Annotated in this window: 45 protein-coding genes and 1 tRNA gene; 27 read left to right on the forward strand and 19 right to left on the reverse strand. The window is 49.3% G+C overall.

From position 1 onward, the window contains the following. Positions 1–692: 692 nt before the first annotated feature. A tRNA-Val gene (locus tag H6F93_RS10980) sits at positions 693–766 on the reverse strand. A 187-nt stretch (positions 767–953) separates the two neighbouring features. On the opposite strand from H6F93_RS10980, the gene H6F93_RS10985 reads away from it, so the two are divergent. From H6F93_RS10985 to H6F93_RS11020, 8 genes are all read left to right on the forward strand, one after another. Continuing rightward, positions 954–2,078, forward strand: coding sequence for a sn-glycerol-3-phosphate ABC transporter ATP-binding protein UgpC (locus tag H6F93_RS10985; protein WP_190680630.1), 1,125 nt, complete (start codon positions 954–956; stop codon positions 2,076–2,078). Positions 2,079–2,160: 82 nt separating this feature from the next. Continuing rightward, positions 2,161–3,879: a dynamin family protein gene (locus H6F93_RS10990; protein WP_190680633.1), complete on the forward strand. Its 1,719-nt coding sequence runs from the start codon at positions 2,161–2,163 to the stop codon at positions 3,877–3,879. A 443-nt stretch (positions 3,880–4,322) separates the two neighbouring features. Continuing rightward, positions 4,323–5,381: a hypothetical protein gene (locus H6F93_RS10995; protein WP_190680635.1), complete on the forward strand. Its 1,059-nt coding sequence runs from the start codon at positions 4,323–4,325 to the stop codon at positions 5,379–5,381. A 28-nt stretch (positions 5,382–5,409) separates the two neighbouring features. Continuing rightward, the gene (locus tag H6F93_RS11000; protein ID WP_190680637.1) at positions 5,410–6,228 is read left to right on the forward strand and encodes a DUF6885 family protein; all 819 of its coding nucleotides are present in this window, start codon (positions 5,410–5,412) and stop codon (positions 6,226–6,228) included. Between the two features lie 96 nt (positions 6,229–6,324). After that, entirely contained in the window at positions 6,325–6,714 is a 390-nt protein-coding gene (locus H6F93_RS11005) for a hypothetical protein (protein ID WP_190680639.1), read from the forward strand. 376 nt (positions 6,715–7,090) lie between these two features. Next, positions 7,091–8,482 carry an NAD-dependent succinate-semialdehyde dehydrogenase gene (locus tag H6F93_RS11010; protein WP_190680641.1) on the forward strand — a complete coding sequence of 464 codons (1,392 nt, stop codon included), beginning with the start codon at positions 7,091–7,093 and terminating at the stop codon, positions 8,480–8,482. 52 nt (positions 8,483–8,534) lie between these two features. Further along, positions 8,535–10,181 carry an acetolactate synthase large subunit gene (locus tag H6F93_RS11015; RefSeq protein WP_206755722.1) on the forward strand — a complete coding sequence of 549 codons (1,647 nt, stop codon included), beginning with the start codon at positions 8,535–8,537 and terminating at the stop codon, positions 10,179–10,181. A 138-nt stretch (positions 10,182–10,319) separates the two neighbouring features. Continuing rightward, on the forward strand, positions 10,320–10,871 hold the full coding sequence (locus H6F93_RS11020; protein ID WP_242043399.1) for a DUF1499 domain-containing protein: 552 nt from the start codon (positions 10,320–10,322) through the stop codon (positions 10,869–10,871). Between the two features lie 609 nt (positions 10,872–11,480). On the opposite strand, the gene H6F93_RS11025 is transcribed toward H6F93_RS11020, so the two are convergent. Then, positions 11,481–12,815 carry a homoserine dehydrogenase gene (locus H6F93_RS11025; RefSeq protein ID WP_190680643.1) on the reverse strand — a complete coding sequence of 445 codons (1,335 nt, stop codon included), beginning with the start codon at positions 12,813–12,815 and terminating at the stop codon, positions 11,481–11,483. A 39-nt stretch (positions 12,816–12,854) separates the two neighbouring features. Continuing rightward, positions 12,855–13,754 (reverse strand): alpha/beta fold hydrolase, encoded by a 900-nt coding sequence (locus H6F93_RS11030; protein ID WP_190680645.1) that lies wholly within the window; start codon positions 13,752–13,754, stop codon positions 12,855–12,857. Between the two features lie 186 nt (positions 13,755–13,940). Between H6F93_RS11030 and H6F93_RS11035 the strand changes: the two genes are divergently transcribed. Beyond that, a complete protein-coding gene (locus H6F93_RS11035; protein WP_190680646.1) occupies positions 13,941–14,645 on the forward strand; it encodes a glutathione binding-like protein in 705 nt (234 codons plus the stop codon). Between the two features lie 233 nt (positions 14,646–14,878). Here H6F93_RS11035 and H6F93_RS33985 read toward each other — a convergent pair whose 3' ends face one another. Beyond that, entirely contained in the window at positions 14,879–15,838 is a 960-nt protein-coding gene (locus H6F93_RS33985) for a hypothetical protein (RefSeq protein WP_190680649.1), read from the reverse strand. 333 nt (positions 15,839–16,171) lie between these two features. Beyond that, the gene (locus tag H6F93_RS11045) at positions 16,172–16,615 is read right to left on the reverse strand and encodes a TOBE domain-containing protein (protein ID WP_190680651.1); all 444 of its coding nucleotides are present in this window, start codon (positions 16,613–16,615) and stop codon (positions 16,172–16,174) included. A gap of 142 nt (positions 16,616–16,757) precedes the next feature. On the opposite strand from H6F93_RS11045, the gene modA reads away from it, so the two are divergent. Then, the gene (gene modA, locus H6F93_RS11050) at positions 16,758–17,555 is read left to right on the forward strand and encodes a molybdate ABC transporter substrate-binding protein (RefSeq protein ID WP_190680654.1); all 798 of its coding nucleotides are present in this window, start codon (positions 16,758–16,760) and stop codon (positions 17,553–17,555) included. 13 nt (positions 17,556–17,568) lie between these two features. Continuing rightward, complete coding sequence (gene modB, locus H6F93_RS11055) at positions 17,569–19,419, forward strand: molybdate ABC transporter permease subunit (protein ID WP_190680656.1); 1,851 nt, start codon at positions 17,569–17,571, stop codon at positions 19,417–19,419. A 141-nt stretch (positions 19,420–19,560) separates the two neighbouring features. Here the strand turns inward: modB and H6F93_RS33990 are convergent, their stop codons facing one another. Together H6F93_RS33990 and H6F93_RS33995 are read right to left on the reverse strand one after the other, a co-directional pair. Further along, positions 19,561–20,052 carry a phosphodiester glycosidase family protein gene (locus tag H6F93_RS33990; protein ID WP_347277277.1) on the reverse strand — a complete coding sequence of 164 codons (492 nt, stop codon included), beginning with the start codon at positions 20,050–20,052 and terminating at the stop codon, positions 19,561–19,563. 8 nt (positions 20,053–20,060) lie between these two features. Further along, complete coding sequence (locus tag H6F93_RS33995) at positions 20,061–20,471, reverse strand: hypothetical protein (protein ID WP_242043400.1); 411 nt, start codon at positions 20,469–20,471, stop codon at positions 20,061–20,063. 68 nt (positions 20,472–20,539) lie between these two features. Here H6F93_RS33995 and H6F93_RS11065 point away from each other — a divergent pair, with 68 nt between their 5' ends. Beyond that, a complete protein-coding gene (locus H6F93_RS11065; protein ID WP_190680708.1) occupies positions 20,540–21,373 on the forward strand; it encodes a pentapeptide repeat-containing protein in 834 nt (277 codons plus the stop codon). Between the two features lie 28 nt (positions 21,374–21,401). Here the strand turns inward: H6F93_RS11065 and H6F93_RS11070 are convergent, their stop codons facing one another. The 4 genes from H6F93_RS11070 to H6F93_RS11085 all read right to left on the reverse strand — a co-directional run bounded on the left by H6F93_RS11070 (position 21,402) and on the right by H6F93_RS11085 (position 25,201). Continuing rightward, complete coding sequence (locus H6F93_RS11070) at positions 21,402–22,841, reverse strand: TFIIB-type zinc ribbon-containing protein (protein ID WP_190680658.1); 1,440 nt, start codon at positions 22,839–22,841, stop codon at positions 21,402–21,404. Between the two features lie 95 nt (positions 22,842–22,936). Continuing rightward, a complete protein-coding gene (locus tag H6F93_RS11075) occupies positions 22,937–24,031 on the reverse strand; it encodes an SPFH domain-containing protein (RefSeq protein WP_190680660.1) in 1,095 nt (364 codons plus the stop codon). Between the two features lie 212 nt (positions 24,032–24,243). After that, positions 24,244–24,759: a peptidoglycan-binding domain-containing protein gene (locus H6F93_RS11080; protein ID WP_190680662.1), complete on the reverse strand. Its 516-nt coding sequence runs from the start codon at positions 24,757–24,759 to the stop codon at positions 24,244–24,246. 100 nt (positions 24,760–24,859) lie between these two features. Beyond that, the gene (locus tag H6F93_RS11085) at positions 24,860–25,201 is read right to left on the reverse strand and encodes a cupin domain-containing protein (protein WP_190680665.1); all 342 of its coding nucleotides are present in this window, start codon (positions 25,199–25,201) and stop codon (positions 24,860–24,862) included. A 242-nt stretch (positions 25,202–25,443) separates the two neighbouring features. Between H6F93_RS11085 and relB the strand changes: the two genes are divergently transcribed. Together relB and H6F93_RS11095 are read left to right on the forward strand one after the other, a co-directional pair. After that, a complete protein-coding gene (relB, locus tag H6F93_RS11090) occupies positions 25,444–25,749 on the forward strand; it encodes a type II toxin-antitoxin system RelB family anti-toxin (RefSeq protein ID WP_242043401.1) in 306 nt (101 codons plus the stop codon). Further along, on the forward strand, positions 25,742–30,742 hold the full coding sequence (locus tag H6F93_RS11095; protein WP_199313632.1) for a PAS domain S-box protein: 5,001 nt from the start codon (positions 25,742–25,744) through the stop codon (positions 30,740–30,742). The genes relB and H6F93_RS11095 overlap by 8 nt, the downstream gene beginning before the upstream one ends. A gap of 51 nt (positions 30,743–30,793) precedes the next feature. Here H6F93_RS11095 and H6F93_RS11100 read toward each other — a convergent pair whose 3' ends face one another. Then, positions 30,794–31,612 carry an SDR family NAD(P)-dependent oxidoreductase gene (locus tag H6F93_RS11100; protein ID WP_190680667.1) on the reverse strand — a complete coding sequence of 273 codons (819 nt, stop codon included), beginning with the start codon at positions 31,610–31,612 and terminating at the stop codon, positions 30,794–30,796. 504 nt (positions 31,613–32,116) lie between these two features. Then, entirely contained in the window at positions 32,117–33,730 is a 1,614-nt protein-coding gene (locus tag H6F93_RS11105) for a flavin monoamine oxidase family protein (RefSeq protein WP_190680670.1), read from the reverse strand. 247 nt (positions 33,731–33,977) lie between these two features. Here H6F93_RS11105 and H6F93_RS11110 point away from each other — a divergent pair, with 247 nt between their 5' ends. After that, complete coding sequence (locus tag H6F93_RS11110) at positions 33,978–34,427, forward strand: GNAT family N-acetyltransferase (protein ID WP_190680671.1); 450 nt, start codon at positions 33,978–33,980, stop codon at positions 34,425–34,427. A gap of 145 nt (positions 34,428–34,572) precedes the next feature. On the opposite strand, the gene hemH is transcribed toward H6F93_RS11110, so the two are convergent. Then, positions 34,573–35,736, reverse strand: coding sequence for a ferrochelatase (gene hemH, locus H6F93_RS11115; RefSeq protein ID WP_190644887.1), 1,164 nt, complete (start codon positions 35,734–35,736; stop codon positions 34,573–34,575). Between the two features lie 362 nt (positions 35,737–36,098). Between hemH and H6F93_RS11120 the strand changes: the two genes are divergently transcribed. Both H6F93_RS11120 and H6F93_RS11125 read left to right on the forward strand, forming a co-directional pair. Next, a complete protein-coding gene (locus H6F93_RS11120) occupies positions 36,099–37,265 on the forward strand; it encodes a site-specific integrase (RefSeq protein WP_190680673.1) in 1,167 nt (388 codons plus the stop codon). Between the two features lie 212 nt (positions 37,266–37,477). Continuing rightward, positions 37,478–38,674 carry a DUF7453 family protein gene (locus H6F93_RS11125; RefSeq protein ID WP_206755723.1) on the forward strand — a complete coding sequence of 399 codons (1,197 nt, stop codon included), beginning with the start codon at positions 37,478–37,480 and terminating at the stop codon, positions 38,672–38,674. Between the two features lie 69 nt (positions 38,675–38,743). On the opposite strand, the gene glgA is transcribed toward H6F93_RS11125, so the two are convergent. The 4 genes from glgA to H6F93_RS11145 all read right to left on the reverse strand — a co-directional run bounded on the left by glgA (position 38,744) and on the right by H6F93_RS11145 (position 42,722). Continuing rightward, positions 38,744–40,159, reverse strand: coding sequence for a glycogen synthase GlgA (gene glgA / locus H6F93_RS11130; RefSeq protein ID WP_190680678.1), 1,416 nt, complete (start codon positions 40,157–40,159; stop codon positions 38,744–38,746). 97 nt (positions 40,160–40,256) lie between these two features. After that, positions 40,257–41,219, reverse strand: coding sequence for a hydroxymethylbilane synthase (gene hemC, locus H6F93_RS11135; protein WP_190680715.1), 963 nt, complete (start codon positions 41,217–41,219; stop codon positions 40,257–40,259). Between the two features lie 222 nt (positions 41,220–41,441). Then, a complete protein-coding gene (locus H6F93_RS11140) occupies positions 41,442–41,762 on the reverse strand; it encodes a hypothetical protein (protein ID WP_190680680.1) in 321 nt (106 codons plus the stop codon). Between the two features lie 183 nt (positions 41,763–41,945). Further along, entirely contained in the window at positions 41,946–42,722 is a 777-nt protein-coding gene (locus tag H6F93_RS11145; protein WP_190680682.1) for a phosphoribosylaminoimidazolesuccinocarboxamide synthase, read from the reverse strand. 295 nt (positions 42,723–43,017) lie between these two features. On the opposite strand from H6F93_RS11145, the gene H6F93_RS11150 reads away from it, so the two are divergent. The 4 genes from H6F93_RS11150 (at position 43,018) to H6F93_RS11165 (ending at position 47,109) form a co-directional block, all read left to right on the forward strand. Further along, a complete protein-coding gene (locus H6F93_RS11150) occupies positions 43,018–43,551 on the forward strand; it encodes a GbsR/MarR family transcriptional regulator (protein ID WP_199313633.1) in 534 nt (177 codons plus the stop codon). A 39-nt stretch (positions 43,552–43,590) separates the two neighbouring features. Next, a complete protein-coding gene (locus H6F93_RS11155; protein ID WP_190680685.1) occupies positions 43,591–44,940 on the forward strand; it encodes an efflux RND transporter periplasmic adaptor subunit in 1,350 nt (449 codons plus the stop codon). Between the two features lie 60 nt (positions 44,941–45,000). Next, on the forward strand, positions 45,001–46,218 hold the full coding sequence (locus H6F93_RS11160) for an ABC transporter permease (RefSeq protein WP_190680687.1): 1,218 nt from the start codon (positions 45,001–45,003) through the stop codon (positions 46,216–46,218). A 171-nt stretch (positions 46,219–46,389) separates the two neighbouring features. Beyond that, positions 46,390–47,109: an ABC transporter ATP-binding protein gene (locus tag H6F93_RS11165; RefSeq protein WP_190644896.1), complete on the forward strand. Its 720-nt coding sequence runs from the start codon at positions 46,390–46,392 to the stop codon at positions 47,107–47,109. 105 nt (positions 47,110–47,214) lie between these two features. Here the strand turns inward: H6F93_RS11165 and H6F93_RS11170 are convergent, their stop codons facing one another. Beyond that, complete coding sequence (locus H6F93_RS11170) at positions 47,215–47,565, reverse strand: hypothetical protein (RefSeq protein ID WP_190680690.1); 351 nt, start codon at positions 47,563–47,565, stop codon at positions 47,215–47,217. A 338-nt stretch (positions 47,566–47,903) separates the two neighbouring features. On the opposite strand from H6F93_RS11170, the gene H6F93_RS11175 reads away from it, so the two are divergent. The 6 genes from H6F93_RS11175 to pgsA all read left to right on the forward strand — a co-directional run bounded on the left by H6F93_RS11175 (position 47,904) and on the right by pgsA (position 54,092). Beyond that, entirely contained in the window at positions 47,904–48,491 is a 588-nt protein-coding gene (locus H6F93_RS11175) for a chemotaxis protein CheB (RefSeq protein ID WP_190680692.1), read from the forward strand. Between the two features lie 11 nt (positions 48,492–48,502). Beyond that, positions 48,503–48,928, forward strand: coding sequence for a hypothetical protein (locus tag H6F93_RS11180; RefSeq protein ID WP_190680694.1), 426 nt, complete (start codon positions 48,503–48,505; stop codon positions 48,926–48,928). Positions 48,929–49,434: 506 nt separating this feature from the next. After that, positions 49,435–50,064, forward strand: coding sequence for a chemotaxis protein CheB (locus H6F93_RS11185; protein ID WP_190680696.1), 630 nt, complete (start codon positions 49,435–49,437; stop codon positions 50,062–50,064). An 11-nt stretch (positions 50,065–50,075) separates the two neighbouring features. After that, positions 50,076–51,920, forward strand: a complete 1,845-nt coding sequence (locus H6F93_RS11190; RefSeq protein WP_190680698.1) for a CheR family methyltransferase — start codon at positions 50,076–50,078, stop codon at positions 51,918–51,920. A gap of 307 nt (positions 51,921–52,227) precedes the next feature. Continuing rightward, positions 52,228–53,550, forward strand: coding sequence for a PAS domain-containing sensor histidine kinase (locus H6F93_RS11195; RefSeq protein WP_190680700.1), 1,323 nt, complete (start codon positions 52,228–52,230; stop codon positions 53,548–53,550). A gap of 17 nt (positions 53,551–53,567) precedes the next feature. After that, the gene (gene pgsA, locus H6F93_RS11200; protein WP_190680702.1) at positions 53,568–54,092 is read left to right on the forward strand and encodes a CDP-diacylglycerol--glycerol-3-phosphate 3-phosphatidyltransferase; all 525 of its coding nucleotides are present in this window, start codon (positions 53,568–53,570) and stop codon (positions 54,090–54,092) included. Positions 54,093–54,458: the final 366 nt, after the last annotated feature.

The following is a 54,458-nucleotide window of genomic DNA, read 5'->3' on the forward strand; positions in this document are numbered from 1 at the left end:
GTTAGCTTCTCGTTGTCTTACTCTTTCAGCCATGCCAGACACCATTCGTGGACACACACTTTTTCATTGGTGGAAGGAGGAATAAATTAGTGTCACTCTACCATCCGGATTCCGTATCAGTCTCTTGGAGAAGCACCGTTGCAATCACCTGTCCGAATTGGGGCAGGTTGAAAGGTACTCGAAAATCACAGCAAAAATAATGTGGTTTATGTTGCAATTACCTGTCCGAATTGGGGCAGGTTGAAAGCCATTGCACAAGAGACATGCAGGAGCAATGGAGGGGTTGCAATCACCTGTCCGAATTGGGGCAGGTTGAAAGACACAAAAACTTCGGTTTCCTCAAAATTAGCTAGCGTTGCAATCACCTGTCCGAATTGGGGCAGGTTGAAAGACCTAAACTGACGGTGATTATCGGGCTTCCCCGATCGTTGCAGTTACCTGTCCGAATTGGGGCAGGTTGAAAGGCAAGCAATGAAGAAGTAGAGACAATAGTCTCAGAGATACTTTTTGAAGTGGGTTGAAAGCGAGTCCAGTTGTGTCCTTAAGGACTAGATTCAGCGACATTAATTTGTCACTAGCAACTCAGCGACACTAACTTGTTACAACGACATTAATCTGTCACCAGCGACAAATAATGTGTCACTGTACACTTGTGCTTTCGACGACAATAATGTGTCACTGTACATTTTTGATGGACACAAGTGGACTCGAACCACCGACCCCTACGATGTCAACGTAGTGCTCTAACCAACTGAGCTATGCGTCCGAACAGTTAATTAATATAGCACGGGTTCTGCGTTAGGCACAAATAAATTTTGTTGGGGATGCCAAAATTCAAAAGGCTGTCACAATTGAAGCTGAGGTTTTGCGTGTGGCGAGAATTTGTAGCCTTTACGCTCAAGTTTCTACCTACCAGTGATGCCAAACCTAACTGACGTTGTGGGATAAATGCGGTGGCTAGAGTTTATCTAGAGAAAATTACCCGACAGTTTAATGCTGTCGCTGCCGTCGAAGACATCACATTTGAAGTTCCAGATGGGCAGTTTTGGGTTTTGGTTGGGCCGTCGGGCTGCGGTAAGTCAACGATTCTCCGAACGATCGCTGGACTGGACAACGCGACTTCGGGCAAGCTTTACATTGGCGATCGCCTGGTCAACCAGGTTCCAGCACGAGAGCGGGATGTAGCGATGGTGTTTCAAAACTATGCGCTTTATCCACACATGACGGTTGCCGAAAATTTGGCGTTTGGGCTACGGATGCGGCGCTCGGATGCAACCACGATTCAGTCTAGAGTGGAGGCGGTAGCGCGATCGCTCGATATCACTCACCTTTTGGCGCGCAAACCCCGACAGCTATCGGGGGGGCAGCAGCAGCGCGTTGCTTTGGGTCGAGCGATCGCCCGTCAACCTCAAGTGTTTTTGCTTGATGAACCTCTGTCTAACCTGGATGCACAACTGCGAGACGATACTCGCGCCGAGTTAAAGCAGCTTCATCAGCGTCTTGGTGTTACCACAATCTATGTGACTCACGATCAGGTGGAGGCAATGACGCTAGCCGACCAGATCGTTGTCCTCAATCGCGGCAAAATTCAGCAGATCAGCGATCCTCAAACCCTTTATGCCAAGCCTGCAAACCAAATGGTAGCTACGTTTGTAGGCAACCCACCGATGAATTTGCTGCACGCCACGTATGATGGCACTCATTTTCAAGTTGAAGGACAGCCCTTACCCTGTCCCGATCGCCTCCGCCAGCAGGTTAACCTTATTGCCGGACAGCGATATAACCTGGGTATTCGTCCTGAGCATCTTCAAATCGTGTCTGAGCTAGACCCGTCTGAGTCAAACTTGTCTGAGTCAAACAGGGGTCACCTGATGGCAGAAGTGAGTGTCGTGGAGCCTTTAGGACGAGAGATCTTGATCCGAACTGTTTTGCCTGTTGAGAGAGGATCTGCCCCGACGCTCAATCTACAGGTGAATCCAATGCAACCTCCTCATCCAGGCGATCGCCTTTCGCTGCGGCTTGACCTGGATCAGCTTTTCGTGTTTGACCCCAGTACGGGAGATAGCTTGACGCAGTAGCAACACGCTAAAGGCTGCGATCGCATTCCAGATCTGTCGGTTAAGCACTGCTATCTTAGAAACGAGCTTGAAAGGAAGCAGCATGGAACCACCGGATCAAAGTGTCATAGAGAATCTGTTGGATCATCTGCGAGCGGCGGTGGGTTTGCTGGATGCACAAACGGGATTGCGACAAGATGTGTTGAACGTGTGCGATCGCCTCACCCATCCCACCTTTCGCATCGCAGTTTTTGGACCGTTTAACTACGGCAAATCGACGCTGTTGAATGCTTTGTTGGGAGAGCGGACGCTGCCGATTGACCTGATTCCGACAACGGGAGCGGCGATCGCTGTTCGCTATGGCACTGAATTGCAAACTCGGATCAGGCTATCGGACGGCTCAGAAATTCAGGAAACGGGTACGGAGGTGCTGAAACGGTTTGCCATTCTCGATGACAACCGCCGAATGCGAGACGATGTGGTTGCTGTTGAGGTATTTTGTCCGCATCCCTTCCTACAAACGGGAGTGGAACTGCTAGATTTACCGGGAACTAATGACCGGGAGGCACAGGATGCACTGGTGCGCGATCAGCTTTTGACGGCGGATCTGGTGGTGCAAGTGCTGGATGGTCGCAAACTGATGACGCTAGGCGAACGGGAAAACCTCCGGGACTGGCTGCTCGATCGCGGCATTGAGACGGTTGTGTTTGTGGTCAATTTCCTCAACCTGATGGAGCCAGATGACCAGCAGCAGGTATCTCGCCGGATGCGCTTTGTGGCGGAAAGCTTTCGGTCAAAACTGCCTGCTGGCATCAGCAACCTTTACAGGGTTGATGCTCTGCCTGCTCTACGGGCTCGTTTGAAAGGAGATATGACTGCTGCACAGACAGCAGGATTGCCTGCATTTGAGACCGCGCTTCAGGCGATCGCCCAGTTCCATCAGGAGCAACCACTCCAGACTCGTTTGCCTCGACTGCTGGCGATCGCTCCTCAGGTTCAGCAAGCCTTGCACCAGCAGATAGAGTCCATCACGGCTGAAATCAGCGCCAAAATGCATTCAACTTCTGCAACGGTTGACCAAAAGACGCAAATCAAGCAAAAAGCCCAAAAGTTAATTAAACAAGGTTTTTCTAGCAGCTTGTCTGCTGTCCAGGATTGGCTTGCACTGCCCAATCTGCTTAACCAGTATCAGTTTGGGGCGACGACAGCCTTGCAGCAGTTTGAGTTTAAAGACTGGGAATCGGCTGTCCTGAAGCCAGATTGGGTCGCCAAAAAGAAATCTGTGGTGGAGTGGGTTTACAAAGCCTGTGATTTCTTTGATCGTCCGCGCCCTGCTGACCTGTGGTTTGCTTTTCCAGAGGAGCCGGAGGTGATTTTGCCCGATTCCCCTCAATCCGACGCAAACGCACCCAGGCAGAAAGGGGATGTAGCACCTGTGGCGATCGCTACGGGACTCGGTTGGGTATTGGGTGGACCAATTGGTGCAGCCGTTTTTGGTGGAGCTAGCTATCTGATTAATCAAACCAATCAAACGGATGCAAATCAACCACAGCCAGTCCGCCCATCTGACTCTGTGGAAGATTACATAACTCAGATCAATCAGCTTTATGGCAATGCAGCCAAGGATTACCTGAGCCGCTTTAGCAGCCTTGCCTTAACTGCCCTTCAGCAATACGAAATTGCTGCAAACGCTGCAATTGAGATGGCGATCGCTCCAGAATCCGCTCCCGTCCCTGATTTATCCCACCAGCGTCACCAGCTCAGTCTGCTCCAGTCCAGGCTAGACAACTTGAATCAAGCACTGAATCTGGTAAGGTCATGAACCTGGGTGATTGTTTGTCTGTAGGTCTGAATCTATAGGTCTGAATTTAGTTAAAAAAGCGGCATTTTGCCCGATCTTCTGCTAAATTCTAGTCATTCAAACCCTAGAGGTTAATCTCTAGAGGATGTTTGAAAGTGCTAGTTTGTAGCCCAATCCTGGGTATAGTCATGGCATTGGCAGATAACCCTTGGGATAAACCAAGAGTTCTATCTGAATGTCACAACTGTGCAAGGCGATCGTTCTATTGGTTCAGGGTGTTTATTCGCAGCAAACGTGTCAGGCACAAGGTTGCACTCATCGTCTGTTGTTGGTAGGTTGTAAGTCCTCTAGTGTGTGTAGCTTAACAATAGTTTGGATTAGCCCCAGTCCAGCTCGACAAGTGTCAGCTTTTTGAAAGGGTTAACTCTTGCAGTTAACATCCATAGCCATTCTGTAGAACGTTTATGTCTCAAGATCCCAGCATCAACCAACCCCTCCTGGAAGCTTCAGGACAACCAAAACCCTCTAACTGGAATGAAGATATTCCAGTGGCTGAACCCAGCACTTTCTCGATTGACACTTACGCTGATGACCTGATGGACGAGCTGTTTGAGGAGGTCGATCACATCCTGGAGAAAGGGGTTAAGATGCCGCCTGAGACAGACAACCCAGAATATGTAGCACTCCAGCCGATCACGGTGCCAGAGATGGGGTTGCCGTCGGTGCTGGTGCCGCACCGTCAAGTAGAAGCCGACCAACTGGAGCAGCTAGAGGCAGATTTGGAATTGCTGCCGTCAGAGAGCCAGGCGGATAAGCGCTATGGATTTGGCAAATCGCTCGACCAGCTTTTGTTAATTTCAGCCTGTGCCTCTCTGGTGTTGACTGCCCTTTTAGGAATAATGCTTCAGGGGAAATGGCAGCCTGCACTCGCTCCTCAAAACTCTGTAGCTGTTGATCAGCTTTCTCAATCCGATGCCGAATTTTTAGACTATATGGAGCGATCGCTGGATGTAATCGATCGCAGAGCCACCGCCAACAACTCATCTACCACTGCCGAGATTCCGGCTCCTCCTGCTGCCACTAGTCCTACTAGCAGCAGTCAGCCCGCTCAGGCTTCGGTCCCAGAGCGAGTTTTTGTTCCGGTCTACCAACCGCCTCAAAATCTATCTTTTCCAGGATTAGGACAGCCCGCTCAGCCCGCCCAGCCTGCTCAACCGACTCAGCCTAGTCAAGTTGTTCCACCCATTCAGCCTGCAGTGCCCGCTGCTCCCGCTGCTTCTGCTCCTGCTGCGGTGGCGACCGCACCCAATATTGCCCCAACTTTGAATTACACCCTGGTAGGACTGTTGGAATTAGGCGATCGCTCTGCTGCTTTATTTGAGGTCAACGGTACGCCTCAACGCATCTATGTCGGTGAAAGCATTGGCTCAAGCGGCTGGACGCTAGTTTCTGTGCAAAACGAAGAGGCGTTGATTCGGCGGAATGGAGAAGTGCGATCGGTTTATGTAGGGCAGAGATTTTAGGGATCGGGGGTTAGGAATTAGGGGGGAGATGGAAATTTTGCGGGGGTTGGCGGCATCGTTAAATCTGCTGCCAGGCGTGTCGCAGATTGTGCAGGCCCATCGACTGGCAGGGCAACAACACGATAATCTTTGCGGACCTTACTGGGCGGCACTGTTGCTGCGGGTGTATGCCAAGTTGAGCATCAGTACAGAGCAGGCTGCTTCGCTTGCAGGTTCTGTGCTGCCAATGGGTGACCCGCTCACCTGGGTGCCCAAAGGCGTGCGTCCCCGCTATGACTACGGTGTTGCTTTACCTCAAACGGACTGCATTCAGGACGCGGGAACTGCAGCCGCAGGGTTAATCGAAGCAGTTTCTAGCGTCTCTAGAGAAAAGTTCAGCCTGATTCCGCTTAAAGCAGACTGGTCAGAAAACCAGGTAGAAGCGTTGATTTTGCTCTGCCAGGAAAACCCTGACTGGGTCGCAGTGCCGATCTGTAACCTGCGAACAGGGCACTTGTGGGGGTCGGCTCTGCCACTTGGAGATGCGATCGCCTACCTTCAAGGCGTTGACATTCAACCCCCCTCAGCCGACTGGAACGTTGGACACTTTGTAGTACTGGCAGGCAAGATTCATGGAACTGCTCGCTCCCTGTTGATTGTGCAAGACACCTACCCTGAATTTGGTTGGGATAGCTACCACTTGCAGCCTGCGGCGGCGATCGCCGCTGCTCTCAATTGCGGTGATGGCAGTGAGGGAGGCGTGCTTTTGTTTGTCGCAACTCAATATAAAGCTGAGGTAGAAGCAAGAAGCAAGGAGAAGGGGTTTGCGATCGCCCCTTGGGATAATGGAACGCCTTGGACGGAGTAGAGATGGGGGCGTTACTGGAACTACACCAGCAGCTAATGTATCCATATTCTCATCGGACATAGATTTGGACTGCGTTTAGCGCTGAAACGGAACCTTATGAAACGAATTCGTGTGTTGTGTGCGATCGCCCTAGCGACTTTAACCTTGAGCGCTCTTTCGGCTGAAGCTCAGACTCGCTCAGATTCCTATAGGCTGGCTCAGACGAGTACTCCTCCAGTGGTCAACTTTGACCTCAACCGAGCAAAAAACCTGGCGCGTCAGGCGGCTGAGCGGGCAAATGGTGGACTGAACCAATATCGAGCTGAGCCATCGATGCATGGTCCATCTACTGACGCACCTTATGTCGAAAACTCTGACGGAAGCTGGACATTTACCTTCAGAGGTGGCGCGCCCGGTTCGTCCAATTACACGACCGAAAGCGTCGTTACGGTTAACAGCAATGGCTGGGTTATCACTGTGGATTACAACGGACCAATTCGGAACTAGTTTATTTAGATCTCTGTGAATGGTAGCGAGGCGGAGCCTCGCTACCATTCACGCTTTAAAGAGTGGCTCATGCAGAAGATCTATGGATTGGTAATTGTTTAAACTACCTCTGAAAGATACAAGGGGCGATTCGCGAATCGCCACTACCCGAAATTTCCTAGTTGATTTTTAGTTTGTATAAACCCTGCATTAGGGTAAAGTTTGCTTGATTTATGTTCCGTTTACATAAGTTCTGTAAGTGACAAATAACGAATGGCAAACAATCCATGCCCCGTCCATTTAACAATGGCTACCCTAGAACTATTCGGGTGAGATTTGGCATTTTTCCGCGAAAACGGCCAAACCTCAGCCTTTTAGTGAATCAGGAGATGAGGGTATGGGTATCGCCACAGTTAACCCAGCAACAGGAGAGATACTAAAAAACTTTGAGCCGCTCAATGATCAGGAAATTGCTCAGAAGCTAGATCAGGCGCAAAAGACGTTTGAGCACTATCGCCATATTCCGATCGCCCAAAAAGCTGAATGGATAAATGCAGCGGCAAAACTGCTGGTTGATCGGCGAGAGGAGTTTGGCAAAATCATGGCACTGGAAGTAGGCAAGCCTATTGCTTCAGCGATCGCTGAAGCCGAAAAATCTGCCTGGGTTTGTCGCTACTACGCTGAAAATGCTGCTCAGTTTTTAGCAAACGTCCCGATTGAAACGGATGCGAGCCACAGTTTTGTGAGCTATCAGCCGATCGGGGCGGTGCTAGCCGTGATGCCCTGGAATTTTCCGTTTTGGCAAGTTTTTCGCTTTGCGGCACCTGCCTTGATGGCAGGTAATGTGGGGTTGTTAAAACACGCTTCTAATGTGCCCCAATGTGCCCTGGCGATTGAAGAAATCTTTCGAGAGGCAGGCTTCCCAACTGGGGCCTTTCAAACGCTGCTGGTCGGTTCTGATAAGGTGGCTCAGATTGTCACCGATGAGCGGGTGAAAGCGGCTACTTTAACCGGTAGCGAACCCGCTGGAGCTAGCCTTGCCAGCCTTGCCGGAAAGCTAATTAAGAAAACGGTGCTGGAATTGGGCGGCAGCGATCCGTTCATCGTGCTGGAAAGTGCCGATTTAGAAACAGCCGTTTCTACCGCTGTAACTGCCCGAATGATCAACAGTGGACAGTCCTGCATTGCGGCAAAACGATTCATTGTGCAGGAGTCGATCGCCGACGAATTCACTGAAAAGCTGGTGGCAAAATATGCTGCCTTGAAAGTGGGCGACCCAATGAATCCTGAAACGGACATTGGACCGCTGGCAACTCCTGGCATTCTCAAAGATTTGGATCAGCTAGTGCAAACCTGCATTGAGAAGGGCGCAAAAGCGTTAATCGGCGGAAATCCCCAGGACGTGCTAACCCGATCAGTCGTAGCGTTTCAGCATGGAAACTTTTATCCTCCTACTATCCTGGCTGATTTTCCTCCGGGCACCCCAGCCGATGATGAAGAATTTTTTGGCCCGGTTGCGCTGCTATTTCGTGTGCCTGACATTGACGCTGCAATTCGCCTGGCAAATAGCAGTCCCTTTGGGTTAGGAGCAAGTGCCTGGACGGGAATACAAGAAGAAGGCAATCGCCTTGCCACAGAGCTAGAAGCCGGAGCCGTCTTCATCAACGGCATGGTCAAATCCGATCCGCGATTGCCGTTCGGGGGTGTCAAACGGTCAGGCTACGGACGCGAACTCGGCATTCAGGGTATTCACGAATTCGTCAATATCAAAACTGTTTGGATGAAATAACTCCACCCCCACTCGTTGCACCCACTCCATCTACAGTTCAAAGGAAATCAACATGAGTGAAATGAATACAGCAGAATTACTCGTGCAATGCCTGGAAAATGAAGGCGTTGAATACATCTTCGGCTTGCCGGGTGAAGAAAACCTGCAAATTTTGCAGGCGCTCAAAAACTCCTCAATCCGCTTCATCACCACTCGACACGAGCAGGGTGCAGCGTTTATGGCAGATGTTTACGGGCGGCTAACTGGCAAGGCTGGAGTTTGTCTATCAACGCTAGGTCCAGGTGCAACCAACCTGATGACGGGCGTTGCCGATGCCAATCTCGATCGCGCTCCCTTGGTTGCGATTACCGGACAAGTGGGCACTGACCGAATGCACATTGAATCTCACCAATATCTAGACCTGGTAGCAATGTTCTCACCGGTCACTAAGTGGAATACTCAGATCGTCAGACCTAGCAACACACCAGAAATCGTCCGTAAAGCCTTTAAGGTCGCTCAGACCGAAAAACCTGGTGCCGTACACATTGACTTGCCGGAAAATATTGCCGCGATGCCAGCCGTGGGACGACCGCTGAAAACCGATGGACGAGAAAAAACCTTTGCAGCCTTTCACAGCATTGAGAAAGCAGCCACTCTGATTTCGCAGGCAAAAAATCCATTAATCCTAGTCGGAAATGGTGCGATTCGGGCTAATGCTAGTGAAGCGCTGACCGAGTTTGCGACCCGGCTTAATATTCCTGTCGCCAATACGTTTATGGGTAAAGGAGTAATTCCCTACACGCACCCTCTGGCTCTTTGGGCTGTCGGGCTGCAGCAGCGGGATTATATTAGTTGCGGGTTTGACAACACAGATCTGGTGATTGCGATCGGCTATGACCTGATTGAGTACTCCCCGAAGCGATGGAATCCTACAGGCGAGATTCCGATTATCCACATTGATGATACTCCCGCCGAAATTGACAGTAGCTATATTCCGGCGGCTGAAGTGGTGGGAGATATTTCTGACTCGCTGGATGAAATCTTTAAGCGCAGCGATCGCCAAGATAAACCAGATCCCTACGCGCTGACCCTGGGAGATGAGATTCGCGATGATTACAAACAGTACTCTAACGATGATGGGTTCCCAATTAAGCCGCAAAAGCTGATTTACGATTTGCGCCAGGTGATGGGACCAGAGGATATTGTGATTTCGGATGTGGGTGCCCACAAGATGTGGATGGCGCGTCACTATCATTGCGATCGCCCCAACACCTGCCTGATTTCCAATGGTTTTGCAGCAATGGGCATTGCTATTCCAGGAGCTGTTGCTGCCAAGTTAGTTGCTCCCGATCGCAAGGTTGTTGCCGTCACGGGCGATGGTGGCTTCATGATGAACTGCCAGGAGCTAGAAACTGCTCTACGCGTTGGCACACCCTTTGTCACGATTATCTTTAACGATGGTGGCTATGGCTTGATTGAGTGGAAACAACTCAATCACTATGGTGAGTCAAACTTTGTTCACTTCACCAATCCTGATTTTGTCAAACTGGCGGAGAGCATGGGTTTGAAAGGTTATCGGGTTGAGTCCAGCACCGACTTTATTCCCAAACTCAAGGAAGCTTTGGCTCAAGACGTGCCTGCTGTGATTGATTGCCCCGTAGACTATCGGGAAAACCTGCGCTTCAGCCAGCGATCGGGCGACTTGAGTTGCAATATTTGAGGTAAATCCTGAGTTGGGCGATCGCCATCGCGCTAGAACAAGGGGCCTAAGCCCCTTGTTGCTTCTGGACATAGAACTGTCTTGTGTAGGACCGTATTAAGTAGTATTAAGTAGAATACTAAAGTGCAGAGGCAACTTATGCTCAAATCAGGATTAGCGCTCTTTTTTGGTTTGCTCCTGACTAGTTTGTGCTGGATGAGTGGGGAGATGCCTGCGATCGCCCAAACCACCTCAACCGTAACCCTTGCATCTGCCACCGCATCATCAGGAGAAAAACCATTGTTTTCGTTTTCAGGAACACCCCCGACTAACTTAGGTGTAAAAGAAGGCAAACTGCTGGAATGCCCCAACACCCCCAACTGCGTCAACAGCCAGACTCCTGCATCTGATAGTGAACACAGCATTCAGCCGATTTCCTACAGCTCAACTCCAGAGCAGGCTTTAGCAAACTTAAAAGCTGTGATTCAAGACCTGCCACGGGCCAAGATCGTGAGTGAGTCCGACGATTATGTCTATAGCGAGTTCGCTACTGCCTTAATGGGCTTTGTTGATGATGTTGAGTTTTACTTGGACAAAAGCCAAAGTGTGATTCACGTCCGCTCCGCTTCCCGTTTGGGAAAATCTGACCTTGGCGTAAACCGCAAGCGTGTAGAAGAGATTAGAGCAAAATTTGCAGCGCTAGAAGCTTGATGAGAAGCTTGATGTAAGTTTCTTGAAACGTAAAAACGGGGTGGAGGTAAAGCTTCCACCCCGTTTTTTGCATTTGTGGTTGGCTGTAGCGAAGTTACCTTAATGTTGCCCAAGCTGTGGGCGATCGCCAGTTTTGTAGTCAGTAAGGGGGCGATGCACGCACCCGGCATTCTAGCTGAACCCTGCCAGTACCAGTGCTGCACCGCAGATTAGTGCCAAGATCGCCAACACAGAACCAGCATTAGGACTGCCTTTCCAGGAATAGTTTTTATCTTCCATGATTCTTTTCCTATTTATATTAAGTTTATAACTCTATTGTTGCACTATATTACGCACAATTCATTACCCCTTGGTCAGAGAAATTTGGTGACACGGAGGCGATCGCAATTCACCCTACAAATCTGGGCACTGTAGTTAGCGTAGTTTCACTTGAAGTATTGGCGATTTAGATAAATTGCTGCAATGCTCGCCAAACACATCAATTCAATCCGTTTGCCAAGCCTGTCACACTAAGCAAAGGATTCGCAAAAGCGGTCTTCAGTTTTTTGCAGAATGCGATCGCTGCAACACATCCGGCTTGTTCTACACCAATCCTTCGGTTTAGAAAAGCTACAGAACCCGCAGCAAACTAGCAACGCTGTTCACCGCTTCAAAGGTACGAATTTCGTCTAGCGCCTGATGGAAATTGCCCTCGCGCACATGATGTGTGACGACAACGATTTCAGCCTGGTTGTCTCGCAGTCCAATTTGCACAACCGATTCTAAACTGACGCTGTGATTGCCAAAACAGGTGCCCAATTTGCCGATTACGCCAGAGCTATCTTGGGTAAGAAAGCGCGCGTAAAAGCGGGTGACTAGCTCAGACATGGGGGCGATCGCACAATAATGCTGATGGGAACAGGCTAGCAGGGGGTCAAGCTGAGGTGGTTGACCGTCTATAGCTGCGCCTCGTCCAACTTTGAGGATGGCGGCAATGTTGAGAATGTCAGAAACAACCGCACTGGCTGTTGGTCCGGCTCCGGCACCTGGGCCAAAGAACATGACCTGACCGATTGGTTCCCCCTCAACCAGAATGGCGTTGTAAACCTGATTGACGCTAGCCAGGGGATGGGTTTTGGGAATCAGCGTCGGGTGAACCCTGACCTGAAGCTGGTCGGGCGGGTCTGCCAGATTTGTTCCAGGTGAGGTGTCACGTTTGGCAACAGCTAGCAACTTGATCACAAAACCCAGCTTGTCGGCATAGGCAATATCGGCAGCGCTGACCTGACGGATGCCTTCACAATAAACCTCTGGCAGCTTGATCCGTCCGCCAAAGGCTAGAGATGCCAAAATTGCAATTTTGTCAGCTGCGTCAAAGCCATCTACATCAGCGGTAGGGTCAGCTTCGGCGTAACCTAGCTTTTGGGCATCGGCAAGAATTTCGGCAAAGTCGCCACCCTCGGTTTGCATCCGCGTCAGGATGTAGTTGGTCGTGCCGTTGACGATGCCCATCAGCGTATGGATGCGGTTGGCGCAGAGCGATTGCTTCAGTGGCTCGATTACGGGAATGCCGCCGCCTACTGCTGCTTCGAGCAAGACGTACACGCCTGCTTCGGTGGCTGCGGCAAAAATTTCTTCTCCAAAGCGGGCAATTACAGCTTTGTTGGCGGTGACGACGTGTTTGCCATTGGCGATCGCCTTCAAAATCAGCGATCGCGCCGGTTCCAACCCACCCAGCAATTCCACCACAATTTCCACAGCCGGATCGGTGACAATCGCTTCCAGGTCAGTGGTGACTACGCCAGGGGAAAAAGCCACCAAACGAGTTTTGTCGGGCGATCGCACCCCCACTCGGTAAATTTCTAGCTCTTGTACTAAAGGATGTCGCTGCGCTGGATCAAGCAAAATTTGCGCTGTTCCAGTTCCAACCGTCCCTAATCCCAACAAGCCAACCTTGAATACCATCTGAATCCACTGTGAGAAAGTCTTTCACAATTGTAGGGGCTAGGGGCTAGTCCCTAGATAATGCTGGATCAACCCAATTACCGTAGCAGGCAATTCTAAATGAGGCAGGACTCCAGCGCCGACGACCGCACAAAAGGCTTCTACTGTCTCTGGATTGAGGTTGGCTAGCCGGAGCCCAGTGGAGAGGCTGCTAAAGCGAGATTGATCGCCCCAAAAGATCACAGTGGGGGTTTTAAGCTGCTCCATGTAGAGGGAGAGGTCAAAGCAGAGATCACCTTTAAGCGAGGCAAGGGCAGAGTATTCCGCGTTGAGCTGTTGGGCAGATGCTAAATAGGCAGCAACCATTTCCTCGGTGACACGCGATCGCTCAGCAAACAAAAACTGCTGCAAGAAGTTGCGTACGGCCAATTCGTTGGCGGCTCCGACAGTGTAAATCAGGCGATCGAGTCCGGGTGTTCCGGCTAGCTGGGCAGGGATGCTTTGTTTGTAATTTGCGCCAAAGTCGCTGTAGCCAGAAGGAGAAACTAGAAACAGCATTTTGAACAGGTCTGGACGCTGGACGGAAAGGCGAAGGGCGATCGCAGCCGTCAGCGAGGAAGCAAAAACCGTTGCCGGAACGCTGTTAGTGCGCTCTAGAAATTCTGTCAAAATGGTCAGGTAATCTTCTACTCGATAATCGCGAATGGGATGGGTGGATTGTCCCCAGCCGATCAGGTCAGGTGCAATAACCCGATGAGTGGCGGCAAAGGCTGGATAAACCTTTGACCACTCATAGGCGGAAGACCCACCACCCAGACTATGCAAGAAAACTAGCGGCGGCAAATCGGCTGAATCTGAGCTATCTCGCCAGGGTTCACCAACGGGTGTGTAATATGCCATCACACCTAGTGAAGTGTCGATCACCTGCTGCCCAAAACCGATCGGCTGATATTGCAGCACAAAGCCTCCTCATACAAGTTCTGTCAGTCATCTAGATCTGCACAACGCAGAGAATTGAACTGGTGCTTCCCTTCTCTGCGGAAGTGGATCACTCCTGATTCTCGCAAAATTCTAATGGGGTGGGACAACGTTATAGTTTGATTGTTCGAGAACTTTGAACTATTGAACCGTAGCAGGAGCTGATTCATGCCACCACTGACGCTTTACTACTGGACAACGCCCAACGGTCACAAGGTCACCATGTTTTTGGAGGAAGTTGGGCTGCCGTATACGATCGCTCCGATTAACATTGGCGCTGGCGACCAGTTTAAGCCTGAGTTTTTGGCGATCGCCCCCAACAATCGGATTCCAGCCATTGTGGATCATGAGCCTGCGGACGGTGGAGAACCCATTTCGATATTTGAATCTGGCGCAATTTTGCTGTATCTAGCAGACAAAGTTGGCAAGCTGATCTCTGATACAGTGCGTGGACGGGCCGAAGTGTTTCAGTGGTTGTTTTGGCAAATGGGTGGTTTGGGTCCAATGGCTGGGCAAAACCATCACTTTGTCCAGTATGCGCCTGAGAAAATTCCCTATGCGATCGATCGCTATGTAAATGAGACAGGACGGCTGTACGCGGTGATGAATAAGCGGTTGAGCGATCGCCCCTTTCTTACTGGAGAAGACTATTCGATCGCCGATATTGCTTCCTATCCCTGGATTGTGCCCTACGAGCATCAGAGACAAAATTTGGAAGACTTCCCTCACCTCAAGCGCTGGTTTGAGGCAATTCAGTCTCGCCCTGCAACCGTTCGTGCTTACGCTAAAGCTAATGAATTCAAGAACCAGCAGATTGATATGGAGAAATCACGAGCAATGCTATTTAACCAATCCTCAAAAACCGTCCAATAATCAGCAAGACTGCTAGCTGGCGTAATAGCCTGGCTGTCCTAAGATGTTGAGTTCCGCTGCGCTTCACCCAACCTACGCAGCTCACACAGGTTGAAAAGAGTTGTAGGTTGGGTGGAACAGAGCGAAACCCAACGCTTTGGATTTGCTGCACTATTGTTAATGAATTGTGAGGGGCATACCGCTTCGGGATATGTCTCTCACTTATTTGCTCACTTTTCAGTCAGCTAGTCGGCTTATGCCTCTGCCGCTTCTAATTGTCTGGGTTGTGTAGAAAACTGAGAGGCTTCAAGGTTGGCTATACTTGAACCATACAAGTCAACAAACCGCTTGAACAACCACATTGTTTCATGGTCTGAGATTCGAGTGCGGTTGAATAAACGACTGATATTGCGCTCAGCTAGCTTACTTAAGTAGGGCAAATCCTCAAATAGCGTTAGGCAAGAGGCGATGTGCAGAACCATTTGCAGCAGGGGCTTTGGCCATCTCAAGTCGCTATAGATGTCGATAAAGAACTTATGTTCCGTTTCACTCAGAGGTAGAACGTTAAACATCACGATGATACTCTTGCCGTTGTACACCGGAATCTTTAGTTCAACTGTGTGAGGCGTGTGCAATGTTAACTCTACCTCAACAACGGGCTGTCTCCAGATTCTCAGGGCGTTAAATGGCGAATCCAAAACGGTTTGAAACTTGATGATTCCCCCATCTTCGGTAGGCTGCAAATGGTTGACCGAAATGACTCGTAGGTTACTCAAACTAAAGTGATGGACGTTCTCCAAATGCTTCAGGTTGAGCAAATGATAAATTTGGCACAGGTGGGGAAAGGGTAAGATATATTCTTGGCTAATCAGGTGATACTCCTGGAGCTCCAGCATTCTTGTAAGAGCCTTCCCTTGAACTCCACACTGACTTAACTCACTGCGACGACAAGCCAAGTTAGAGTTTAGAGATTGCAATGCAACGGAGCCATCTGGATTAAACTCTTTCTCCGGCTTGAGAAATAGCCAGCTAACGAAGAAGAAAGAAGCCGTAAACAGATGTGCAATCTCTATTGCTGAAAGGTACCCGTCGGCAAAAGCAGCAAAGCCTCGGTCGGTGATGCCAAATACCCAAGAGGGAATACCCAAAGCCCAAATGCTGCTTTTAAATTGGTTGAAATAAAGGGCGGGGTGAATAGAGCGATCGCTTTCCATGACTTCACATCTTCTTCAGGCTTGATATTCTCGGAGCTTAGAGGCAGGCATCGTGGACAAGAGGGCTTGTCCCCACTCATGCAAGTTCAGGCTCTCTTAAGAATCCTAAACTTTCTTGCATTTGTACCTTGCTTGTGCATGTACTAATAATAAGCTAATAGTTTTGACTCCCGTTTACCCTCTACCTCAGGTTGAGCTTTGTTAAGCGACGAGGTAGAGCCCGCCCTTTGCCTCGTTGTCTAAAGAGGTAGCAAGACAGGTACTAAAAGCGAAGGGATGTGCCCTGTTTCAGGGAACACATCCCTTCGCTTTGGCTAAGAAAGGACGAGGAACTTATCCTGCGGCGATCATCACGTTGTTGGATTTGATGACCGCAAAAACTTCTTTTCCTGGCTTTAGACCTAGCTTGTCAGCCGAAGTGCGAGTGACAATCGAGACTAGCTCGATGCCGGGGGCGATCGCCAAGGTCACTTCTGCGTTCACCGTTCCTTTGACTACGTGTTTCACTTTTGCTTTCAAGACGTTACGGGCACTGATTTGGATTTGAATTGTCTGAAGCGCTGTGGTATTTCCTAAATCAAGGGTTTCTTCCTCTAAATCCTCAACATCGATTGGGTTGATGTCCGCACTGGAGGCAGGCGATCGCCCCATCTGTCGAATCATTTCTCGCAGGATTTCTGTTTTGGTGCGCTGAGTCTGCTGACAAATCTGCTCTAAAATCTGCCGCTCTTCATCTGAGGATTGGAAGGTAATCCAGCCTTGCTCTTTTCTTGGCATTATCAAATACCAAATATGTTGGTATAAAGTTGGTACGATATGACTTCGAGCCTAGTTTAGTCGGAAGGTCAACCCATAGAACCAATAGTTTGCTCCCTCCGAACTAACAATACTAGCTCTTCTTTACTCCAACTCAGGTCTTATGAAACGAAGACACATTCTCGCTTTTTTGAGCGGATTTCTAGCAACCCTATTGCTGGCGATCGGTCTCAAAATAGTTGTACCTGCTCCAGTCGATGCTCAATCTGCGAGACTGTTGATTGCTGCCGCAGCTAGTTTGCAAGATGCGATTGAAGAAATTGATCCGCTATTTGAGTCGGCTAACCCAGGCATAACAGTCAGCTATAACTTTGCAGCATCAGGCCCACTTCAGCAGCAGATTGAGCAGGGCGCACCTGTAGATCTATTCATTTCAGCCGCGGCCCGACAAATGAATGCTTTGCAAGAGGGGAATCTGATCGTCTCCAATACTCGTCGCAACTTGCTCACCAACAGTCTAGTTCTGGTCGTGCCGCGTAACTCTACATCGGGGCTAACAGGTTTTCGGCAGTTAACCAACTCCAACGTTGAACGAATTTCAATGGGGGAGCCGCGCAGTGTGCCAGCTGGACAGTACGCCGAGGAGTTATTTAGGAATCTAGGGATTTGGGATCAGTTGCAGCCTAAGTTTGTATTTGGCAACTCGGTTCGCAACGTTTTAGGAACGGTCGAAAGTGGCAACGCCGACGCTGGCGTGGTCTACGCGACTGATGCCAGAATTTCAGACCGGGTGACACAAGTCGCAACCGCTCCCAGTAATCTGCACACTTCAATTGTTTATCCCATGGCCGTTGTTGCAGCCAGTCGCAACCAGCAAGCCGCTCGTATTTATGCTCGATTCTTAAGGAGTAGACAGGCTCAAGCAGTGTTCAGACGATACGGCTTTGGGATTGCTTCTTGAAGGGAGTACTAGCATGACTGCCGATCTCTCCCCACTATGGATTTCTCTTAAAACCGCAGGGCTTGCAACGATCGCAACATTCTTTACTGGAATCGCGGCTGCTTATTGGATGCTGAGCTACCGGGGACGATGGAGGTCAGTCGTTGAAGGTATTTTTGTCGCACCGTTGATTTTGCCACCTACGGTTGTGGGCTTTTTGCTATTGCTTCTGTTTGGCAGGAATGGACCGTTGGGTCAGGTTATGGCTCAGTTTGATTTTACGATTGTGTTTACCTGGTATGCCGCAGTGATTGCAGCGACAGTTGTGGCATTTCCGCTGATGTACAAGACTGCATTGGGGGCATTTGAACAGGTTGATAGCAGTTTGCTCCAGGTTTCCCAAACGCTGGGTGCCTCAAAGGGGCGAATTTTCTGGCGAATACTCCTGCCGCTTTCTGTTCCGGGTATTCTGGCTGGAACAACGTTGTCCTTTGCGCGAGCGTTAGGGGAGTTTGGTGCAACGCTGATGCTAGCTGGGAATATTCCCGGTCAAACCCAAACGATTCCAATGGCAATTTTTTTTGCAGTTGAAGCAGGAGCCATGAACGAGGCATGGCTGTGGGTACTGGTGATTATGACAATTTCACTATCGGGTATTGTTGTGGTGAACCTCTGGCAAACTCACTATGAGCGCAAAATTCAAAGGAATCCTTTGAGTGTAGTGGAAGCTAATGAACCTTTGCCCGGCAGAGATAAAACGGCTGAAATTCCGCAGACTGTAACTCTAACCAAATTTCAGTCTCAGCTTGAACAAGGCTTGTTCGTTGATATTGAGAAACAGCTTGCAAACTTCAGTTTAAACACAGCATTTACCGCTCAGCAGGAAACATTAGGGTTGTTGGGTGGTTCCGGTTCTGGTAAAAGCATGACACTGCGATGCATTGCTGGAGTCGAAACCCCTACTCACGGGCAAATTGTTTTGAATGGTCAAACTTTATTTGATTCGGATAAGCGAATTAATCTCCCTAGCCATCGCCGCAAAGTCAGTTTAGTGTTTCAGAACTATGCCCTGTTTCCTCACATGACGGTTGCTCAAAATATTGCATTTGGCTTGCAGCATTTACCAAAAGTGATGCGATCGCAACAAGTAAATCAACAGCTTGCTTTGCTGCATCTACAGGGCTTGGGCAATCGCTATCCCCACCAACTTTCAGGTGGACAACAGCAACGAGTAGCCCTAGCCAGGGCACTGGCAACGGAACCGGAAGTATTGTTGTTAGATGAACCCTTTTCGGCGTTGGATACCTATCTTCGCAGTCAGGTCGAGCGTCAACTGGTTGAGACTTTATCTACCTATAAAGGTGTCACTTTGTTTGTCACACACAACCTGGAGGAAGCCTATCGGGTATGTGAAAAACTGATGGTAATGTCAGGTGGAAAAGCGATCGCCTTTGATTCTAAACACCAGATCTTTGAACATCCCCAAACCCTACGTGTGGCTCAACTCACAGGATGCAAAAACTTTTCCCGTGCTGTTGCTGTTAGACAAAATGCGATCGAGGCGATCGATTGGGGCATTACCTTACAGGTTATGGAAGCAATTCCTCAAGAGCTGACGGATATAGGGATTCGTGCTCATCAAATGAGTCTCATGCCCAGTCCTGCTCCTGGTCAAAACAATACATTTCCCTGCTGGTTAGCTTCAACCAGTGAAACTCCTCATCGGATGACCCTTTTCCTTAAATTAAATGCTGAGCCTCAAGGCTCACAGGACTATCATGTGCAAGCAGAAATGTTCAAAGAGAAGTGGCAAGCCATCAAAGAGCATCCGTTTCCCTGGTATGTGCGGTTTGATCCCTTGCGACTTATTTTGCTAGTTAATTAAAACCAAGTTTATGAAATTGAGCAAGGAGATACCATTCGATACTTGAACTTGGTGCCGACGGCTGACAGAGATAACACTATCATTTTGGAATTGCAACCCGGAGTAATTGCACATAATGCTTTGTTGTAACAGCATAATGCTTTAGTTAGGATGGTTGATAGCATAGAAGCCTAAGTTGTTGGCAACGGGACGTTGTCGCATTGGGACTTTGGTATGAATTGGGGCATTTAAAACGGTTGTACCCGAAGGAGTCGCAGCAACTAGTGTCGTTGAACCGCCGCCATCCAAATTTAGAGCACTGTAGGCACCCATTTCCAGGAGAATTTCGGTTAGCTCGGTGATCGTGACACCCTCGCTGTAGAGGGGCTGTTTGCCATCTACGACAACCAAATATAGCTGATTGCCCTCTCGGTTAATTGCAGTGGCTACTCGTGGATAAGGAATGCGGTTGTTGTATGAATCTAGATCTGCGTCTAAGCGATCGCCCCGTTCAATCAAAATATCGCTCCCTGCGACCGCTTGGACGGTTCCTAGGGGACACGCTTCCTCAGCAATCTGCGCCTGATTATTGTCTTCAAAACATAGCACCGACCAATCTGGATCAACAGGAGAATAGACGAATCCATTCGAGATGCTCTGCCCTAAAACATTAGTGCGATCGCCACTGTGAGGATAATAATTCCAGGGTGTTTTCTCCTCAAAAGGATAAAAAAATTAGCGTTGACTGCTAGCTGTAGTCCAAACTCATCAACAAACTCTGAAGTTGTTTGAGCATTGGTTTCTCGATTGTCTGGGGTAGGCATTCCTGGTGTTACGAAGACTCCAACTCCCGGTACGGTTAGATCAATTGTAATAATGTGCATCACAATTGGACGGGGTGATGATTCAGCAATTCGTCGATACACTATGCCCTGAAAAAGAGTTTTCTCCTGGTCAGTGCGAGGTGGACGCTGAAAATGGAGCCTACCGTAAAAAAGTAGAGGCATTGTTAGCAGCCCTGCTCCAATCACAACTAAAAACCGCTTAACATACATCTGGTATTGATGGTTCATTAGCTTGTGAAATTTTCTAAGACTGGCACGAACAGAGTAATTTACTTCGACTTAAGCTTGACTCAATTATGACTACTCCATCTTCACTCGATTTTGCTAACCAGGACTTACGAAATCGTTCCTTTAAAGGAAAAAGTCTTAATGGCGCAAATTTTAGCGGTGCAAATATTCGGGGGTGTGACTTTAGCAACGCACTTTTGCGAGAGGCGAACTTTGTTCAAGTTCGAGCGGGTCAACCTCTGAATCGACTCATGCTTTTAGGGACAGTTGCTTTGCTCTTGGCTGGATTAGCAATTCACGCTTTTAGTCTTATGATTTTTGGAGTTTTAGGACGTACAGCAGCAGAGTCAGCCTGGTCTTATGCGATCGCGCTACACGCCAGTTTAGGGTTGGCTGGAGCAGGAGCCGCTGTGCTTACGTTAGAAGGGCTTAAGCCAATAGTTAAACGCTTGTCTATGACTACTTCTGGATCGGCAACCGGAGCTTTGCTGGGCTTTTTCTATGTTGGAAGTCTAACTGACCAAGATCCTCAGATTGCTACCATCGCAGCAGCGATCGCCAGTTTAAGTGTTGCACTTCTCACTTTTAGGGTGCAGCATCAGGCATTCGTGATGGCGATCGCTACTGTTGGCAGCGTTGCAGGATACGGGTTTGCATTTTTAGCATCCGCAATTGCCAGTGCATTTCTCAGCGCACATCACATTTTGATGGGTCTTATTTGGTGTGCTTTATCGCTAAGCTATGTTGTCATCACTCTATCTACTCTAATCGGCAGCCTCAAGGCTGCAAGGCGTTCTTTTAGAACCTCTTTTAGAAATGCGGATTTGACAAACGCCAAATTTACAGGAAGCCAATTGCGTAATGTTGACTTTTCTGGAGCAATTGGGACTCCATTTTGCTAAGAAGTGAGTGTAAGTTGGTCTTCCTTATTTATTCAGCTATTCGTGCTTGCTGTCTAGCGTAGTCAAGGTTTCGCTGATACTCTCCTACTTTCTGTTGAGCAGTGCTGTAGTTGAGATGAGTAGGTGGAACAGCTCTCAGCAGGGCGATCGCTCGCTCCCATTCTGCGGCAATTTGCTGCCAATCTTGCTCGGTTTGCGCTGATTGAGCTAGAAGTGATGCATTTCCGGCAGTGTTAATTGCCCGTTGGAATGCTTCGTCAGGCTGTAGAGGTTGTGAGAAGTTTGGAGCAGCGGGAGAGCCTGGAATAACAGAAGTGCCTGGAACAGTGGAATCGGGTAGAGGTAGGTCAGGTGAAGGCTCTTCAAGAGAACCGATGATAAACAGGATAATACCAACTATGGTTAACACGGACAGGACGGTAGCAGAAATTCTCCAAACACTATAGGGGCGATCGCCCAACACTTCTCCGGTTTGGGCATTAACCATTACCTGATATTGCTTGTTCCTAAACCGATAAGCCGAAATCCATACGGGCAACAACAGATGCTTAAACGTGATAGCGCTATAGTTGGTCGAAACAGAATGGATACGCTGCTCATCTCCGCCAATGTCGTGCCGAACATCAGAGCGAATTGGTTCTTCCATCTTGCCTTTAGCCAGTTCAAACCCCTGCTTTAAATTCACCTGATACCGCTGTGCCTTAAAACCCGACAGATAAGATGCATCGTAGGGTGCCAGTTTGGATAAATCCCAAGGCTCTAAAGCTTCTAGTCGCTTTGTATTTACGGACTCACTACCTGGAATCAAAATGTCGTCAAAGGAACGGTCAACTCGTCCAGAGTGCGATCGCCATCGAGTCCGCTGTACCTGGCGTGTTTTGGTTTCTGACTTACCTTCTGAATTTGTCTCTGTATACGTTTCAGTCACGTAATAGTGAGTTCCCTGCTCTCCGGTGTAGTGACTTACTGTATAACAGTCATACGTCCAGAAGGGCAGATACACACCCTGAATGCCTTCTTGCTGTGCCAGTTTCTTCAACCCGCCGGGGGCAAACCAGCGGCTGTTTATCCACTTCTGAATACCTGCTCTAGCAGCTTTTTGGCTAATGTTAAAGGGTAAAACTGCTTCTGGTGCCATTACCGGACTGGCAGAATGGGGCTGTGCCACAATGCTGGTATTGCAAAAGGGACATTGTCCTGCCACATTAGGTGGCTCAAATGTAATTTGAGCTTTGCAACCTGGACAGTCTGCTTCCAGCGCAGTGTTAGACAGCGCTGCGAGTTGAGTGTGTTCACTGTCGAGATATGCATCGTAGGAGCGCTCCTCGACCTGTTCGGTACTTTGAGGAATCACCTCTTCTCGCCCACAATAGGGACATTTAAGCTGTCCAACTTGCGGGTCAAATTCCAGCGTGGAACCGCAGCCCGGACAAGGGAACTGCTTAATCAAAGGTTTAGCAATCGACATATCGCAGTACTAAAGTTATTTGTGAGATCAATGAGTTGTGAGGACGCACTCCCGAAAAGGTGTGTCCTCACAACTCACTTGAGGTTTACATCTGATTAATTTACGGGTGGCGGTGGTAGTGCTCCCAGGATGGTTGCTAGTTCTGCAACTTCGGCGGCTCGTTTCCAGCCAGCCATTCCAGCTCGCCACACATATGCTTGAGCGTTTAAACCGTTTTGCGTGAGTTGACTAGCTGGGAAGGGTCCAAAGTTTTGACCGTCACGAGAGATATGCCACTGTGGCTCGGCGGGTGGGGGTGGAGGAGTTGCAGCCGCAGGTTGAGCGGTCTGGGGCGGATTGGTTTGCATGGCATTGGTCAACTGCTGACCCATCGCAATCCCTACGCCAAAGTCTAACGCCATGTTGCCACCAGATGGATTTCGGGCAGATTCTTCGATCGCATTTGCAGCTTGAAACTGAGCATACTGCTGCATGTTGCCCAAAATTCCCATTGAGGCGCGTTTGTCTAACGCTTGCTCCACTTCGGGCGGCAGTGAGACGTTTTCAATGAGCAGTTGGGTTAGCTCTAGTCCAAATCGCTGTACCTCAATCTGAATGCCACCTCGGATGGTTTCGCCCAGTTCGCCATAACGAGCGGCAAAGTCAAATAAAGGAATGCGAGAGCTGCCAAACCAGGTTGCGAAAGCGGTCACAATCATGTTGCGAATCTGATTGCTAATTTCGTCTACCTGGAACAGTCCATCGGTGCTGACCAGTTGCTTTAACAGTTCTTCGGGGTGTGCGACCCGAATATTATAGCTGCCAAAAGCTCGGAGCCGCACTGGTCCTAACTCTGGATCACGAATAGTAATTGGGTTAGAGGTGCCCCATTTGAGGTCAGTAAAAATTTTTGTATTGAAGAAATAAACTTCTGCCTTAAAAGGTGAGTTGAAGCCATATGCCCAACCCTTGAGGGTGCTGAGAATAGGCAAATTTTGAGTGGTTAACTCGTACATGCCTGGCTCAAAGGTATCTGCAACTTGACCTTCGTTGACAAATACTGCTTTTTGTCCGGGGCGGACGGTCAGCTTAGACCCCATTTTGATTTCATTATTGTGTCGCTGGAAGCGATAAACCATCGTGTCGTTGGTCTGATCCAACCATTCGATGATGTCAACAAATTCGCCTCTGATCTTATCGAAGATACCCAATCGCTGACCTCCAGGACTAACTTAGAGTAACTGTATAGACTAATGCAAGTTAACTACAAAGTACCCTGATGGAATTCCAAAATTGCTAATAATAATGTTTCAATACTGTTTCGATGAAGATTGTTTCAATAAAGAAGCGATAAAGGAAAAAGACTCCGCATTACGGAATCTTTTTCCTTTATCGCCCTAATTTCTGGAATTGCTATATTTCTCTACCACCACTTACGGGGGTTAGTGAACCACAGCTTTTGCTTAGGTTCAGGTGGGCAGCTTTTTTCTCCTAATACTCCCCAAGTGGAAGCGTTGACGATACCACAAGCTTTAAGATGATGTTTTTGCTGAAAGGCAATGACGGCTTGTTGGGTCAGTTCGTCAAAGATGCCGTTTCGCTGTAGTTGATAACCGTGGACTTGCAGTAGTCCCTGTAGCTCTAATACGTCTCTGCCTGTATCGCCTTGCTCAAGCGGGCGATCGCCTGGTTTCACCTTTGTTTTAAGGGAGAGCCAGGTTTTAGGACCGACAACGCCATCGACCACTAGCTTATTTCGCTTTTGGTAAAGCCTGACTGCTGTTTCGGTGACGCTGCCAAAGTCTCCGTCAACTCGCAAGGGAAAACCATGTGCCCGTAGCAGCTCTTGCAATTCAGCGACAGCGGAGCCTGCATCCCAGGGATATAGGACTGGACCGGTAAAAGCAGTGGCAATGGGCTGATTGGGGTTAATACTCATCAAGGTATCCTCTGCCGCTTAACGCATCCTCTCTTAGAGTAGGCGTAGAGCGTTGTATCTCTCAACACTCATAGCAGAAGTACCAATTATCTACAATTATCTATTTCTCGTCTCGCCCGTGAACCTGAGCAGGAGGGCAGGTTGCTTCAACGGCGGTGAAGGGCTCAAGAATTTTGTAGGTGTGGCTTGCTCCTTCAGGTACAGACCAGGAATCACCCGGTTCGAGTAGGACGCTTTGCCCTTCCAGGTGTAGCTCGGCTCGACCTTGAATCACGTAACCGACCGTTTCATACTCACGTTGTGCTTCGGGCTTTGGCTCGTTTGCGGGTTCTTCTTCCCAGAGCCGCATCGCAACTTTTTTGCCCGATGCCAGGTATTTTTGACCCATCTCACCTTTCGGGGAATAGGTGGAATTGATTTTTGTGACGGTGGTATCAGCCATATCTATTAACCATGAGTTTTACGCTCACAAAGTGTGAGTTCTCCTTTCATCCTCCAAATTTGAATAGTGTTTTACCTCCTTCTACGGAAGTAAGTCTGTCGACGCTGCGATCGCACGTTTTTCGCCATTTTGGGCGAGATTGAGTTACCTAATTCGTCTTACTGGCAGAGGACAACCGTTTCTGAGGATAGAGACAAACGGTATGTCATTTGTCCTATTCTTGCTTTGTGCAAATTGCTGTAATGCCTACAACGGAAGCCAATATCTCAACAACGTCGTTCACAATGCCACAGGAAATTGCTGATTTAGTTCGTGAGCTTCGACAGCAGCTTGGTCTTTCTCAGGAAAAGCTAGCTGCTAAGCTAGGTGTTTCGTTTCGCACTGTCAATCGATGGGAAAATGGGCATACGCTGCCTTCTGCTTTAGCCTTGAAGCAAGTTGAGGAATTGCTGCACCAGATGAGCCATTCATCCAAGGCGACAGTTCGTGACTGTGGCAAAAGTCTGCTGTCCCATTACTTTCAGGAGAGGAGTAGAGACGGTGACTGAGGACGGGGCGGCGATCGCTAAAAGTCTCTTTGTTGGTGGTGGAGAGATGGGGGCACTGATGCGATCGTACGATTGGTCGCAAACGTTGCTAGGTTCAGTCGAGAACTGGTCACAAGGGCTAAAAACCGCTGTACGGATTATGCTGACCTCCCGCCAACCTATGTTTGTTTGGTGGGGTGAAGAGCTGATTAATCTCTACAACGATGCTTACAGAGACATTCTGGGTGGCAAGCACTCACAGGCACTTGGACAACCTGCTTCTGATGTGTGGCACGAGATTTGGGATCAGGTCGGGCCACGGGCTGAGTCGGCAATGATTAAGAATGAAGGCACCTATGATGAAGCGTTGCTGCTAATTATGGAGCGCAACGGCTACCCAGAGGAGACCTATTACACGTTCTCCTATAGCCCTATTCCTGACGACCAGGGGCGTACAAGTGGGATTATTTGCGCCAATACAGACGATACTCGACGCATTATTGATGAGCGACAGTTGTTGCTACTGCGGGAGCTGGCAGCCAAGACGGCAGATTCACGCACCTTTGATGGAGCTTGTACGCTGAGCGCAAACTGCTTGGGCACCAATTCCTATGATCTTCCCTTCGCGATGATTTATTTGGTTAGTCCAGACGATCAACGTGCTGTTTTAGCGGGAACCAGTGGGGTTGAACGAGGACATGCGCTAGCTCCCAAAATAGTTGCTTTGAATGAGGACTCGATCTGGCCCTTTGCAGCGGTACTCGAATCTCATCAGGTTTGTTTAATTTCTGATTTGAATGAACGGTTTAGCCATTTGCCGATGGAACCTTGGCAGCGATCGCCCCATCAAGCGGTAGCCGTGCCGATCGCCCCTTCTGGGCAGACGGGAAAAGCGGGTATTCTGGTTGCTGGTTTGAACCCATTCAGGCTGTTTGACGACAACTATCGGGGTTTTATTGATCTGGTTGCGGCTCAAATTGCTGCCAGCATTGCCAATGCCCAGGCATACGAGGAAGAACGTAAACGGACAGAAGCTCTAGCAGAACTGGATCGGGTTAAGACGGCGTTTTTCAGCAACGTCAGCCATGAGTTTCGTACTCCACTCACGCTCATGCTTAATCCGCTGGAGGACGTTTTGGTCAACCCTTCCGGCCCTTTACCGAGCGATCGCCAACAATTAGAGACTGCCTATCGCAACTCTCAACGTCTGCTGAAGTTGGTCAACACCTTACTGGACTTTTCCCGCATTGAGGCAGGGCGAGTTGAGGCAACGTACGAGCCGACTGACTTGGCAGTGCTGACGGCTGAGCTAGCAGGTGTATTTCGCTCTGCAATTGAGGGCGTGGGAATCCAATTGCGAGTAGACTGCCCACCCTTACCCGAACCGAGTTATATCGATCGGGCAATGTGGGAAAAAATTGTGCTAAATCTACTCTCCAATGCCTTTAAATTTACCTTTGAGGGCGAGATTGCAGTTGTTTTGCGTTTCTGTGATGACCATGTTGAGCTAGATGTACAAGACACAGGGACTGGCATTCCTGCTAATGAGTTGCCTCGTATTTTTGAACGGTTTCATCGGGTTCAGGGTGCGAGGGGACGAACTTATGAGGGGTCAGGAATTGGTCTGTCGCTGGTTCAAGAACTGGTACATTTACACGGTGGCTCAATCCGGGTGAGGAGTGTGGTTGACCAGGGGACTTGTTTCACGGTGTCGATCCCTACTGGATATACTCACTTGCCTGGCGATCGCCTTCGCTTAAGTAAAACCCAACCCATTAGTGTCCCTCAAACCTTAACTTCAACGGTAATGGGTACCTCTTATGTTGAAGAAGCGTTACGTTGGCTCCCAGAAGAAAGTAGGGAAGCAGGGGGGGGAGAGGGCAAGAACTATTCCTCTACTCCTTTACTCTCAAACCCTATTGTCTCCTCACTCTCTGCCCCCCAAATTCTGCTGGTTGATGACAATGCTGATATGCGTGACTACATTAAGCGTCTGTTGAGCCAGCACTATAACGTAGAAGCGGTGTCAAATGGAGTTACGGCGCTAGCAGCCATTCGTCAGCAAATCCCTGATTTAGTGTTGACAGATGTAATGATGCCAGAACTGGATGGGTTTGGATTGCTGCGTGAGTTGAGGGCTGATCCGCAGACCCAGGAGTTGCCTATCATTTTGCTTTCTGCCCGCGCTGGAGAAGAGTCTCGCATTGAAGGACTGGAAGCAGGAGCCGATGACTATCTGGTTAAACCCTTCTCCGCTCGGGAACTGTTGGCACGAGTAGAGGCAATGTTGAAACTATCTCAAGTGCGGCAGGAGACGATTCGGCAGGAGCGAGTGCAGCGGCGGGAAGTCGAGATAGCTAAGGCGCAGTTGGAGTCTGTTTTATCCAGTATCAACGATCAGTTTTTGGTTTTAGATCGGGAATGGCGCTATGTCTACGTCAATAACCGAGTCGTGGAAACTGTTGGCATGTCAAGGGAAGCACTGCTGGGCAGAAGCATTTGGGAGGTGTTTCCAGAGATCGTGGGTAGTGAGTTTGAGACACAGGTGAGGCAGGCGATCGCAAACGAGACGGCGGTTCATTTCGAGTACTACTATTCTGATTGGGACCGCTGGTTTGAGAATCATGCGTATCCTTCTCTAGATGGGCTGACGATCTTTGTGACGGATATTAGCGATCGCAAACGAACTGAAGCAGCACTACGAGAAAGTGAGGCACGCTTCCGTACTCTTGCTAGTCATGCCCCTGTGGGCATCTTTATGACTGACGTGAATGGAAATTGCGTGTATGTTAACGAAAGCTGGTGTAGCATGGCAGGCATGTCACCGGAGGCAGCTCAAGGAAAAGGCTGGATGACTGCTTTACATCCGGACGACCGAGAGCGAGTCGCTAACGCATGGTATGAATCTGCTCAAAATGCAGAGATTTTTGCGGCTGAGTATCGCTTTCAAACACCACAAGGCAGTATTACTTGGCTGCAAGGGAGTGCAGCAGCCTTACAGCGTGATACTGGGGAGATTGTAGGCTATCTCGGCACGCTAACAAATATCAGCGATCGCAAACGAATTGAAGAAGCCCTACAACAGCGCGAAACAGAACTTCGATTAGTCACGAATGCTGTCCCTGCTTTGATCTCATTTGTAGACTCAGAGCAACGCTTCCGCTTTAACAATCGAGGATATGAGGAATGGTTTGGATATCTGCCAACGGAGATCTATGGCAAGCACATTCGAGAGGTACTGGGTGAAGCTGTTTATGAAACAGTTCAGTCGTATGTCGAACAGGTTTTAACAGGACAACAAGTTACCTTTGAGAGTCAGATAACTCACCAGGATGGTAGTCTCCGTTATGTCAGTGCAACTTATGTTCCTCGATTTAACAGTAATGGAACTGTTGAGGGGTTTGTAGCACTGGTTAACGATATTAGCGATCGCAAACAAGCTGAAGCCACCTTGCGTCAGAGCGAGGATCGTTTGCGGATGGCGATTGAGTCAGCGCAGCTAGGTATTTGGGATTGGAATCTGAACACTAATGAGCTGACCTGGGATGTAGGCTGCAAAGCCATGTTTGGTTTGCCCCCCGAAGCAGAAAGCAGTATTGAAGTCTTTTATGAGGGACTGCATCCTGATGATCGCGAACGATTGGAACAGGTAGTGCAATGGTCGCTCGATCCTGCTAGTAATGGCATTTATGACGTGGAATATCGTACCATCGGTATCCAAGATGGGGTTGAGCGCTGGGTCAAGGCAAAAGGGCAGGTCTATTTTGATCATGCTGCACATCCACAGCGCTTTGTTGGTACGTTGTTAGATATCACTGAGCAAAAACAAGTAGAAATAGAGCGAGAACAACTTTTAGCCAGAGAGCAAGCCGCACGGGAACAAGCCGAAGCCGCAAATCGGATTAAAGATGAGTTTTTGGCAGTGGTGTCCCATGAATTGCGATCGCCCCTTAACCCGATTCTGGGTTGGGCAAAACTTTTGCGAAGTCGTCAGTTAGATGAGCAAAAAACACAACATGCTCTAGAAGTGATTGAGCGAAATACTCAGATACAGGCTCAATTGATTAATGATTTGCTGGATGTATCTCGAATTCTTCGAGGCAAACTTAGCCTGAACATTACCCCAGTTGATTTAGCCTCTACGATTGAAGCCGCACTAGAAACAGTGCATCTAGCAGCGGAAGCCAAATCTATTCAGATTCGTACTCTGCTTGACTTAGAAGCTGGACATGTTTCAGGCGACTCGGATCGATTGCAGCAAGTCGTTTGGAACCTGCTGTCAAATGCAGTTAAGTTCACAGCTCAAGGCGGACAGGTCGAGGTAAAGCTAGAGCGTTACTCACCAAGCCATGCTCAAATCACCATTACTGATACTGGCAAAGGCATTGATCCCAGTTTTTTACCGCATGTGTTTGACCGTTTTCGACAAGAAGATGCTGCCACAACTCGACAATTTGGAGGACTGGGGCTAGGGCTAGCGCTTGTCCGCTACTTGGTAGAACTGCATGGCGGTACAGTTGAAGCAAATAGTCTTGGTGAGGGACAAGGAGCAACCTTTACAGTTCAATTGCCATTAACATCGCCTCAGTTGGCGGCAGTTCAAGAAATAGAACTGTCTAAGCCAGTGTTGGATTTGAATAATATCCGAGTGTTGGTAGTGGATGATGATGCTAGCACCCGTGAATTTATATCTTTTTTGTTAGAGCTACACCGAGCAAATGTGATAGCCACTCCAACTGCAAATGAAGCGATCGCCCTATTAACTCAGTTTAAGCCAGACATAATACTCAGCGATATTGGTATGCCTGAGGTTGATGGCTACATGCTGATGCAACAGGTAAGAGCTTTATCTCCGGAGCAGGGAGGTCAGACTCCGGCGATCGCTCTCACTGCCTATGCAGGTGAGATCAACTATCAGCGGGCGATTACTGCCGGGTTTCAAAAACATATTTCAAAGCCCGTAGAGCCAGATATTCTGATTGAGGCGATCATGAGTTTAGTGGAAGGGAGATAGAGGTTTGTTGGATCAACTATCCCTCTCCCGCAGGAGAGGGACTTTTCTAAATCACCGTGAATCTGCTCCAGCTTCTCTCAATCTTTTGAGGATTTGAAGTTCCTCAGAAGGAGTTGCCCATCGTGAAATCTTCTCCATGAGCAAAGGCATCAGACGGTTACCCCACACCGCCAGATAACTTTGCCAGCCCACCAAAATTTCTGGTGTTCCCTTTTGCAGTCCTGCTATCAGAGATCGAGCAACTTGCTCAGGAGTAGAAGGTACTACCCACCGAAACCAGCGGAAGTTTCGCACCATATCAGTGTCTGTGAGTGAAGGCAATAAGGCGACGACTCGAATGTTGTGAGCCGACAGTTCGTTTCGCAGAGCTTGCGTGAAGCCTAGAATCGCAAACTTGGTTGCAGAATAAGTTGCCATTGTGGGAGCGGCGATCTTTCCCATCAGGCTCGATACGTTGACGATGGTTCCTTGCTGCTGCACAGCCATGCGGCGGGCAATGAGCCGCGTGATAGTGTACATTCCCAGCAGATTGATTGCGATCTCTTCCTGCACTTGCGGCAGTTGAGATTGAAGAAAAGGAACTTGATGGGCAATTCCAGCACAGTTAACCAGCAAGTGAATTGGTCCGTGATCTCGCCAGATTTGGGCGATCGCAATATTCACGTCTACCGTTTGAGTAATATCTAAGGCTACGGGCACTGCTGCGACTCCGATTACCTCAATTTCGGTAGCGACTTCAACTAAGTGTGCATGAGTGCGGGCAATCAGGATCAGCCGTTGAACTCCCTGATGGGCCAGTTCGAGTGCAATTGCTCGACCAATGCCTCTAGAAGCACCCGTAATGAGAACAGTTTTACCTTGAAGATGCATGGCTTTAGCCTCCGATGAGGGTCATTGATGATGCGATTAGCCAAGGAATGAATGGAGAAAGGGCAAATAAACCTGAGATTGGTTTGTGTGGGGGCTGTTATTTGCCAGTTTGTTGCTTGCCAGTCTGTTACTTGCCAAAAGCAACAGGTGAATCTGAGGGGTGTGAATGGAGGAGAGGACTCAAATTCACAGGAACGTTTCAGAACTTAATCAATGGCAGTTAATCAGGCTGGAGCCAAGATCAATATCAAGCATCAGTTGCGCGTTTTCTGAAAACAAGATTCAATCTGAACTCGTCAGTACACACCCTAGCAAGGGGATCAAGTAGCTGCAATCATTATTAATGGAAAACCTGAATCGTAACGGAGGGATACAAAGCTCTCAGAAATTATTAGGAAATTAAGCAGGTCCGTGAAGAGCTGCTTTTGCTTGGCAGTTGTCGAATGCTGTTAAGTGGAGAACCGTTGATGGCAATTGCTAAGAAATGAGAAACTTTGATCTCTGTCAGGATATCTGAGTTTGCTCGATCGTTTCTAAAATGTTGGCTGCTACTGCTCGGCCGGTTTCACAGCCGCCTTCCATGTAGCCTTTAGCTCCAGGTGAGCAATGTTCTCCAGCAAACCAGAGGTTGCCAACTCGCTCTGACTCGGCTCCGCCAAACTTTGTCCATTGACCAACCAGATAGCAGGAATAGGAGCCTTTTTGGTAAGGTTCTCCTGCCCAAAAGGCACGAAGGGCACGTCCCTCTTTGACCTGGCTGATGCCGGGAAAGATTGGCTCTAGCTCAGAGGTCATTGCCCAAGCGTGAGCTTCGGGGGAGCCACTGCCCAGTGCGAGTCCGCGATCGCCTCCCGTCAAGCTGGCTAACCAGGCTTTCTCACCAGGGGCATAGCGAGTACTCTCCCAGGCGCTTTGGAAAGGTAGATCGGTAAAAACGGCTGCTGTTGAATGGTAGCGGGTGCGCCAGATGCGTTCTCGGAAGGGCGTGATCAGCTTGGTGCCTGTGCCATAGCCCAACTGGTCGATGGCTGCACGCTTGATAGGCGGCAAATCAATCCTTAAATCGACGTGTCGCAGCACCGTGAAAGGCACGGTCAGCACCACATGCTCATAGGTGCGCTCAAAACTGTTTTGTCCCTGACGCAATCCAACCTGATAGCGATCGCCTGAGGTGCTGCGGAGGGATTCTAACGCAGTTCCGGTTTCAATCGAGCTGTTTACCTGTTGCGCCAGTCGTTGGGGAATTTGCTCATTGCCACCGGCAACATGATATCGCTCGTCGCTGATACCGTAGACCTGCCACAAACCGGCTTTGGTGCCAATCAGAAACAGCAGGTTGAGGCAAGACTGCTCTTCTGGATTGCGTCCGTGCTCGGCGGTGTAAGCCACCCGTAATAGCTTGTTTAAGGTGGGGTTGATGGGAGCAGCGTTGAGGTAATCTGCAAGCGAAGTCTGATCGAGCCGAATTGCCTCAGGAGTGGGCGATCGATAGGTCAAATCCCAGCCTTCTAGGGATTCTAAATCCTGTTCAATCTGCCGTGCTAAAGGTAAAAAGTCTTCAATGACTGCTTTTAGATCTAGCTTGTTGCCTTCAAAAAACAGGGTGCCTAGCTCCAATCCAGCATCGGCGGTTTCCAGATCGATGATTTCCAGTCCCAGGGTTTCTGCTAGCGATCGCAAATGGGTATGTCCCGTATCCAAAAACTCGCCACCCAGTTCGACCGCTGTGGGAATTCCTGCAGCGTTGGCAATACTCCGCATCCGTCCGCCAACGCGGTGAGTCGCCTCCACCACATCCACATCAATGCCTGCCTGCCGTAAATGATAGGCAGCCGTTAAACCTGCAATACCTGCTCCAACAATTAGCACTGTTGCGTCTGCATTGTTAGAGGTAAAGCCGATGGGAGAATGGGGCGATCGCGATAGTTGCTCAAGTTGTTTGTGGGGATTGGTGGCGAGGGTGGTGGCGATCGCTGCACTTCCATATAGCATTTGTCGTCGTGACATCTGCTCTCCCAAAAGTCCCTGAACTTCTGCCGGGGGAATATCAGATTGAACTGAAAGTTGAGCAATTCTATAAGCTCGACGTAACCAACTTGTTAAGGCATCTCTAGCCATAAAGAAAAAGAAAAAGGAATGAAGGGAAATCCCAATTAGAAGCGAAATTGGGAAACTAAGCCTATCCTAATTATCGCTTTAACGGCAATACAAAAGTGATTTGCCAATCTAGGTGCTTGTGAGAGAGTACTTTAAAGGCTGTAATTCAGGGAAGAAAGGGAGGCAGGGCGAAGCCCTGCCTCCCTTTCTTCCTTAACCTGTATGGCTACAGCTATAAATTTTAAATGATGACTTTTGAGGATAACGGATGAAAGTTTTTCAAGCTCACTTTGAGCATCTCGAAGAAGTGACGAAGTTGTTTGACCAATATCGCGTCTTTTACCAGTCATCCTCAGATCTGGAAGCCGCCAGGGAATTTCTTCAAGAGCGTTTCCACAAGCAGGACTCAATTATCTTTGTAGTCCAAGATGAAGGGCGCATCGTCGGGTTTACACAGCTTTATCCCAGCTTTTCTTCAGTGTCGATGAAGCGGGTTTGGATTTTGAATGATTTGTTTGTGGAGCTAGCTTGGCGAAACAAGGGAGTTGCAAAGCTGTTGTTGAGAGCAGCAGAGGATTTTGCAAGAGAAACGGAAGCCGTTCGCATCACGTTAGCAACGCAAATTTCTAATACTGCTGCTCAAGCGCTCTATGAATCGCTTGGGTATTGCCAGGATGAAGCGTTTTATCACTATTCGCTACCGTTAGTGGCGGCGTAACAAACAATTTCTCCAGTGGTGTAGCAAGTCTAAAGCGTTGGGTTCCGCTCTGCTCCACCCAACCTACACAAATTACAGACGGTAAAACCGTAGGTTGGGTGAAGCGCAGCGGAACCCAACAGAATTCAGGCAGGTGCCGAGTTTGTTAGAGCAAGCCGACAAAGTGCAACGGGCCATGTCCACTGATTAACTCGATCAGCAGAGCAAGGAATCCCAACATAGCAAGCCGACCGTTCCAGACTTCGGCAGCAGTGGTCATGCCCCATTCCCACCGCTCTTGGGGGTAAAGTTTGGTGTCTTTGTCAGGACGCATCACTTCAGAGAGGTTGACGCTAGGTGAGTTCAGGGCATCTGTCACCATTTCAGCCAAGTCTTCAATGAAAACGGGGTGGGTGTTGAGCGCAGGAACTCGATGAAACTCGTGAATGCCTGCTTCTTCAGCTACTTCCCGATATTCCATGTCGATCTCTTGCAATGTCTCGATGTGTTCTGAGACAAAGCTGATCGGCACGACGAGCAGGTTTTGTACGCCTTCAGCGGCGAGTTCGGCGATCGCATCTTCCGTGTAGGGCTTCAGCCACTCCACTGGACCAACTCGACTCTGATAAGCCAGGGTGTGAGCGTTGGAGCGGTTGAGGGTTTGCATGATCAGGGCAGTGCATTCCTGGATTTCCCGCTGGTAGGGATCGCCTGCCTCTTCCACATAGCTAACTGGAACCCCGTGAGCGCTAAAGAAAATATGCACGTCGTCAGGGTTAGGGAACTTGTCTAGTTCTTGGGCGATCAGTTGCGCCATTGCCTGGAGATATCCAGGTCGGTTATACCAGGAGGTAATGACAGTATGTTCTACCTGATGCAGAGCTGGATCTTCCTGCCAGAGCGCTTCCAGCAGCCGGAAGCTAGAGCCGCTGGTGCTAATGGAGAATTGCGGATAGAGCGGTAGGATGACGAGCTTTTCGATGCGATCGCGCTTGATTCGGGCGATCGCCTCTTCGGTGAAGGGATACCAATAGCGCATCCCGATGTAAACCTGAGCGTCCTGTCCTTTTGCCTTCAACGAAGACTGAAGTGCCTTTGCTTGCTCTTCGGTAATCCGCCGCAGTGGAGAGCCGCCACCAATTTGCTTATAGTTTTCTTGAGACTTTTTGGCTCGGCTAGTAGATATCAGCCATGCCAGGGGTTTCTGCAACCAGGGGAACGGCAGACGAATGATCTCCGGGTCAGAAAACAGGTTGAACAGAAAAGGACGGACATCCTCCAACTGGTCTGGCCCACCTAGATTAAGCAGTAAAACCCCAACACGCCCCATAACGGTTACAGCTTCCCCAACGTTTTAATATTTGTTAATGATTTTAACAATGAAACTTACTGACTAACTCAGTCAGCAGCAAGATCAGCACCAAAATCCTCTCCATTCTCAGTGAAGTTGTTCACGAAATAGAGATTCCTATAGATGTTGACGTACTATGCGGTTTTTGAGCTACCCATGACATTATCGTTAAACTCACTGCTGAAATCAGGAAATTCCTCAACGGATCTTCCTGGTTCATCCAGATTTGGTTTAATGCTCATGGACTACTTGCTATCTTAAGTTCTTATTAAAGACTGGACGCTTGTTGATACGCAAGTTAAAACTTGCCATCTTGACTAGATTCGTCGTTATTTGTCGTTATGACTGATTCAACTGCGATCGATGCTCGAATTGTTCAGCTTAATCAACGCCTGAAGGTGGCTCGTCTGGGGCTACAGGTCGAGCGGCGGGGACAAAAGCTGAGCTTGCGGGGCACACTGCCGCCGCGACCGGGGAGCGATCGCCTGCGATCGCATCAGCAGCGCATCAGTTTAGATATTCCCGCTACAGCGGCAGGGCTAAAACAAGCGGAACAAACCGCTAAGGTCATTGCGGCACAGTTGATCCAAGATACGTTTGACTGGCGTGATTATTTGCCTCTGGTGGGCGGTGGACGGCTGCATCAGATGGATTTGGCTGAAAAGCTGGACGCTTTTGAGCAGCATTTTCTGGCACAGTCGCACACGGCTGACATGGCTTCGGTGAAAACGACCTGGAAGAAAGCCTATGCACCGTATTTGAATAAGCTGGGGGCGATCGCTCAAGCTCGTAACTTTACTTTGACGGAAGCAATTTACGCGACGGTGCAGTCTACGCCAAACAATTCCCGCAGCCGCCAGGTTTGCTGTACGGCTTTGAATGCTCTAGCCGAGTTTCTCAATCTGGAGTTGCCTACTCCGCTGAAGAGTTTGTGGGGAACTTACAGCCCTAGCCGGACTCAAATGCGGCGTTTGCCTTCGGATGAGGAGATTGTGAAGGCGATCGCTCAAATTCCCAACCCCAACTGGCGATTTGTCTATGGAGTCATGGCGACCTACGGGCTAAGAAATCACGAAGTCTTCTTCTGTGACTACGCTGCGCTGAAGCAGGGCAAGACCGAAGCCACAGTCGAAGTTTTGCCCACAACCAAGACTGGGCAGCACGAGGTCTGGCCCTTTTATCCAGAATGGGTTGAGCAGTTTAACCTGCGAGAGATATGTCTACCGCCAGTCAACATCGACCTGACGCAAACAACCCTACAGCGGATTGGGCAGCAAGTCACCGCTCAGTTTCGCCGTTATGATCTGCCCTTTTCACCTTATGACCTGCGCCATGCCTGGGCTGTAAGAACGATTCACTTTGGCTTGCCTGACACCGTTGCCGCTCAAATGATGGGACATTCGGTTGCAATTCACAATCGCACTTACCACCGCTGGATTACCCGTCGTGACCAGCGACAGGCTGTTGCCTCGGCTCTGAGTCAGAGTCAGATGAGTTGGCAGGGATAACTTGTCGCTCTGCAGTTTCGGTGTCATAAAGGACACAGTAAACAGGAAGCATCTAACAGCTACCCGTTTTTCACCTGAAGTTCTTATTTCTGGAGCCTGTTTGAATAATGCTAGCCACAAAGCGAGTAGCAACCGTAGCCCTATTAGGGTTGTCCTTTAGCCTGCTATCCAACGACTCTGCTCACGCTATCAGCTTCACTTTTACTAAGATCGTGGATACTAGCACTTTCATTCCCGACGGGACTGGGACTTTCACTGAATTCCGTGCGCCTTCTATCAGTGGCAGCAATGTGGCTTTTTTAGGCAGGGGCAATGGCTTTCAAGCGGGAATCTACACCAGCATGGGAGATGGGTTAGACAAAGTGGTTGATACTAATACTCCTATTCCTGGGATCTCTAATGGCTCTTTCACTGATTTTAGCGATCCTTCTATCAGTGGTAGCAATGTAGCTTTCTTGGGGCTTGGTGATGGTGGCTATCAAACAGGTATTTATCTCAGTACTGAGCAAGATTTGGCTGTAGTAGCAGACTTCAACACTCCTATTCCGAGTGGCAATGGTAACTTTGCTGGCTTCAATCCTCCCGATCTCAGTGGAGATAATGTAGCTTTCTTAGGAACTGATGGTCAGAGCAATCCCGGAATTTATCTCAATAGCGGAGATCAACTGACTGTAGTAGCAGACTTCAACACTCCTATTCCGGGCGGCAATGGTAACTTTATCAGTTTCCTCTCTCGTGCCGTAAGTGGAGACGGCGTAGCTTTTCTGGGAAGTGATGGTGGTTCCCAGGTGGGTATTTATACTAGTGTTGGAGGGAGTTTATCTGTAGTAGCGGATCGCAACACGCTTGATCCTGCTAGCAACAATAACTTCACTCCTGGCTTTTTCACTCCTCCTGCCTTAAGTGGAGATAACGTAGCATTTGGGGGAATCAGTGTTGGATGGGATCAGGCTGGAATTTATACGAAAGTAGGAAGCCAACTGAATGTAGTGGCAACAAATTCCCTCAATGGCGGAGTACTGGAATTCATTAACTTCATGAGCGTTCCTTCAATTAGTGGCAGTAATACAGCCTTTCTAACGGGCTTTGGCTCAGCAATTTACACGGATTTGGGTGGCTCTTTTGCAAGATTGATTGGGCGCGATGATACCTTAGATGGCAAAACGTTAGCGTCTGTTGATTTCAGCTCAACTTCTAATGGGTTGAGTGATAATTCTTTAGCATTCTTAGCTCGTTTTTCCGATGGTTCTCAAGGCATCTTTCGTGCAGATTTGGTTTCTCAACCTCCTCAACCGGAGCCAGTGCCAGAGCCTACCCCACTGTTGGGTTTGCTGCTAGTGGGAATATTGGGAGGAGCCTCACAGCGGCTTTCTCGCCCTCAACTCGATTCTAGAAATACTCCATCCTAGTAATACGACGACGCAACTTTGGTTTTACCATCCACCCCCTTAGGGGGTGGATGGTAAAACCAAACATTTCTAACCTACTAGCTCAGGCTGTTTCTTAGTGGGTTCTTCTTCGGGCAAACTGGCTGCTCGGTTGTAGATCTTGACGTATTCCTTGGCGTATTTTTCCCAGCTAAAGTCCTGGCTCATGCCACGCTTTTGCAGTTCTTTCCACTGCGGCTTGAACTGGAAGCCTTCCCAGGCTCTTACTAGACAGGTATACAGATCCAAAGGTTCGTAGCGATCGAAGCAATACCCGGTTCCCGTTCCTGTTGCTGGAACGTGATGCTGAACGGTATCGACTAAGCCGCCTGTGCGTCGTACGATCGGAACGGAGCCGTAGCGCAAAGCCAGCATTTGGCTAATGCCGCAAGGCTCAAATCGGGATGGCATTAGGAAAGCGTCGGTGCCTGCGTAAATTCGTCTAGACAGGGCATCGTTATAGAGCAGGTAGGCGGACATGCGACCGGGAAAGCGGGAGGCAATTTGCCAAAGCTGGGTTTCGTAGTAGCGATCGCCCGTTCCTAACACCACAAGCTGAGCATTGGTATAAGCCATGAAGCGATCGAGCATCTGAATTACCAAATCCAGCCCTTTCTGCTCAACCAGGCGTGACACCATGCCGATGAGGAAGGCTCCAGAATTGACCTCTAAGCCGACCTCTTCCTGAAGCGCAATTTTGTTTGCTTTGCGGTTGTCTACTGTCTCTGCCGTGAAAGTTTTGGCAATGTGCTTATCCACAGCCGGGTCATACGCCTGAGTGTCAATGCCGTTGAGAATGCCAACTAGCTTACCGCTGATGAAGGAAAGCAAGCCTTCCAGCGTTTCGCCATAGGCTGGGGTTTGAATTTGCTGGGCGTAGGTGGGCGAAACGGTATGCACGACATCCGCAAACTGTACGGCAGCAGCCATTGTGTTGTGTCCTTGCATATACCAGGGGCACCAGGTCATGCGCTCTAGTTTCCAGCGCCACGGCCCTTGATAAGCCAGATTGTGGATGGTGAATACGGTACTGATATCAGGAGATTGGTGCATCCACACGGGAATCATGCCCGTATGCCAGTCGTGACAGTGAATGACCTGAGGTTTCCAGTAGTTCCAGGCAAACTCAGCCGCACCGTTGGCAAAGAGGGTAAACCGCCAATCTTCGTCTTCGCCGCCGTAGATGTTGCGACCGGCGAAGGACAGGTGCCCAAACAGGTAAAGCGGAATGTCTGAGCCAGGTAGAGTAGCCTCGTAGACATCGAAGCTCTCGAACATGGCAGAGCCAGACCAGACCGGATCTGGAGGAATCTCAATCTTGTCAGGCATGAAGCCGTAGTAGGGCATGAAGATGCGGACATCATGGCCCATGTCTTTTAGGACTTTGGGTAAGGCCCCAACTACGTCTCCCATGCCGCCGACTTTGGCAAGTGGCGCTGCTTCCGCTGCAACAAACAGAATTCGCATCTGACCTGATTTCCCTCGCGATATTAATCCACTAGAACAAGTCTAAGGGGGCGTGGCGATCGGGCCTAGAGCAGATTGAGAATGCGTAAGTTTCTGATTAAGAACCGCGCTGAATTTGGGTAAAGATTTCGTTCAAAATCTCCTGTGCGCCCTGTTGCTTCAAGCGGTTCGCCAGGTCAATGCCTAACTGCTCTGCCTGATCAGCTGTGCCAGTCAGGGTATCTTTAACCAGGGTTTGTCCATCCAGGCTAGCGACAATGCCTGTTAGCGTCAGGGTGTCGCCCTGCAAGCTGGTGTTTACGCCGATGGGAACCTGACAGCCGCCTTCTAATTCACGCAGAAAGGAGCGTTCGGCATAGCAGCGGTAGGCTGTGGGCGGATGTTCTAGGGCTTTTAGCAGCGACAGAATTTCGTTATCTTCGGCGCGGCACTCGATGCCTAGTGCGCCCTGACCGACCGCATGGAGGGAAACTTCGGGGGAGAGGACTTGGTGGATGCGATCGCCCATTCCCAACCGTTGCAACCCCGCTACTGCCAGAATAATTCCGTCATATTCGCCTGCATCTAGCTTGCCCAAGCGAGTATTCAGGTTGCCGCGAATGTCTTTAAAGGTGAGATGAGGATAGTGGTGACGCAGTTGAGCCAGTCGCCGCAAGGATGAAGTGCCGATCACTGCGCCTTCGGGCAAGGTGTCGATTTGCTTATCCTTGTGGTTAGCGTGGACGACCAGCGCATCTGCGGGGTCTTCTCGCTCGGTAACGCAGCCGAGTATCAAACCTTCGGGCAGGCGGGTGGGTAAATCTTTGAGAGAGTGAACCGCAAAGTCAATTTCTCCCTCGATCATCCCCACTTCTAGCTCTTTGGTGAATAGCCCCTTGTCGCCAATTTTGGCTAGCGCCACATCCAGAATCTTGTCGCCATGGGTGCTCATGGTGTGGACTTCAAAGGTTCGGTCTGGAAAGGCTTTCTGTAGATGCTCTTGCACCCAGTGAGTCTGAACGAGTGCGAGCTGGCTCTTACGGGAACCGATGCGGATGGTACGGGGAGGACTTGCGATCATTTGTGAAGCGTTGTTTAGAAAACTTACGAATGTTAAGCGAGCAGGCGATTTCAGCCGCCTAATCAGCTTAGCGTAGGGGGTCATCTTTAGGAAGAGAAGGGGCTAGGGGCTGGGGGTTAGGGGCTAGGGGTTGAGGAGCTGCGCTCCGGTAATTCCCGATTTCCGCCCGTAGTGAGTAGCCTAATCCTGCTGGTTAAGAATAATTAACGCGATCGCCTTCCCCTAACCCCCGACCCCTAGCTCCTCTCTCTCATCCCAGGTTGCGACGGGACGCAGTACAGCCGGAATTTCTTGATCGTAGGGAAATTCTAAAATCGTTTCCCGCAAGCCCAGATAGCCTGATTCGCTGAAGGACAGCAGCATTCGCTGGAGCGCAAGCCAGATTTCGGATTCGTATTCCCATTCCCGGTCGAAGGGAGCTTGAGCGGCGATCGCCTTCAAGGCCCAGAAATAGGTGTTTCGTACTACGGGTCCGTTCTTTTTGTAGGGCGGCACATCTTCGGGATGCAAAAACAAAACCTGGTCTTCGATTCTCGCTCTCATGCGGTTAACTTACGCCTTTGGCGTAATGGATTAGTGCATTAGTATTACTCTTTCAAACATATCAAATCCCTCATAGTGCTAGCCGCACACTGTAGGATACGTCTTTGCGTGAAAGTTCCCGCGCAGCGGGAACTTTCACGCAAAGACAATTCGATCAAGGCGCGTAGCGCTGGATCGAATCACTCAAAAAGTGCGTTCTTGTAGGACTGTTCCATCGTTGGCTACAACGACATAGCGATATTGTTGGGGGGCAACTTGCCAGAAGCGTTCTAGCTGGGCTTGGCTGTAGTTGGTTGGAACGTTAATTTCAAAGTATCCGTTTTCAGGTACCCAGGCGATCCACCAATCGGCGGCATTCCAGCCAAGGGTGCGCCAGAACTGAAGGCGAGTGGTTCTTTCCTGTTCTGTGGAAATTGGGAATCGGACTTGTCGCCAGGAGGGGTTACCTGCGTTTCGCAAGCTGTCGGGGTTAAAGTTTGGGGTAATGATTGGCAAATAGTTGTAATACCAGCTATATCTGGCTTTTTCGGTGAGCAGCGTGTAGCTGGAGCAAGCGTCGTAGGGGGTAAAGAGCAAGCGACCGTCGCTGGCATAGATGCGATAGGGAGCGGCACCCGTGACCTGATTCATGGCTTCTTGCTCTTCGGGAGTAAGCTGGTCATAGGTTGGAAAGGTCCGTAAGGCTTCAATTACCTGCTGCTTCTGGGTTCCGGTGAGGCGCTCAAATTCTGCGGTGAGGGTAATGCGATCGCCCTCTAAAGAGCCAAAGGGGTTGACTTCGCCCCAAGGAGGGTTAGTTTGCTGCTGTAACTCGCGCCACATCCGTTCCATTACGGGTTGATAGGGTTCCAGAGTGCCAATGGAACCGGCACAGTTTGCTTGAGCAGGGGCGATCGGCATCAACAGATTGATCGCGACTGTAGCGGGAGCTAACCAGAATAAAGCTTTAAGTTTGAGCATTGAGAGAGATTCGTAACTTAGAAATTTGTGGCGTACAAGGTCAATTTTGTTACACCCGGACGGGCGATCGTTATCCTCTCATCGGGTGATTTGAGGTCGCTGTCAGGTTGAGAAATCACTCTATAGAACTAGTCAAGCGGGTGAGGTGCGATCGCCCAGACAAATCTACGGTGGAAGTAGTTCTAGAGCTAGCTCTTACGGTTCAAGCGGGGTAATCCGTCCATCCATTTTGTTCAGTAAGTACTGAACATTCAAAATCTATCGATCTATAATGTAAACAAAGGTTAAAGCATACTTGACAGCACTGACAGCAGCAGCATTGGACAATAAACCAGTTGAACGAGTTGAGTTAAGTCACTTCGTTGAAGAAGTGGGACTGATGTTTGAGGCAGTTGGGTTGCCTCGGATGGCAGGGCGAATTTTTGGCTGGCTGCTGATTGCCAATCCGCCGCATCAGTCAATGGGTGATCTAGTTGAGGTTTTGCAAGCTAGCAAAGGTTCGATTAGCACCATGACTCGCTTACTGATTCAAATTAGTTTGATCGAGCGGGTTAGTTTTCCAGGACAGAGACGTGACTACTTCCAAATTAAGCCACACGCCTGGTCGCAGCTAAGCCAACAGCGAATGACTCAAATTACGGCATTTCGTCAACTGGCTGAGCGGGGGCTTGAGCTACTGGCTGATCAGCCTCTCCCACTGCAACAACGCTTGCAGGAAATGCACGACATGCACGCTTTTCTAGAGAGAGAGATGCCTCTGCTCGATCAGCGATGGCAACAGGAGCAAGAACAACGACGATTGACAGAAACGCCAGAATCCACGTTCTGAGTAATTTAATTTTTACCCACCTTTTCCCTATTTATGGTTATGGAACTTCCCTTAATCGGCAAAATTCGCCCGCCTGCCCGTTGGGTGCTGGGGTTGATTGCGGCTGGTTTAGTTGGAACTGGCGCAGCTTCTTTCCTGGTGATTCGGCAGCAGGCTACGGCACCTGATATTTCATCGCTGACAGTTCCGGTCGAGTCTGAGGCGGTGACGATTCGGATCACGGCTAGCGGTACGGTGCAGCCTGTGCAAACGGTCAACCTTAGCCCCAAAGAGACAGGGCTATTGGCTGAACTGTACGTAGAGCAGGGCGATCGCGTCACCCAAGGGCAAGTCATTGCCCGCATGGAAAGTGAATCTGTCGAAGCAGAGTTAGCCCAGGCACAAGCTAGAGTTTCTCAGTCTAGAGCGAACCTTTCTGAGATCAGAGCTGGCAACCGTCCTGAAGAAATTGCTCAGGCTCAAGCAGGGGTTTCGCAAGCTGAGGCACGGGTCGAAGAAGCCCAGGCTCGCGTCAACCTGGCAGAGGAACGAGTTCGGCGCAACCGTCAGCTAGAGGCTGAGGGGGCAATTTCTACCGACGATTTGGACCAGGTGTTGAATGAGGCTGAAACCGCCAGAGCAGCCCTGGCACAAAACCGAGCCAGCCTGCAAGAGACGCAAGAAACGCTACAGCTTCAAAGAAACGGCAGCCGTCCCCAAGATATTGAAGAAGCCGAGGCTCAGCTTGCTGAGGCTCAGGCTAATCTGAAAGCGGTTCAAGTCAGGTTAGAAGATACCTACATTCGTGCGCCGTTTTCGGGCATTGTGACGCAGAAATATGCGACCCCAGGCTCCTTTGTTGCGCCTGCGACTTCTGCTTCTGATGTGAGTTCTGCGACTTCGACCGCGATTGTGGCGATCGCTACCGGACTCGAAATCTTGGCAGAAGTGCCCGAAGTGGACATCAACCAGATCAGCGTTGGACAACCTGTAGAAATCAACGCAGACGCTTACCCCGAGCAGGTATTTCAAGGACGGGTAAAGCTAGTTGCGCCAGAAGCCGTAGTTGAGCAAAACGTCACCTCATTTCAGGTGCGAATTGACCTGGAAACGGGTGAGGACAAGCTGCGCTCTGGCATGAATGTAGACGTGGAATTTATTGGCGACGAGTTAAGTGATGCCTTAGTAGTGCCAACGGTAGCGATCGTCACCCAGGATGGACAGGAAGGTGTGTTGGTTCCTGATGACAAGAACCGCGCTCGCTTTAAGCCCGTCACCATTGGCTCTCAAATCGGCAACCAGACCCAAGTGTTAGAAGGCATCGAAGAAGGCGATCGCATCTTCATTGACCTTCCCCCCGGACAAGATTTGGAGAACCTTAACTTTGGTCAAGACCAGCAGGAGGAATAAAAACTCACTTTTTATATCTTCTAGCTCTTACTCCCTAGCCCCTAATTTCTCTCTCCTCTCATGAACATCACCGAAAGCCTCAAAATGGCGCTCAGAACCCTCACTGCGAATAAGCTTCGCAGTGGACTCACTATGTTGGGAATTGTCATCGGCAATGCCTCTGTGATTGCGATGGTGGGTTTGGGTGAAGGCGCACAAACTTACGTGTCTGGTCAAATTGAAGGACTCGGCCCAAACGTTTTGTTTGTGTTGCCGGGAACGCCAGAGTCACAGCGGGCTAGCTTTAACCAGCCCAAAACGCTGGTGTTGGATGACGCAGAGGCGATCGCCGCCCAAGTCGGCTCGGTGCAAGGTGTTGCGCCAGAGTTTAATGATGCCGGACTGGTGACTCAGGGTAACCGCAGCACTAATGCGACTATTGTTGGCACTACGCCATCTTTTCCAGAAGTGAGAAACTTTGATCTGGCGCAGGGGCGGTTTTTCACCGATTCGGATATGCAGCGCAGCAGCCAGGTTGCGGTGATTGGGCAACAAATGGCAGAGCGGCTGTTTGTGAACGAAGACCCAGTTGGGCAAAATATTCGGATCAAAAACAACAGTTTTCAAGTGATTGGAGTGCTGGACGAAAAAGGCTCCAATTTGGGTCTGAATTATGACGATGCGGTGCTGGTGCCGCTGATTACGATGTCGCGTCGGCTAGTTGGGCAAACGTCACCTTACGGGATTGAGCTAACCTACATTGCGGTTTCGGTCAACAACGAAAGCAATATCAGAGCGGCTGAGTTTCAGATTACAAACCTGCTGCGACTGCGGCACCAGGTTGTGGATGAGGATGACTTTATCATCAACAGTCAAAAAGACTTGCTGGAGATTACAGGCACCATTACTGGAGCACTGACGATTTTGCTGGCGGCGATCGCCGGAATCTCTCTCTTTGTGGGCGGCATCGGCATCATGAATATCATGCTCGTCTCGGTTAAAGAACGGACTCAGGAAATCGGCTTAAGGAAGGCGATCGGTGCTTCTCAGCAAGATATTCTGGTGCAGTTCATGATTGAGGCAGTTATTCTCTCTGCGGTCGGTGGCATTGTGGGAACAGGTATCGGAGTCGGCGGCGCACTACTGATTGGATTGGTGACACCTTTCCAACCCGGAATCTCTATCGCTGCGGTTGCGGTTGCGGTCACTGTCTCAGGCACCATCGGGCTTTTCTTTGGCGTAGTTCCAGCCCGACAAGCTGCTCGACTTGACCCAATCGTAGCCCTTAGAAGCGCTTAGTTTAGTCATGAGTTGTGGGTCTTGTGTAGGGGCGAAGCGTTCGGTAGATAACCGATTGAAAATATCGAAAATTGTTGCCCGAACGCTTCGCCCCTACAAGCTCCTCGGACAAACTAAGAGTTCTCAAATATCTTCTCAAATGCAAAACTCCTAACGCAAAACGCAAAACTCATGTCTAAAGCCATCATTCAACTCGAACATATCTCCAAGATCTATGGTTCTGGCAATACTGAGGTGCGGGCGCTGTCAGACGTGAGTTTGACCGTGGAAGCAGGTGAATATTGCGCGATTATGGGTGCTTCGGGTTCCGGCAAATCGACGGCAATGAATGTGATTGGCTGTCTCGATCGCCCCACCGACGGTTGCTATTACCTGGATGGTGTAGATGTGGCGGGGTTAGAAGATACTGAGCTGGCCCATATTCGTAATCGCAAAATTGGGTTTGTGTTTCAGCAGTTTCACCTGTTGCCTCAGTTGACAGCGATGGAAAATGTGATGCTGCCGATGGTATATGCGGGAATTCCTACTCGCGATCGCCAAGACCGCGCCGCTGAAGCGCTAACGCGAGTGGGTCTGGCTAACCGTCTCAACAATAAGCCCACCCAGCTTTCGGGTGGACAACAGCAGCGGGTGGCGATCGCCCGTGCTATTGTGAACCAGCCTGTGCTGCTGCTGGCAGATGAGCCGACGGGCGCTTTGGACTCTCACACCACTCAGGAAGTGATGAATATTTTTGGTGAACTCAATGCCAGCGGCATTACTGTTGTGATGGTGACGCACGAGTCAGAAGTCGCCAAAATGAGCAAGCGTGTCGTCTGGTTTCGAGATGGCAATGTGATTCACTCTTATCTTGCGCCCGAAGACTTGGGACAGGTAGCGATCGCCCCCTAGAAGATTTCTAGGAAGAATACCCTTGGCGTAGGCTGAGTGGAGTATCGCGAAACCCAACAATAGGAGCTTGCGTTGGGTTCCGCTTTGCTTCACCCAATCTAACGATTATGAAGATTGTGGGTTAGTGGAGTTTTCCTGCTTAATTCTCTTGGCTTCTGCTAAATATTGTTTATTAGCTTCTACGTGCACCTGAGCCGCTTTTAAATGTTCCTCAACGGCTTGCTCGTACGCTTCCACTGCTGTTTCTCCCCCTGCTTCAGCGAGCTGTGCAAATTCGAGCGACTTTTTTGCGTACTGCTGAATCTTTTCACCCGCTCGCTTCATCGTCTGTCCCAGGTGTTCAGAACCTTGAGTTTCAAGCGATCGCCCTATTTCATACACATGTTTGCCGTGTTGCCATGATTCCTCTGCATGTTTTTGAGCAAGCCTGACATTCTCTAATGACGGCTGATGCATTAAGTTGAAACCTCTCTATGTTTTTAAGTGGTGTTTTTAGACGTTGGGTTCTATGTTTACCAACGGCTGAAGGTGTTTGAGTTCCATTATTTTTTTGTAAGCCTTTAGCCGCACAACAGCCATCTGTCTTTAGGCAGTAGCTAATCCGTTCAATTGCACACTGGAGTGTAGAGGTAAGCCGAAAGTATGAAGCGCTAATCTTATGTAGGGCAGGAATATAGGTTTGGCTATCAAACAGTTTTACTGCATGAGGCGCAAAACCTTAATTCTTAATTGCTGGATTGATTCTGGTAAGAATCAGTGGAAGTTGGCTAAAGTTTAAGTAACAGTCAAAGTAAATGTGCGAATATGCGTCCGCTTCTCCAATCGTGGTAATTGGAGCCTCCGCTGGAGGAGTGCAGGCTTTACTAGAGTTAGTGCAGCTATTGCCAGCCAATTTTGGGGCAAGCATTTTTATTGTGTTGCACACTTCTCCTACCCTACCCTCACGACTGCCCAAACTGCTACAAACCGCGGGACATCTCTCAGTAACTCATGCTGTCGATCAGGCTGAAATTCACCCCGAACATATCTATGTTGCACCACCAGACCGTCACCTCTTGATTAAGCCTGGGTGGATGCAGGTGGTATTAGGCCCAAAAGAAAATCGCTTTCGTCCTGCGATTGATCCTTTGTTTAGAACTGCGGCTCTAGCTTACGGCGATCGCGTGATTGGCGTTTTGCTATCGGGTGCGCTCTACGACGGCACGGCCGGGTTGTTTGACATTAAGCAACACGGCGGACTCACGATTGTTCAAGACCCTGAAGAAGCTTTTGTTTCTGCTTTACCGAGACACGCAATTGCTCACGTTGCGGTAGACCACATTCTACCTATTGCTGGTATTGCTCAGTTGTTATCTACGTTTAGTGAGCAGCTTTCAGCTTAGGAGAATTACAGATGCCAAATGAAGAAATACAGCCCGATCCAGTAGAAATGAGCCAGAGCATGTTTGAAGACTACGACATGCCTGGAAAGCACACCGTCCTGATTTGTCCTGAATGCGGAGGGACGCTATGGGAAATTCGCAGAGACAGTCTAATTAACCTTCAATGTCATGTAGGTCATGCCTATTCGTTAGAGAGTTTTTTAGAAGACCAGGCTGAAGAGGTTGAGCGTAACCTATGGAAAACATTGCGAACGCTGAAAGATAGAGCCGAAATCTTTCGTCAACTGGCAGCCGAGCATTCTCGGCAGGGCAATTTAGTTGCCGCACAACAGCTTGAAGTGCAGATTGAGAATGCGCTACAACGGGCTAAACTGTTGTGTCAGGTCTTGCAAATCGGTGAGCTTAAACCTGATCCAGAACTGCTTTTCCCAAGTTAAACTTTAGGTTTAGGCTAATAGTTACTTGAACTGATTGTTAGTGAGGAGGCGATCGCGCAAATGCAGTTAAAAAGTTAAAAAGTTAAAAAGTTAAAAAGTTAAAAAGTTAAAAAGTTAAAAAGTTAAAAAGTTAAAAAGTTAAAAAGTTAAAAAGTTAAAAAGTTAAAAAGTTAAAAAGTTAAAAAGTTAAAAAGTTAAAAAGTTAAAAAGTTACTTCGGCTACGTTACTTTCCTCAAAATTTGCCAAAATTCCCCTTTAACAGGGATGTTTGATTTCCCTTTTAAGGGGAATTTGGCTCCAGTTTTTTCCTTCTCAGGGGAGGCTAGAGGAAGCGAGCGCAAAGACTTTAACTTTTTGATCATCCTTTGAGACTCAAGCTAGACTTAGAGCAAAATTGCGAATCAGTCGATTGTTACGTTCCTGTAGAACTATCGGTTGCAAACCTTAATAACAGGTAATCTTAAGTTTGGTAGACGAGCCCGCTTTAGTTGGTTGAAACTGAGCAATGCAACACTTTATCGCTGATCCCAATAGTGCTCATTTTGCCTCCTCTGCCGATGTCGCCTCTAAGGTAGTTGCGATTGCCTCTTCGGCGGGTGGGCTAGATGCTTTGATTCAAGTTTTGTCAGGTTTGCCTACCGATTTTCCTGCTGCGGTCGCGGTCGTGCAGCATCTTTCTCCCCACTATCGCTCTCAAATGGCAGAGATTTTAAATCGGCGAACTGCCCTATCGGTCAAGGAAGCGAAGACCGGGGATCTGCTCAAGCCAGGATGTGTTCTCATTGCACCCCCCGATCACCATTTGTTGATCAGTAGCGATAGATCGGTGATACTCAATCAAGCTGCAAAAGTTCGTTTTTCTCGCCCTGCGGCTGACATCTTATTTAACTCGATCGCCGAAATCTACAAAGAACGGGCGATCGCAGTTGTGCTAACTGGTAAAGATGGCGATGGCGCGGTCGGCTCTCAGACAATTAAACAGATGGGTGGAATTGTGATTGCTCAGGACGAAGCTACTTCCAAATTTTTTAGTATGCCTGACGCTGCTATTCAAACGGGAGTCGTTGACTTTGTGTTGCCCCTGACTGATATCCCTACCACTCTAGTTAGGTTGGTGATGCAGCGGGTTGCATAAAGGACTATCGAATGAACACAAACGATGAAGATGCTGTATTTGAGGCACTTCTAGATTATCTCAAACGAGCCAGAGGTTTCGATTTTACGGGCTACAAGCGCTCTTCATTGAAGCGACGAGTGCACAAGCGGATGGCATCAAGAGGCATCAACCGCTTTGAGGATTATCTAGATTACCTGGAAGTCTATCCCAACGAGTTTGCAGAATTGTTCAATACGATTCTGATCAACGTCACCAGCTTTTTTCGGGATCAGGCTGCTTGGAGCTATCTACAGGAACACATCATCACTTCTTTAATCTGGGGAAAGCCAGAAGACGAACCGATTCGGGTTTGGAGTGCGGGCTGTGCGTCGGGTGAAGAAGCCTACACTTTGGCGATCGTTTTGGCTGAAATTTTGGGAGATGAGCAGTTTCGGCAGCGGGTCAAAGTTTATGCCACAGACGTAGATGAAGAGGCGTTGGCTCAGGCTCGTCAGTCTAGCTACAGCACTAAAGAGCTTGAGCCAGTTTCGCTGGAGTTGCGAGAGCGATATTTTGAGCCATTGGGCGATCGCTTCACCTTTCGGGCTGACCTGCGCCGTTCGGTGATCTTTGGTCGTCATGATCTGGTGCAAGATGCTCCGATTTCTCGGCTTGACCTGTTGGTTTGCCGCAATGCGCTGATGTATTTTAATGCTGAAGCTCAAGCTCGCATCCTAAACCGCTTTCACTTTGCGCTGCGAGACTCTGGCATCTTATTTTTAGGCAAAGCGGAGATGCTGCTGTCTCATGCCAATTTATTCACACCCACGAATTTGCAGCATCGAATTTTTAGTAAAGTCCCGCGGATTAATTTGCGCGATCGCTTTTTGTCCTTTTCACAAGCCAATGATGATAGGGTAAGCACCGATTTATCTAGCTATGTCCGGCTTCGAGAAGTCGCTTTTGATAAGTCTCTAATTCCACAAATGGTTGTAGATGTCAACGGCAACCTGATATTTGCTAATTCGTCTTTGCGCGTCATGTTTGGGCTGGTGCAACAAGACCTGGGGCGACCGCTGCAAGACCTGGAAATTTCTTATCGACCGCTAGAGCTGCGTTCTCAAATTGAGCAGGTCTATGCCAACCATCAAACGATCATCGTGAGGGACGTGACCCGCCAACAGTTAGATGGCAGAGTTCAGCATTTGGACGTGCGAATTGCGCCTCTAGAAGATGACAACGGCGAAGTTATGGGAGCTAGCGTTGCCTTTACTGATGTCAGTCGCTATCACGAGCTTCAGCAAGAAATTCAAAACTCTAATCAAAAACTAGAAACCGCGAACGAAGAGCTTGAGTCTAGCAATGAGGAACTAGAGACGACGAACGAAGAGCTTCAGTCTACCAATGAAGAACTGGAGACGACGAACGAAGAGCTTCAGTCTACCAACGAAGAACTGGAGACGATGAACGAAGAACTCCAGTCTACGAATGAGGAGCTTCAGACGATCAACGATGAACTACGTCTACGTACCCAAGAACTGAACGAGGCAAATGCTTTCCTAAACTCCATCCTGACTAGCATGAAGGCTGGGGTGATTGCCCTCAATCGTCAGTTTCAAGTGATTAGCTGGAACAGTGAAGCAGAAAATCTGTGGGGGCTACGTAACTCAGAAGTGCAGGGCGAATCGTTGTTTAACCTGGACATGGGTTTGCCCGTTGACCAGTTGCGAGACATGATTCGTCGCTCTTTACTAGGAGAAAAAAACTCCCTGGAAATTACTCTAGATGCCGTCAATCGCAGGGGACGAAAGATTAAGTGTCGGGTGGTGTGCAATCCCATGTTTGACTCTGAAGAAACCACCCAGGGTGTCATCTTAGTCATGGAAGAAGCTTGAACTTGCTCCACCCAACCTCCATCAGAAGATTTGTCAGTCAATCAGCTATTCGCAACTTTCAAAAGGAAGACAGATTTTTTTTCTACCGCAGATTACCAATCTCCCTGTGGAGACGTGGCAAGCTGATTTGAGAACGCTAAAATCTCAGTAATCTGCTAATTTCTAAGCTGGTGATACTTGTTTGAACTGAGACGTAACAGATTCTTTCGTATTAAGCTTGGCAGTATCAAGCCCCTCCTGAAGTTTCTAGAGGCAGTTGATTAATCACTCTATGCCCCCTTAAGCTTTGCAGTAAAGCGATCGCCCTATGAACATAGCTGACTTTGAGCAACAGGTCAGAGGTGCCCAGAACCGGCTAGACAACATCCTTCAAGCTGCCAGCCGCAACTCAGCTCAATCTGATTCATTTGATCTCTCCTTAGAAGGGCTAACTGAGGAACTGCACGTTTCTTTGGAAGAACTCTACGTCGCCCTTGAAGAACTAAACACTCAAAACGAAGAGCTAAAGATTAGCCAGAAGGCACTCGTTGCAGAACGTAAGCGCTACCAAAATCTGTTTGAGCTTGCTCCAGATGGGTATCTGGTGACTGACCTGAACGGGATGATTCGAGAAGCAAACTGGGCCGCAGCAACGATGTTAGGCATCCCCCAAGAGTTTTTGGTCGGTAAGCCACTGATAAACTACGTCATCGATACAGATCGAAGAAGATTCCGCAACAAGTTGAGCGAGTTGCCGAGCCTACGCCGCCTCACCGATTGGGAAATTCAGATGCAGCCCCGCAAGGGGGAGCCGTTTCCGGTGGCGATTGCCATTTCAACCATTCGCAACTCGGCAGGCGAAATTACTGACATGCGCTGGATCATTCGAGATATCAGCCAACTCAAGCAGGCAGAGGCAGCCATTCGCGACCAGCTTGCCGCAGAGAAGCAACTTAGCGAATTAAAATCTCGAATCATTCAAACTATTTCTCATGAGTTTCGTACTCCTCTTACGGTCGTTCGTACCTCAATTGAAATTTTGGAGCATTACAGCGATCAGTTAGACGAAGCCAAAAAAGAAAATTACTTCCATCGAATGAAAGCTGCAATCCAGTACACGACCCGGCTATTTGAAGGGGTCTTGATCCTAGATGAAGTGGAGTCTAATCGACTAGAAATCCAACCTTCCCCAGTTCAGTTAGAGCAGTTTTGCCAAAAGCTGATTGATGAAGTTCAGTTGACTAGCGCGATCGCCCACACGATTCATTTTGTCTATGAAGGAGAACAGCGCCCCGCCAGTTTTGATCGCATTTTGCTGAAGCAAGTGTTTGGAAATCTGCTGTCTAATGCGGTGAACTATTCCTCTGACTCCAGCAATATTTACGTAAAGTTGACGCACGAGGAAACTCAGGTCATTTTTCAGATCCAAGATGAAGGGGTTGGCATTTCTGCTGAAGAACTGCCGCATTTGTTTGAGCCTTTTTATAAAATTGGGAACGGCAAAAACGCTTCAGGAGCCGGACTGGGGTTGGCGATCGCTAAAAGGATCGTTGATTTGCACGGAGGCACCATTACCCTGAACAGTGAAGTTGGCATAGGCACGACCGTCACCGTCACACTTCCGCTCAGCAACCCCACAGACGAACCCTAAATATCGACTGAACTGACATGAATTTACCAACCTGGATCACCTTCTCTCGTCTGCTAGGGGTGCCGCTGTTGCTGTACTTGCTATATCAGCCAACGGAACAAACTCGCTGGATCAGCGTGGTGATCTTCCTGATTGCCGCCGGTACAGATTGGTTGGATGGCTATTTGGCGCGGCGACTCAACCAGGTGACTGATCTGGGCAAGTTTCTCGATCCGCTGGTTGATAAGCTGCTGGTGTTGGCTCCGCTGTTAGCGCTGATTGAGTTAGGTCAGGTGCCTGCCTGGGGCGTATTTCTAATTTTGGCGAGGGAATTGACGGTTGCCGGATGGCGGGTCAGCCAAACCACTATTTCTGGCGCAAATATCTGGGGCAAGCTGAAGACAGTGAGCCAGATTGTGGCGATCGCCCTTCTCATCGCTCCGTTACCTGCCGCTTGGACAACGCTTTCACTAGTCGCCTTCTGGATCTCAGTACTGCTTACCTGGATCTCTGGTGCCATTTACCTGATGCCCAAAACCGCTTCATCTCCAAGTCCCCAGTAAGGGGCATAGCATTCAGTTTTCCCCACGTCCCTGTAGGCGTGCGGTGCGCCCCTCCCACTGCAACATCTTCCAGCCGTTTCCAGATGGGTAAAGCCATAGCGTAAGGGGGCAGTTCGCGAACTGCCCCTACCGTCACAGCAAGCTCAAGGTGTTGGGTTCCGCTGCGCTCCACCCAACCTACGGTTCTACAGGTTGTGTAGGTTGGGTGAAGCGCAGCGGAACCCAACATTTAAAGCCTGCTATCAGCATTCAACAGGACTTACGCAGATGTACTAAATGTGGTGGTCAGCTTAGCCCAATTTCATAGCAAGAGTGGGTGATTTGAGTTGCCCAATCAAATAGTGGGATAACAGTCTGCTCTTGAGT

It is taken from the genome of Leptolyngbya sp. FACHB-671 (genome assembly GCF_014695745.1).
Taxonomy (GTDB): Bacteria; Cyanobacteriota; Cyanobacteriia; order Elainellales; family Elainellaceae; genus JAAUTN01.

Excerpts from the sequence above, each read along its gene's own strand:
- H6F93_RS10990 (WP_190680633.1), top strand. The coding sequence starts at position 2,161 with ATGGAACCACCGGATCAAAGTGTCATAGAGAATCTGTTGGATCATCTG.
- H6F93_RS10995 (WP_190680635.1), top strand. The coding sequence starts at position 4,323 with ATGTCTCAAGATCCCAGCATCAACCAACCCCTCCTGGAAGCTTCAGGA.
- H6F93_RS11000 (WP_190680637.1), top strand. The coding sequence starts at position 5,410 with ATGGAAATTTTGCGGGGGTTGGCGGCATCGTTAAATCTGCTGCCAGGC.
- H6F93_RS11005 (WP_190680639.1), top strand. The coding sequence starts at position 6,325 with ATGAAACGAATTCGTGTGTTGTGTGCGATCGCCCTAGCGACTTTAACC.
- H6F93_RS11010 (WP_190680641.1), top strand. The coding sequence starts at position 7,091 with ATGGGTATCGCCACAGTTAACCCAGCAACAGGAGAGATACTAAAAAAC.
- H6F93_RS11015 (WP_206755722.1), top strand. The coding sequence starts at position 8,535 with ATGAGTGAAATGAATACAGCAGAATTACTCGTGCAATGCCTGGAAAAT.
- H6F93_RS11020 (WP_242043399.1), top strand. The coding sequence starts at position 10,320 with ATGCTCAAATCAGGATTAGCGCTCTTTTTTGGTTTGCTCCTGACTAGT.
- H6F93_RS11025 (WP_190680643.1), bottom strand. The coding sequence starts at position 12,815 with ATGGTATTCAAGGTTGGCTTGTTGGGATTAGGGACGGTTGGAACTGGA.
- H6F93_RS11035 (WP_190680646.1), top strand. The coding sequence starts at position 13,941 with ATGCCACCACTGACGCTTTACTACTGGACAACGCCCAACGGTCACAAG.
- H6F93_RS33985 (WP_190680649.1), bottom strand. The coding sequence starts at position 15,838 with ATGGAAAGCGATCGCTCTATTCACCCCGCCCTTTATTTCAACCAATTT.
- H6F93_RS11045 (WP_190680651.1), bottom strand. The coding sequence starts at position 16,615 with ATGCCAAGAAAAGAGCAAGGCTGGATTACCTTCCAATCCTCAGATGAA.
- modA (WP_190680654.1), top strand. The coding sequence starts at position 16,758 with ATGAAACGAAGACACATTCTCGCTTTTTTGAGCGGATTTCTAGCAACC.
- modB (WP_190680656.1), top strand. The coding sequence starts at position 17,569 with ATGACTGCCGATCTCTCCCCACTATGGATTTCTCTTAAAACCGCAGGG.
- H6F93_RS33995 (WP_242043400.1), bottom strand. The coding sequence starts at position 20,471 with ATGAACCATCAATACCAGATGTATGTTAAGCGGTTTTTAGTTGTGATT.
- H6F93_RS11065 (WP_190680708.1), top strand. The coding sequence starts at position 20,540 with ATGACTACTCCATCTTCACTCGATTTTGCTAACCAGGACTTACGAAAT.
- H6F93_RS11070 (WP_190680658.1), bottom strand. The coding sequence starts at position 22,841 with ATGTCGATTGCTAAACCTTTGATTAAGCAGTTCCCTTGTCCGGGCTGC.
- H6F93_RS11080 (WP_190680662.1), bottom strand. The coding sequence starts at position 24,759 with ATGAGTATTAACCCCAATCAGCCCATTGCCACTGCTTTTACCGGTCCA.
- H6F93_RS11085 (WP_190680665.1), bottom strand. The coding sequence starts at position 25,201 with ATGGCTGATACCACCGTCACAAAAATCAATTCCACCTATTCCCCGAAA.
- relB (WP_242043401.1), top strand. The coding sequence starts at position 25,444 with ATGCCTACAACGGAAGCCAATATCTCAACAACGTCGTTCACAATGCCA.
- H6F93_RS11100 (WP_190680667.1), bottom strand. The coding sequence starts at position 31,612 with ATGCATCTTCAAGGTAAAACTGTTCTCATTACGGGTGCTTCTAGAGGC.
- H6F93_RS11105 (WP_190680670.1), bottom strand. The coding sequence starts at position 33,730 with ATGGCTAGAGATGCCTTAACAAGTTGGTTACGTCGAGCTTATAGAATT.
- H6F93_RS11110 (WP_190680671.1), top strand. The coding sequence starts at position 33,978 with ATGAAAGTTTTTCAAGCTCACTTTGAGCATCTCGAAGAAGTGACGAAG.
- hemH (WP_190644887.1), bottom strand. The coding sequence starts at position 35,736 with ATGGGGCGTGTTGGGGTTTTACTGCTTAATCTAGGTGGGCCAGACCAG.
- H6F93_RS11120 (WP_190680673.1), top strand. The coding sequence starts at position 36,099 with ATGACTGATTCAACTGCGATCGATGCTCGAATTGTTCAGCTTAATCAA.
- glgA (WP_190680678.1), bottom strand. The coding sequence starts at position 40,159 with ATGCGAATTCTGTTTGTTGCAGCGGAAGCAGCGCCACTTGCCAAAGTC.
- hemC (WP_190680715.1), bottom strand. The coding sequence starts at position 41,219 with ATGATCGCAAGTCCTCCCCGTACCATCCGCATCGGTTCCCGTAAGAGC.
- H6F93_RS11140 (WP_190680680.1), bottom strand. The coding sequence starts at position 41,762 with ATGAGAGCGAGAATCGAAGACCAGGTTTTGTTTTTGCATCCCGAAGAT.
- H6F93_RS11145 (WP_190680682.1), bottom strand. The coding sequence starts at position 42,722 with ATGCTCAAACTTAAAGCTTTATTCTGGTTAGCTCCCGCTACAGTCGCG.
- H6F93_RS11155 (WP_190680685.1), top strand. The coding sequence starts at position 43,591 with ATGGAACTTCCCTTAATCGGCAAAATTCGCCCGCCTGCCCGTTGGGTG.
- H6F93_RS11160 (WP_190680687.1), top strand. The coding sequence starts at position 45,001 with ATGAACATCACCGAAAGCCTCAAAATGGCGCTCAGAACCCTCACTGCG.
- H6F93_RS11165 (WP_190644896.1), top strand. The coding sequence starts at position 46,390 with ATGTCTAAAGCCATCATTCAACTCGAACATATCTCCAAGATCTATGGT.
- H6F93_RS11170 (WP_190680690.1), bottom strand. The coding sequence starts at position 47,565 with ATGCATCAGCCGTCATTAGAGAATGTCAGGCTTGCTCAAAAACATGCA.
- H6F93_RS11175 (WP_190680692.1), top strand. The coding sequence starts at position 47,904 with ATGTGCGAATATGCGTCCGCTTCTCCAATCGTGGTAATTGGAGCCTCC.
- H6F93_RS11180 (WP_190680694.1), top strand. The coding sequence starts at position 48,503 with ATGCCAAATGAAGAAATACAGCCCGATCCAGTAGAAATGAGCCAGAGC.
- H6F93_RS11185 (WP_190680696.1), top strand. The coding sequence starts at position 49,435 with ATGCAACACTTTATCGCTGATCCCAATAGTGCTCATTTTGCCTCCTCT.
- H6F93_RS11190 (WP_190680698.1), top strand. The coding sequence starts at position 50,076 with ATGAACACAAACGATGAAGATGCTGTATTTGAGGCACTTCTAGATTAT.
- H6F93_RS11195 (WP_190680700.1), top strand. The coding sequence starts at position 52,228 with ATGAACATAGCTGACTTTGAGCAACAGGTCAGAGGTGCCCAGAACCGG.
- pgsA (WP_190680702.1), top strand. The coding sequence starts at position 53,568 with ATGAATTTACCAACCTGGATCACCTTCTCTCGTCTGCTAGGGGTGCCG.